This window comes from Thermostichus sp. MS-CIW-37, from assembly GCF_054060065.1.
This window is the reverse complement of the sequence record NZ_JBSSCV010000021.1, coordinates 1-55,100: the sequence shown is the minus strand read 5'-3', so window position 1 is coordinate 55,100 and position 55,100 is coordinate 1. Positions and strand designations below refer to the sequence as shown.

The 55,100-nt window shown below is 57.9% G+C and carries 55 protein-coding genes, 1 tRNA gene and 1 riboswitch (1 of these 57 running past the window's edge); of the genes, 18 read left to right on the top strand and 38 right to left on the bottom strand.

What is annotated here, in order from left to right:
- Nucleotides 1-577: the 3' portion of a SirB1 family protein gene (locus ACVWYZ_RS10340; RefSeq protein ID WP_414350903.1), read on the top strand. 266 nt of this gene lie to the left of the window's left edge; the window shows 577 of its 843 coding nt (coding positions 267-843); its start codon lies beyond the left edge, outside the window; its stop codon occupies nt 575-577.
- Between the two features lie 89 nt (nt 578-666).
- Here ACVWYZ_RS10340 and ACVWYZ_RS10335 read toward each other — a convergent pair whose 3' ends face one another.
- Together ACVWYZ_RS10335 and ACVWYZ_RS10330 are read right to left on the bottom strand one after the other, a co-directional pair.
- Nucleotides 667-849: a hypothetical protein gene (locus tag ACVWYZ_RS10335; protein ID WP_414342619.1), complete on the bottom strand. Its 183-nt coding sequence runs from the start codon at nt 847-849 to the stop codon at nt 667-669.
- A 200-nt stretch (nt 850-1,049) separates the two neighbouring features.
- Nucleotides 1,050-2,105, bottom strand: coding sequence for a TauD/TfdA family dioxygenase (locus ACVWYZ_RS10330; protein ID WP_457466989.1), 1,056 nt, complete (start codon nt 2,103-2,105; stop codon nt 1,050-1,052).
- A 326-nt stretch (nt 2,106-2,431) separates the two neighbouring features.
- Here ACVWYZ_RS10330 and ACVWYZ_RS10325 point away from each other — a divergent pair, with 326 nt between their 5' ends.
- On the top strand, nt 2,432-3,262 hold the full coding sequence (locus ACVWYZ_RS10325) for a DUF1350 family protein (protein WP_457466988.1): 831 nt from the start codon (nt 2,432-2,434) through the stop codon (nt 3,260-3,262).
- A gap of 315 nt (nt 3,263-3,577) precedes the next feature.
- On the opposite strand, the gene ACVWYZ_RS10320 is transcribed toward ACVWYZ_RS10325, so the two are convergent.
- The gene (locus tag ACVWYZ_RS10320) at nt 3,578-3,826 is read right to left on the bottom strand and encodes a hypothetical protein (RefSeq protein WP_011433446.1); all 249 of its coding nucleotides are present in this window, start codon (nt 3,824-3,826) and stop codon (nt 3,578-3,580) included.
- An 82-nt stretch (nt 3,827-3,908) separates the two neighbouring features.
- On the opposite strand from ACVWYZ_RS10320, the gene ACVWYZ_RS10315 reads away from it, so the two are divergent.
- Both ACVWYZ_RS10315 and ACVWYZ_RS10310 read left to right on the top strand, forming a co-directional pair.
- The gene (locus ACVWYZ_RS10315; protein WP_457466987.1) at nt 3,909-4,289 is read left to right on the top strand and encodes an Npun_F0494 family protein; all 381 of its coding nucleotides are present in this window, start codon (nt 3,909-3,911) and stop codon (nt 4,287-4,289) included.
- A 49-nt stretch (nt 4,290-4,338) separates the two neighbouring features.
- The gene (locus ACVWYZ_RS10310) at nt 4,339-4,578 is read left to right on the top strand and encodes a hypothetical protein (RefSeq protein WP_457385564.1); all 240 of its coding nucleotides are present in this window, start codon (nt 4,339-4,341) and stop codon (nt 4,576-4,578) included.
- Nucleotides 4,579-4,692: 114 nt separating this feature from the next.
- Here the strand turns inward: ACVWYZ_RS10310 and ACVWYZ_RS10305 are convergent, their stop codons facing one another.
- The 4 genes from ACVWYZ_RS10305 to ACVWYZ_RS10290 form a co-directional block, all read right to left on the bottom strand.
- On the bottom strand, nt 4,693-5,724 hold the full coding sequence (locus ACVWYZ_RS10305; RefSeq protein WP_457466986.1) for a hypothetical protein: 1,032 nt from the start codon (nt 5,722-5,724) through the stop codon (nt 4,693-4,695).
- Nucleotides 5,725-6,081: 357 nt separating this feature from the next.
- Entirely contained in the window at nt 6,082-7,194 is a 1,113-nt protein-coding gene (gene ribD, locus ACVWYZ_RS10300; protein ID WP_457466985.1) for a bifunctional diaminohydroxyphosphoribosylaminopyrimidine deaminase/5-amino-6-(5-phosphoribosylamino)uracil reductase RibD, read from the bottom strand.
- Between the two features lie 26 nt (nt 7,195-7,220).
- Entirely contained in the window at nt 7,221-7,415 is a 195-nt protein-coding gene (locus tag ACVWYZ_RS10295) for a hypothetical protein (protein WP_457466984.1), read from the bottom strand.
- A 139-nt stretch (nt 7,416-7,554) separates the two neighbouring features.
- Entirely contained in the window at nt 7,555-7,758 is a 204-nt protein-coding gene (locus ACVWYZ_RS10290) for a hypothetical protein (RefSeq protein ID WP_457466983.1), read from the bottom strand.
- 288 nt (nt 7,759-8,046) lie between these two features.
- On the opposite strand from ACVWYZ_RS10290, the gene ppc reads away from it, so the two are divergent.
- Nucleotides 8,047-10,983, top strand: a complete 2,937-nt coding sequence (gene ppc, locus ACVWYZ_RS10285) for a phosphoenolpyruvate carboxylase (protein ID WP_457466982.1) — start codon at nt 8,047-8,049, stop codon at nt 10,981-10,983.
- Between the two features lie 81 nt (nt 10,984-11,064).
- On the opposite strand, the gene ACVWYZ_RS10280 is transcribed toward ppc, so the two are convergent.
- Nucleotides 11,065-11,868: a Ycf66 family protein gene (locus ACVWYZ_RS10280; protein WP_457466981.1), complete on the bottom strand. Its 804-nt coding sequence runs from the start codon at nt 11,866-11,868 to the stop codon at nt 11,065-11,067.
- Between the two features lie 181 nt (nt 11,869-12,049).
- Here ACVWYZ_RS10280 and ACVWYZ_RS10275 point away from each other — a divergent pair, with 181 nt between their 5' ends.
- The gene (locus tag ACVWYZ_RS10275) at nt 12,050-12,451 is read left to right on the top strand and encodes a hypothetical protein (RefSeq protein WP_457466980.1); all 402 of its coding nucleotides are present in this window, start codon (nt 12,050-12,052) and stop codon (nt 12,449-12,451) included.
- Between the two features lie 340 nt (nt 12,452-12,791).
- On the opposite strand, the gene aroH is transcribed toward ACVWYZ_RS10275, so the two are convergent.
- The 6 genes from aroH to ACVWYZ_RS10245 all read right to left on the bottom strand — a co-directional run bounded on the left by aroH (nt 12,792) and on the right by ACVWYZ_RS10245 (nt 16,165).
- A complete protein-coding gene (aroH, locus tag ACVWYZ_RS10270; RefSeq protein ID WP_414380832.1) occupies nt 12,792-13,166 on the bottom strand; it encodes a chorismate mutase in 375 nt (124 codons plus the stop codon).
- A gap of 103 nt (nt 13,167-13,269) precedes the next feature.
- Nucleotides 13,270-13,956: a V4R domain-containing protein gene (locus ACVWYZ_RS10265; RefSeq protein WP_457466979.1), complete on the bottom strand. Its 687-nt coding sequence runs from the start codon at nt 13,954-13,956 to the stop codon at nt 13,270-13,272.
- Nucleotides 13,957-14,225: 269 nt separating this feature from the next.
- A complete protein-coding gene (locus ACVWYZ_RS10260) occupies nt 14,226-14,684 on the bottom strand; it encodes a hypothetical protein (protein WP_457466978.1) in 459 nt (152 codons plus the stop codon).
- Nucleotides 14,685-14,720: 36 nt separating this feature from the next.
- Entirely contained in the window at nt 14,721-14,972 is a 252-nt protein-coding gene (locus ACVWYZ_RS10255; protein ID WP_414399553.1) for a hypothetical protein, read from the bottom strand.
- A complete protein-coding gene (locus tag ACVWYZ_RS10250) occupies nt 14,969-15,652 on the bottom strand; it encodes a V4R domain-containing protein (protein WP_457466977.1) in 684 nt (227 codons plus the stop codon). The genes ACVWYZ_RS10255 and ACVWYZ_RS10250 overlap by 4 nt, the downstream gene beginning before the upstream one ends.
- A 189-nt stretch (nt 15,653-15,841) precedes the next feature.
- On the bottom strand, nt 15,842-16,165 hold the full coding sequence (locus ACVWYZ_RS10245; RefSeq protein ID WP_457439358.1) for an Hfq-related RNA-binding protein: 324 nt from the start codon (nt 16,163-16,165) through the stop codon (nt 15,842-15,844).
- A 304-nt stretch (nt 16,166-16,469) separates the two neighbouring features.
- Between ACVWYZ_RS10245 and gvpA the strand changes: the two genes are divergently transcribed.
- The 6 genes from gvpA to msrP all read left to right on the top strand — a co-directional run bounded on the left by gvpA (nt 16,470) and on the right by msrP (nt 21,114).
- Nucleotides 16,470-16,688, top strand: a complete 219-nt coding sequence (gvpA, locus tag ACVWYZ_RS10240; protein ID WP_011429717.1) for a gas vesicle structural protein GvpA — start codon at nt 16,470-16,472, stop codon at nt 16,686-16,688.
- 289 nt (nt 16,689-16,977) lie between these two features.
- On the top strand, nt 16,978-18,000 hold the full coding sequence (gene gvpC, locus ACVWYZ_RS10235) for a gas vesicle protein GvpC (protein WP_457466976.1): 1,023 nt from the start codon (nt 16,978-16,980) through the stop codon (nt 17,998-18,000).
- A 79-nt stretch (nt 18,001-18,079) separates the two neighbouring features.
- Nucleotides 18,080-18,964, top strand: a complete 885-nt coding sequence (gene gvpN, locus ACVWYZ_RS10230; protein ID WP_011433426.1) for a gas vesicle protein GvpN — start codon at nt 18,080-18,082, stop codon at nt 18,962-18,964.
- A 41-nt stretch (nt 18,965-19,005) separates the two neighbouring features.
- Nucleotides 19,006-19,341, top strand: coding sequence for a gas vesicle protein (locus tag ACVWYZ_RS10225; RefSeq protein ID WP_414408153.1), 336 nt, complete (start codon nt 19,006-19,008; stop codon nt 19,339-19,341).
- A gap of 72 nt (nt 19,342-19,413) precedes the next feature.
- Entirely contained in the window at nt 19,414-19,833 is a 420-nt protein-coding gene (locus ACVWYZ_RS10220) for an LptA/OstA family protein (RefSeq protein ID WP_414408152.1), read from the top strand.
- Nucleotides 19,834-20,157: 324 nt separating this feature from the next.
- Complete coding sequence (gene msrP, locus ACVWYZ_RS10215; RefSeq protein WP_457466975.1) at nt 20,158-21,114, top strand: protein-methionine-sulfoxide reductase catalytic subunit MsrP; 957 nt, start codon at nt 20,158-20,160, stop codon at nt 21,112-21,114.
- Between the two features lie 17 nt (nt 21,115-21,131).
- Here msrP and ACVWYZ_RS10210 read toward each other — a convergent pair.
- The 7 genes from ACVWYZ_RS10210 to ACVWYZ_RS10180 form a co-directional block, all read right to left on the bottom strand.
- Nucleotides 21,132-21,205, bottom strand: a tRNA-Arg gene (locus ACVWYZ_RS10210).
- 12 nt (nt 21,206-21,217) lie between these two features.
- Complete coding sequence (locus tag ACVWYZ_RS10205) at nt 21,218-21,859, bottom strand: ribonuclease HII (RefSeq protein WP_457466974.1); 642 nt, start codon at nt 21,857-21,859, stop codon at nt 21,218-21,220.
- A gap of 35 nt (nt 21,860-21,894) precedes the next feature.
- A complete protein-coding gene (locus ACVWYZ_RS10200; RefSeq protein ID WP_457466973.1) occupies nt 21,895-24,090 on the bottom strand; it encodes an Rne/Rng family ribonuclease in 2,196 nt (731 codons plus the stop codon).
- 728 nt (nt 24,091-24,818) lie between these two features.
- Nucleotides 24,819-27,482, bottom strand: coding sequence for a TIGR03960 family B12-binding radical SAM protein (locus ACVWYZ_RS10195; RefSeq protein ID WP_457466972.1), 2,664 nt, complete (start codon nt 27,480-27,482; stop codon nt 24,819-24,821).
- Nucleotides 27,483-27,632: 150 nt separating this feature from the next.
- Nucleotides 27,633-28,784, bottom strand: coding sequence for an aminotransferase class V-fold PLP-dependent enzyme (locus tag ACVWYZ_RS10190; RefSeq protein ID WP_457466992.1), 1,152 nt, complete (start codon nt 28,782-28,784; stop codon nt 27,633-27,635).
- Nucleotides 28,785-29,045: 261 nt separating this feature from the next.
- The gene (locus ACVWYZ_RS10185) at nt 29,046-30,671 is read right to left on the bottom strand and encodes a peptide chain release factor 3 (RefSeq protein WP_457466971.1); all 1,626 of its coding nucleotides are present in this window, start codon (nt 30,669-30,671) and stop codon (nt 29,046-29,048) included.
- 294 nt (nt 30,672-30,965) lie between these two features.
- On the bottom strand, nt 30,966-31,346 hold the full coding sequence (locus tag ACVWYZ_RS10180; protein WP_457466970.1) for a hypothetical protein: 381 nt from the start codon (nt 31,344-31,346) through the stop codon (nt 30,966-30,968).
- Between the two features lie 100 nt (nt 31,347-31,446).
- Between ACVWYZ_RS10180 and ACVWYZ_RS10175 the strand changes: the two genes are divergently transcribed.
- On the top strand, nt 31,447-32,640 hold the full coding sequence (locus ACVWYZ_RS10175) for an RNA-guided endonuclease InsQ/TnpB family protein (protein WP_457466969.1): 1,194 nt from the start codon (nt 31,447-31,449) through the stop codon (nt 32,638-32,640).
- 18 nt (nt 32,641-32,658) lie between these two features.
- On the opposite strand, the gene ACVWYZ_RS10170 is transcribed toward ACVWYZ_RS10175, so the two are convergent.
- The 8 genes from ACVWYZ_RS10170 to ACVWYZ_RS10135 form a co-directional block, all read right to left on the bottom strand.
- Nucleotides 32,659-33,843, bottom strand: a complete 1,185-nt coding sequence (locus tag ACVWYZ_RS10170) for a pyridoxal phosphate-dependent aminotransferase (RefSeq protein ID WP_414399639.1) — start codon at nt 33,841-33,843, stop codon at nt 32,659-32,661.
- A gap of 57 nt (nt 33,844-33,900) precedes the next feature.
- On the bottom strand, nt 33,901-34,503 hold the full coding sequence (locus ACVWYZ_RS10165; protein ID WP_457466968.1) for a hypothetical protein: 603 nt from the start codon (nt 34,501-34,503) through the stop codon (nt 33,901-33,903).
- A 61-nt stretch (nt 34,504-34,564) separates the two neighbouring features.
- Nucleotides 34,565-35,476, bottom strand: a complete 912-nt coding sequence (locus ACVWYZ_RS10160; RefSeq protein ID WP_457466967.1) for a cell division protein FtsX — start codon at nt 35,474-35,476, stop codon at nt 34,565-34,567.
- A gap of 94 nt (nt 35,477-35,570) precedes the next feature.
- A complete protein-coding gene (locus tag ACVWYZ_RS10155) occupies nt 35,571-36,245 on the bottom strand; it encodes an ABC transporter ATP-binding protein (protein ID WP_011433476.1) in 675 nt (224 codons plus the stop codon).
- Nucleotides 36,232-37,161: an ABC transporter ATP-binding protein gene (locus ACVWYZ_RS10150; RefSeq protein WP_011433477.1), complete on the bottom strand. Its 930-nt coding sequence runs from the start codon at nt 37,159-37,161 to the stop codon at nt 36,232-36,234. Before ACVWYZ_RS10150 ends, ACVWYZ_RS10155 begins: the two co-directional genes overlap by 14 nt.
- Nucleotides 37,162-37,165: 4 nt before the next feature.
- Nucleotides 37,166-38,059, bottom strand: a complete 894-nt coding sequence (locus ACVWYZ_RS10145; protein WP_011429071.1) for an ABC transporter permease — start codon at nt 38,057-38,059, stop codon at nt 37,166-37,168.
- On the bottom strand, nt 38,056-39,057 hold the full coding sequence (locus tag ACVWYZ_RS10140) for an ABC transporter permease (protein WP_011429070.1): 1,002 nt from the start codon (nt 39,055-39,057) through the stop codon (nt 38,056-38,058). Before ACVWYZ_RS10140 ends, ACVWYZ_RS10145 begins: the two co-directional genes overlap by 4 nt.
- The gene (locus tag ACVWYZ_RS10135) at nt 39,042-40,667 is read right to left on the bottom strand and encodes an ABC transporter substrate-binding protein (protein ID WP_457466966.1); all 1,626 of its coding nucleotides are present in this window, start codon (nt 40,665-40,667) and stop codon (nt 39,042-39,044) included. Before ACVWYZ_RS10135 ends, ACVWYZ_RS10140 begins: the two co-directional genes overlap by 16 nt.
- A 243-nt stretch (nt 40,668-40,910) precedes the next feature.
- A riboswitch (cobalamin riboswitch) is annotated at nt 40,911-41,115 on the top strand.
- Between the two features lie 467 nt (nt 41,116-41,582).
- Here ACVWYZ_RS10135 and metE point away from each other — a divergent pair.
- Nucleotides 41,583-43,847: a 5-methyltetrahydropteroyltriglutamate--homocysteine S-methyltransferase gene (gene metE, locus ACVWYZ_RS10130; protein WP_414347924.1), complete on the top strand. Its 2,265-nt coding sequence runs from the start codon at nt 41,583-41,585 to the stop codon at nt 43,845-43,847.
- Between the two features lie 177 nt (nt 43,848-44,024).
- Here the strand turns inward: metE and ACVWYZ_RS10125 are convergent, their stop codons facing one another.
- Both ACVWYZ_RS10125 and ACVWYZ_RS10120 read right to left on the bottom strand, forming a co-directional pair.
- On the bottom strand, nt 44,025-44,711 hold the full coding sequence (locus ACVWYZ_RS10125) for a cell division ATP-binding protein FtsE (protein ID WP_457466991.1): 687 nt from the start codon (nt 44,709-44,711) through the stop codon (nt 44,025-44,027).
- Between the two features lie 193 nt (nt 44,712-44,904).
- On the bottom strand, nt 44,905-45,624 hold the full coding sequence (locus tag ACVWYZ_RS10120; RefSeq protein ID WP_457466965.1) for a WecB/TagA/CpsF family glycosyltransferase: 720 nt from the start codon (nt 45,622-45,624) through the stop codon (nt 44,905-44,907).
- 234 nt (nt 45,625-45,858) lie between these two features.
- Between ACVWYZ_RS10120 and ACVWYZ_RS10115 the strand changes: the two genes are divergently transcribed.
- From ACVWYZ_RS10115 to ACVWYZ_RS10105, 3 genes are all read left to right on the top strand, one after another.
- A complete protein-coding gene (locus ACVWYZ_RS10115) occupies nt 45,859-46,524 on the top strand; it encodes a DUF4439 domain-containing protein (protein ID WP_414408141.1) in 666 nt (221 codons plus the stop codon).
- A 170-nt stretch (nt 46,525-46,694) separates the two neighbouring features.
- Nucleotides 46,695-47,081 (top strand): copper-binding protein, encoded by a 387-nt coding sequence (locus ACVWYZ_RS10110; RefSeq protein ID WP_457466964.1) that lies wholly within the window; start codon nt 46,695-46,697, stop codon nt 47,079-47,081.
- A 9-nt stretch (nt 47,082-47,090) separates the two neighbouring features.
- Nucleotides 47,091-47,618 carry a hypothetical protein gene (locus ACVWYZ_RS10105; protein WP_457466963.1) on the top strand — a complete coding sequence of 176 codons (528 nt, stop codon included), beginning with the start codon at nt 47,091-47,093 and terminating at the stop codon, nt 47,616-47,618.
- A 2-nt stretch (nt 47,619-47,620) separates the two neighbouring features.
- On the opposite strand, the gene ACVWYZ_RS10100 is transcribed toward ACVWYZ_RS10105, so the two are convergent.
- From ACVWYZ_RS10100 to ACVWYZ_RS10090, 3 genes are all read right to left on the bottom strand, one after another.
- On the bottom strand, nt 47,621-47,863 hold the full coding sequence (locus ACVWYZ_RS10100) for an RNA-binding S4 domain-containing protein (RefSeq protein WP_457466962.1): 243 nt from the start codon (nt 47,861-47,863) through the stop codon (nt 47,621-47,623).
- Nucleotides 47,863-49,260: an NAD-dependent succinate-semialdehyde dehydrogenase gene (locus ACVWYZ_RS10095; protein ID WP_457466961.1), complete on the bottom strand. Its 1,398-nt coding sequence runs from the start codon at nt 49,258-49,260 to the stop codon at nt 47,863-47,865. Before ACVWYZ_RS10095 ends, ACVWYZ_RS10100 begins: the two co-directional genes overlap by 1 nt.
- Nucleotides 49,261-49,386: 126 nt before the next feature.
- Complete coding sequence (locus ACVWYZ_RS10090) at nt 49,387-50,613, bottom strand: serine hydrolase (RefSeq protein ID WP_457466960.1); 1,227 nt, start codon at nt 50,611-50,613, stop codon at nt 49,387-49,389.
- A gap of 1,081 nt (nt 50,614-51,694) precedes the next feature.
- Here ACVWYZ_RS10090 and ACVWYZ_RS10085 point away from each other — a divergent pair.
- A complete protein-coding gene (locus ACVWYZ_RS10085) occupies nt 51,695-52,882 on the top strand; it encodes an MFS transporter (protein WP_457466959.1) in 1,188 nt (395 codons plus the stop codon).
- A gap of 122 nt (nt 52,883-53,004) precedes the next feature.
- Here the strand turns inward: ACVWYZ_RS10085 and gloB are convergent, their stop codons facing one another.
- From gloB to ACVWYZ_RS10065, 4 genes are all read right to left on the bottom strand, one after another.
- Complete coding sequence (gene gloB, locus ACVWYZ_RS10080) at nt 53,005-53,763, bottom strand: hydroxyacylglutathione hydrolase (RefSeq protein ID WP_457466958.1); 759 nt, start codon at nt 53,761-53,763, stop codon at nt 53,005-53,007.
- 7 nt (nt 53,764-53,770) lie between these two features.
- Nucleotides 53,771-54,034, bottom strand: coding sequence for a DUF3143 domain-containing protein (locus tag ACVWYZ_RS10075; protein WP_414351177.1), 264 nt, complete (start codon nt 54,032-54,034; stop codon nt 53,771-53,773).
- Between the two features lie 139 nt (nt 54,035-54,173).
- Entirely contained in the window at nt 54,174-54,590 is a 417-nt protein-coding gene (locus tag ACVWYZ_RS10070) for a J domain-containing protein (protein ID WP_414357882.1), read from the bottom strand.
- A 121-nt stretch (nt 54,591-54,711) separates the two neighbouring features.
- A complete protein-coding gene (locus ACVWYZ_RS10065; RefSeq protein ID WP_414357881.1) occupies nt 54,712-54,891 on the bottom strand; it encodes a 50S ribosomal protein L32 in 180 nt (59 codons plus the stop codon).
- Nucleotides 54,892-55,100: the final 209 nt, after the last annotated feature.

Below are 55,100 nucleotides of genomic sequence, written 5' to 3'. Positions count from 1 at the left end.
ACGCAACAGCTTTTTGAACGAAGTGATCGATCGGCGCACCGGGATCCCGATTACGCTGTCGCTGATCTATCTAGAGCTGGCGCGGCGGATCGATTTTCCCATGGCAGGAGTGGGCATGCCCGGCCACTTTTTAATCCGGCCCCTGTTTGCAGGCGCCGAGATTTTCGTGGATCCCTTTCAGCAGGGGGAGATTTTATTTCCAGAAGATTGTCAAGAGCTTTTGTCGCAAATCTACGGGCCTGGGATCCCTTTCCAAGAACACCACCTACGCCCCACCCCTCCCCGCCTGATCTTGGTACGCTTGCTCAACAACCTCAAGCAAATTTATCTGAGCCGCGCCGAACTGGAACCCGCTTTGGCAGCAGCGGAACGGATCTTGTTGTTGATCCCTGAATCCTTGCCCCACCTAAGGGATCGGGGTCTATTGTATTATCAGTTGGGCCGTTGGCAGCAAGCCTGCCAGGATCTCAAGCGCTACTTAAAACAGGCGCCTTTCCACCCAGAGATCAATCGCTCTGATGAGCATTTAATCCGGGAAATTGTCGAGAGATTGGAATCTCATCCCGACTCATGCTAGGAGCATGCACAATTGCTCTCAGTTGTGCGTTGTGTAAGTGTGTAAGTTTTGAGCAAGATCTGCCGTCGTTTGCAAGCAAGGCTAGGTTTCTAGCAGGGATCGGAAGCAGCCCTTACCTCTTGGCGCAAAATGGCTTCCACCAGCTTATCTAAAGCCTCTAGATCAGATAGATCATAGTTTTTTTCCCAGAGGATTTGGTTAATGCTGGACTCCTGCTGCAGAGTTAAAACCGAAGATTGTAAAACCTCATCGATGATCTGGCGAATGCTCATCTTAACCTCGCAATCGTGAGAAGAATTGATGGCTTTGGCTCATAAGCCTAGAATGCTGGAAACGCTCTGCGATAGCCATCGTGAGGATCACGTATTTTGACATCAGAATCTGGGGCGACTCATCCAAACCCTTTCGGGGAAATCGCCAATAGTACTTTTACGGACTTGAGCTATGGATGGCGCTGAAGTCTGCGAACTTCTCAGGATCTTCTGAGACAGACCTGCTCCCCATTGAGGGCAGCTTGGGCCTCATCATCTGTTGCGAAGGCGGTGCGAATGATGCGCTCACCGGGATGGCGATCCCCTGCCGAAAGGCCGAGATCCCGCACCACAAATGAGCGCTGGATCCAGCGGTCGAAGCCATCGTAGCGGGGAGAGAAGGCAGTCCGTCCGTGAACGGTGCGGCGATTGTCAATACAGAGCAGATCCCCTGTTTCCAGCTTGATGCCTCGGTAGACAGCGTGGATTCCCTTCCTCAGGGCTTCTAGAGCCAGACTGGCTTCGGGGGTGAGCCCCACCATCAGGTCTTCGTCGTAGTTCCAGAAGGGATCCTCTCGACGGCCATACAACACCGGCAAAATGGGGCCATTGACCAGGGCTTGCCGGTTGCCGAAGGAGTAGTCGATGCCGGTGCGATACAGGGGTTCAAACAGCAGCTCTCGATCGCGCTCTCCCAGCAAAGGCAGGACATGGCGGATGCTGGCGTAGGTGGTTTCCGCTACACGGTCATGGTCGGGGCGCAGGCAAAACAGCAGCAAAAACTCTGGTGAGTAGGGATGAAAAACCGTCTCGCGGTGAAACTGCAGCCGGGTGCGGGATCCCTCGGAAGATTGCACCTCTTCGCTGTCGGGAGTAGGCACCAAGTTTTGAAACAAATCCCCGTTTTTTTCTTGGATGTAGGAGACCAAATGCCCCAAGCGGCTGCCGATCATTGCCAAGCAGCGTTCGCTGACAAAAGTGGTTTTCTCCTCAGAGCGCTGCGCCAGAGCCGGTGTGCGGGTATGGTCTAGTCCGGGATCCACGGGCAAGCCCCGCAGCAGCAGGATCCCTTCCGAATTGGAATACAACTGAAACTCCAGCAAGGCCCGCCGCAGATAACGGGGCAGCTCATCTGCCCGCATCTCGCAGTCCAGGAGAAATTCTTCTGTTTCCCGATAGGGATCGGGCCCAGGTGCCAAAAACAGGTTTATCGTCTTTTCATCAAAGCCCCGACAATCGATCAGCAGGCATCCTTTTGCAAGCTGTGAAGTCTTCATCACGATCCCTCACCACCCACTGCCCTAGTCATAGCAGCCACAGCAACTTTTGAGCAGGGATCCTACACTCAAAACCCAATCTCGGCGAGTGCAGCGCACCACCCCTCTGTAGGCTGTGTGAGAACCTCAGTCTGAGGCGGGGCAGAGTTTTGCCTGCTGCATCAGAAGTTAACTGGGGATCCCCATGTCTGGGCAAGATGTCCATTAGGATGAGTTCCAGGGGCTGGCCAGCGCGGGGAACCGGCGTAAAGTGGGCAAAGTGGGATCTGCCGAGCGCTGGGTTATGGGGAAAGCTTCAACAAACTCGCAGGCGAGGTTGCAACACCATGGCACCAACTTGGCAAACCGATGGGCATACTTGGTTCCTTCTGCCCCCTCAACCCCGCGCCGTCGTTCACTTTCTGGGTGGAGCTTTTGTGGGAGCTGCCCCGCAAGTGTTCTACAGCCGCCTGCTGGAAGAACTGGCCCGTATGGGCATGGCCGTTGTTGCCACCCCCTACACCACCGATATCGATCACGCCCAACTGGCACTCAACGCAGCCCAATCTTTGCACAGAAGCCTGCAAAGCAAGGGTTTGCTGGAGTTGCCCCTGTTTGGTTTGGGTCATAGCCTGGGCTGTAAGTTGCAGATCCTCTCTTGTCTAGCCGTTCCTTCTCTGGGATCCCAGCGGCGAGGCAATATTTTCCTGGCCTACAGCAATGCCGGGCTAGATCGGGCTTTGCCATTGCTGCGGCTGTTGGCTCAAGCTTGGCCTCAACAACAGCTTGCCGATCTGTGGTGGATGTGGATGGGATCCTCCTCGCCACCTGTGAATCTGTGGTTAGAGTTCGAGCCTTCCCCAGCAGAAACCAACCGCTTAATTGAGGAGCAGTATCCGGTTAGACACAACCTGCTTGTGGAATTTCGACAGGATGATATTGACGACATTCCTCTGCTCTACCAACAGCTTTGCCGCAAGTATCAAGGCTATACCGAGTGGCAGCATCTCGAGGGGGATCACCTCACTCCACTGGGTTTTAGCTATCCTTTCCAAGTCGGGGAGGAGTTCAGCCCCATCGATGCTTTTGGACAGTTGATCTACCAGAACCTACTGGCCCCCAACCACCAAATGATCCGAAGCATCCGAGCCTGGCTGGCAACCCAATTGGCCCATTGATATTCTTCCCACGGCTCAAGTCAACGGATTTTTTCACAGCTTGCAGGATTTCTCCCGCTCACTGTTGGCAAGCGGGCGGCAGGTCTTGCTACTCCATCCTTGCGGATGCAGGAGGATGCCATAACCCCAGATACTTTGGTCTTCCATTTCAAACTAGATTGAAACACTCCCTAAGCGTTCTCCGCTGCCGCCCTACCCCCAGCAAGAGAGGGGAGCTAGATGGAAATGTTTCATTCCGGCTTAAAACGACTATAAAAGCTGCGTCACAACCTCGCTAGCGGAGCTACTGCATTGATGTAGCTCATGACCGCCCATTTACTGATCAAGCCAGCTCAAATCGGAGAGCAGATCTTGAGAGTAGGAAGAGGGGGACTGCGCTTGCAGATGAAACAACATCTGAAGGGTATCGCTCATCAGAAAGTAACAGGTCAAGACGCCGCCGGCAGCCACAGCCACCAGTGTCCCTGCCAACATGCGCGAGAACTCCTGACTCTGAAAAGCCTGCTCCATCAAGCGCAGCGCCCAGAATCCCAGGAGGACAACAATGGCAAGGATGATCAACATATCGTAATTTATTGTAACAAGCCTGCTGCTCAACGGCCATTGACAGAATTGAATAAGAACATAAGGACTCCCCTTGTCCCTCATGCTCCATGACTCTGAGTCAGTGTACAGAAGGGCTTGGCGTGCCTGGATTTGCAGCCCTTTTCGGTTGCCCTTGCTGCAGGCCATGAGCGCGGAAGGGATCCCGCCGGCAAAGATTGCAGGTTGGGCGGGCGTTCAAGCGGGCTACACCCGGCGTCCTTTATCGGAAATGCGGGCGGATCAGGAGCTGATGTGGCTGATTCAGGTGGGGCTGTTGCGGCGGGAAGTGGATGGGCAGGGGATCACGGATCGGTATCGTCTGGCACCTCTGGGTCGGCAGTTGCTGCAAGATCTGGAGAGGGATGAAGCTTTTGCCGGGATCTCGGCAAGCTGGGCAGACCACCTGCAGAATAGGCTGACCCGCTGGCGGCTGCTTCCCTGAGGATCCCCTACACTGGATCCAACGTTCAACGCTGCTCTTGAGGTGGGACATGGTACGGCCAAGGTTTATGCGTGCGCCCGGATCCCTGGCACTCCAACGTCCACTCCAAACCTCTCTGCAGCGGCGCAGCCAAGCGATTAACCGGCGCAGCAAATCTATCTACCGCAAAACCCGCTCCCTCTACCGACGCAACTTGCCCCTTTACCTGCGTAATTTGCTTTTGCAATACCGCACCAGCCTTATCTACAACCTCAAAGCCAGGCCTGTCAGCAGAACCCGTCGAGGATAGCAAGCCCTCCTCTCGATCCCAGCACAGCGGTCTTCACCCCGTCGGAGTTGGTGATGGAGATTGTCCACCCCCAAGCCTGTGTAACCCCGTAGGAGGGGTACTTCTTGCAGGAGACTACCGGATCGTGAAGCGGCCAATTCCTACCTTCTCGCCGTTGACATGAATCTCGACGCGGTAGCGCCCGGTGTAGGGTTGGCTGAAGCTCAGAAAGCCTCGCACGGTATCGGCCAAGGGATCCCAGGGAACATCGAGCTTGCGGATTAGTTGCTCGCCCCCAGCTTCTCCGCCCTCGTAGTACCAGAGCATCTCCACCTTGGCGTTGGCAGGAAGGTTGCCCACCGGCAAGATGGCCCAGATCAAGGTGTCAGTGGTCTTGAACTCGGTTGTGGCCTCGCCAGGGCTGCCGTCCCCCCGACCTCGGTACAGGCCGATTGTCCTTAGCCCCGCCTCTTTGGGGGTTCCTTGGCTGTAGGCACGGGCATCCGCCTGCGCTTCCTGACCTAGGCGATCCAGCTCGGCCAGCAAATCTTCCTGCTGCCTCAGGGCATCGGTTGCTTCCTGCAGCCACCGGGCGATCTGCCGCTCTGCGGTTGGGGCTTCCGAAACCGGGGAAGAAGGCTGTGCAATCGCCCCGCTGAGGTTGCGAATGGGAAAACCCTGAGCTGTCCCCACCTCGCTGCCCAGTAAGTTCAGCCAGCGGCTTCGCACTTCGGACGTCATCTCTGGCTTTGCGGCATAGGCAATGCGCACACTGCCGCTTGGGCCTCGGGTGATCCGGCCAATCTCATGTTCCTCAACTCCACTCACCGTTCCACGACAGCCAGCACTGCGAAACTCGTAGAGCACATCTTCTTCGCTCTCCCGATGGAACTCCCAAGTCGTTTGGAGACAGTTGGCCAGGAGGTTGTCCCGCATGTGGTTGGCAAGAAAGCGCGGCGATCCCTCGACATGAACGTCCATGACGGAGAGCATCTCTCTCCAAGAGGCCAAGCTCTCTCCGGGCCGTGTGAGAAGGGTTAGAGTAACCCCTTCTAGGACTTGATGATCGGCGAAAACCCACTCCCCTGGATCCCCCTCGATGACGACGTTTCCCGATGGGCTGAGGAAAGCGGATGCAAACAGCAGGCTGGCAAAAAGATTCAACACAATGCCCTTCCTTATCCTGGGATTTGTACTTGAAAATGAGATAGGACGACTTTCAAGCCGCTCACTGGGCAAGCAAAGAAGGGCTGGACAAAGAGGCTAGAGTCTTCGTCGTTGCCGTTTGCAAGGCTCACCTCAGGAAAATCTCGATAGATCCCTACAGCTTGATTTTGCTGACCTTACCAAAACGTCAATTGACCCCCCCAAAACATTGACCAGCCTAGCACAATTGAGCTCAATTCTGAACCCCACTTTGCAGAAATGCCGTGTTTTTCTGATGAGTATATCCATTTACATTGAACAGATATCAGCCTGTTCGTTCAGAAACCTGAAGCTCCCTGTATGGCAATCGAAAGCTGGTCACTTTAGTAGGTTACTGTGGCCAACTGAAGAGGAGATCTTTCCGATGATCAACCAGTTATCCCCCAAGGTCTCCAGCCGGGGCTCCACCAGTTGCCAGCTCTGGTTTACATCAGGGATCCCCTCGCCTGCTACCGGGGTTGGCGCATCGGCTCCCCCCAGGATCTTGGGAGCGATAAAGGCGGCTACTTTCTGGATCGCCCCATCTTTGAGGGCTGCCCAGGCCAGCGTACCCCCGCATTCCCAGAGGGCGCTCAGACACCCCCGCTGAAAGAGCACTTGTGCCACCCGCGAGGGGGTTACCTGGGGCAGATGCAGCAGTTCTACCCCCTGCTCGGCCAGGGATCCCCAGAGGGGATGGATCTTTGGGGCTTCCGTGATCACCAATGTCGGCGCTTCTTCCACCTGCCACAGATGGGCAGAAGGGGGCAGGTTCAGAGAACGGCTGAGAACAACCCGCAACGGCTGGGATCCCTGCAACTCCGCCAGACGACAGGTGAGGCGCGGATTATCCTGCCAAACGGTTCGGGATCCCACAATCACCGCATCGTGCCAGGCCCGCTGTTGGTGAACCCATTGCCGCGCCAGAGGGTTGCTGATCCAGCGGCTGTGGCCGGTGGCGGCGGCGCTCTTGCCATCCAGGGTCATGGCGTATTTCAGCAGGCCGAAACACTGTTGCCGCACAATGGCGAAGGCAAACCCCTCGTTCAGCTCCTGGCACTCCCGCTCCAGCACTCCCACCGTCACGTCGATCCCCGCCTCCTGCAGGCGTCGGATCCCTTTGCCGGCCACCAAGGGATTGGGATCCTGCATCCCCACCACAACCCGCCGGATCCCGGCGGCCAGGATGGCCTCGGTACAAGGGGGAGTGCGCCCATAGTGGTTGCAGGGCTCCAGGTTGACGTAGAGCGTTGCGCCTCTGGCCAGGGATCCCGCCTGTTGCAGAGCCAACACCTCGGCATGAGGCTGCCCTGCCCCCGGATGAATGCCTTCTCCCACCACCCGATCCTCCTGCACGATCACGCAGCCCACCCGTGGATTGGGAGAGGGACGCTGAGGTGTGGAACGGGCCAGGGATAGACACCGTTCCATCCACTGCTGATCCGAAATCATAAAATGGGCATCCGCTCCAGAGCGGCTCAAGCCGGTGACAAGGCTGCCAACTTGCGGTTGAAAGCTGCAATTGCCTTGGATTCTAGCTCTGCCACCTGCAATGCGTAGTCGCGGGCGCGGGCCTTTTGTTCGTTGCTGACAATCTCTTCCGGACGCAGGCGATCCAACAAATCTGAGGGATCCAACACCCCATCCATCGGGAAGCGGCCCAGATGAATCATGATCGGCAGGCATATTCTTCGCCAAGAATCAGAGCGGAAGTGAGCGTGGGTGATTCCCTCTCTCCCAGCTTGAGGGTGGGGCGAGCCTTGAGGCCAACCACCACCTGGCGATGGGCCTCGATCACTGCTCTGGCCCGATCTAAATCTTGATTTTTTGGATCCACGGCCAGCCTGAGGCGATGGGCGATGAAATCCGCAGTGGCGATGTAGAGCAGAGAAGGATCAAAGCATAAACCCGCGTCTGGGCAGTTGACGCCACCGTTGCACAAAACGCCGGGAAGGTGATCCCCGCCTCCACCACCGTGGTCACCCCTGAGCGGATCCCCGCCTCATCCGCAGGCAAACAAAAATCCCCCACCGACGTGAAAACCCAGTTGCCCGATCTCGTCCAATCCCTGGTCGGGATCCAGCAGATGTGCGTTGATAAACAGGGTGGCAGCCACCAGAACTCCTTCCCGCAAAGCGTTAGACCGGCACTCTCGGAAAGTAAAACACTTTTTTCTTGCAATTTGTAGGTTCAACTACAAAATCCGCCATCGGGAAGACTGCGATCTGAGCGTGATACCGGCTACATCTGCCGTTTCGACAAACAGGCTCTAATATTGGGATGGTTGTTCTAGGAGCTGCCTTCATGACCTCTTCCCCCCACCTGACCGCTGCAGAGTGGGCAGCGGGTTCTGCCAACGGGCTGAAGGAGGCCTCCCTGCTTGGGGAACGGGATCCCTTGGCCCATTCCCTCCAAGTCCACGAAACCTTCAACCGCAGGAACAACCTGTTAAACCGTCGCCTGCAACTGGTGGAAGAACTCTGGGAATCGGTGATCCTGCAGGAGTGCGGTCAGTCTCTGGTGGATCTGTTGCAGCGACTGCGTTCCATGTGTTCCCCAGAAGGACAAGCCCTGGAGTACCCGATCCCAGAGGTACTACAAATTATCGAGTACCTCAGCCTCGACGCCACCATCCAAACGGCACGGGCCTTTGCCCTCTTCTTCCAGTTGATCAACATTGTTGAACAGCACTACGAACGGGCAGAAGACTCGGACATGCGCATGGTGGATAGCCAACAACGTACCGTGCGAGAAAACGAAAAATTTGAACGGCTGTTCCCTTACCTGCGGGCTCAAGGGGTGCCGCCGGGCCTACTGCGCAGATTGCTGGAGCAGTTGCACATTCGCATGGTTTTTACCGCCCACCCCACCGAGATCGTCCGCCACACCATTCGCGAGAAGCAACGGGCCTTCTCTCGCTTGCTCAGCCAACTGGATTGGGCAGAACAAACCCAGCCTTTGCAGGCCCAGATGATAAAAGAACAGATGGCGGAAGAAGTCTTGCTTTGGTGGCGTACCGACGAGTTGCATCAGTCCAAGCCGACTGTTTTGAACGAAGTCGATTACACCTTGCACTATTTTGAAGAGGTGTTGTTTCAGGCCATCCCCCTGCTGCACGAGTACCTCAGCCGCAGCTTGAAAAAGGCTTTTCCCAGCGTCGAGCCGCCGCCGGCAGGATTTTGCAACTTCGGCTCATGGGTAGGCGGGGATCGGGATGGCAACCCTTCCGTTACCGCCGATGTGACTTGGCAAACGGCCCGCTATCAGCGCAACCTCATCCTGGGCAAGTACATCGAATCGGTGAAGGCTCTCACCAAAACCTTGAGCATTTCCCTGCATTGGGGGGATGTGGACAGCCAACTGCTGGATGCCCTTGAGCAGGATCACCGCCTCATGCCCGAGGTTTACGAATCGTTTTCGCTGCAATATCGCCAGGAGCCTTACCGCCTCAAGCTCAGCTACATTCAGCGGCGGCTGGAGTTGACGCGGGAGCGCAACCGCAACTTGGCCGACTCCGCTTGTTTGCCCACCCCTCCCCCCGTGGACAACGCCTATGCCAACGCGGAAGAATTCCTGGCCGACTTGCAGCTTATCCAGAAAAGCTTGAAAAACAGCGGCCTTTCCTGCCGTCAGTTGGATCATCTCATTCAACAGGTACAGGTGTTTGGCTTTCACCTGGCCTATCTGGATATCCGCCAAGACAGCAGCTACCACGAAGCCGCTCTCACGGAGATTTTCGAGTACTTGCGCATTTTGCCGCGTCCCTACAACGAGATGACGGAAGAGGAAAAAACCGCCTTTCTCCTGCAGGAGCTACAAACACGTCGGCCTCTGATACCGCTGGAGATCGCCTTTTCCGAGAAAACGGCAGAGCTGATCGCCACCTTTCGCACCCTGCGCCGCATGCAGCAGGAATTCGGCTTGGCCATTTGCCAAACCTATGTGATCAGCATGAGCCGCCAGTTGAGCGACCTGTTGGAGGTGCTGCTGATGGCCAAGGAGGTGGGGCTCTACGATCCCATTAGCGGTCGCGGATCCCTGGCGGTGGTGCCGCTGTTTGAGACCGTCGAAGACCTGAAGCGGGCCCCGGAAGTTTTGCGGCAGTTGCTGGAGATCCCTTTCTATCGCCAGTACTTGGCTCAGCAGGGAAATCTGCAGGAGGTGATGCTGGGCTACTCCGACAGCAACAAAGATTCCGGCTTTTTGAGCAGCAACTGGGAGATTTACAAAGCTCAACAACGCCTGCAGACGGTGGCCGAATCCTATGGCGTGAAGCTGCAAATCTTCCATGGCCGGGGTGGTTCGGTGGGCCGTGGGGGAGGCCCGGCTTACGAGGCCATCTTGGCTCAGCCAGGGCGCAGTGTGGGGGGCCGCATCAAAATTACCGAACAGGGAGAGGTGCTGGCCTCTAAGTATTCCCTCCAAGATCTGGCCATTTTTAACCTAGAAACCGTTACCAGCGCTGTGATCCAGGCCAGCCTGCTGCGCACCTACCCCAACGACCTGCACGAGTGGTCGCGCCTAATGGAATCCTTGGCGGATCGCTCCCGGCAGGTGTATCGCAACCTGGTCTATGAGCAGGAAGGTTTTGTGGAGTTTTTCCACGAGGTCACCCCCATTGAAGAGATCAGCCAACTGCAGATCAGCTCCCGTCCTGCCCGCCGCAGCGGCAGCCAGAAGGATATTGGATCCCTGCGGGCCATTCCCTGGGTATTTAGTTGGACGCAAAGCCGCTTTCTCCTGCCGGCCTGGTATGGAGTTGGCACCGCCCTACAGGAATACGTGGCCAAGGGCGAGCACAACCTCAACCACCTGCAGCACCTGTATCGCGAATGGCCTTTCTTCCGCATGGTGATCTCCAAAGTGGAGATGACCTTGGCCAAGGTGGATTTGCAAATAGCGCGTCACTACGTGCGGGAGATGAGCTCTCCAGAACGTCTAGAGCGGGCGATGGAGCTGTTTGAGTGTATTGCCCAAGAAATGCACCGCACCCGCACAATAGTGCTGCAGATTACGGGTCACAGCGAACTGTTGGAGAACGACCCTTATTTGAAGCGCTCGGTGCAGTTGCGCAACCGCTCTATTGTGCCCCTCGGCTTTATCCAAGTCTCCCTCCTCAAGCGCCTGCGAGAGCATCAGGGATCCCGTACCGGGAGAACGCGCTACAACCGAGCTGAACTTCTGCGTGGGGCTCTGCTCACCATCAACGGCATTGCCGCCGGGATGCGCAACACGGGCTGAGGGATCCAACCGGATTCACCACACCTCCCAAGCAAGGCTGGCGCTGTCCCTATTGAGTTTCAGAGCAGTGTCGAGAGCTTATCAGAACAGATCGTCATCGTACTCTTCTGGCTCCACTTCTACTGGCTCTACTTCGACAACGCGGCGGGAAGGACGGCGGGGAGGTTCATCCGCGTAGCTTTCCCCTTGGTCTTGGGGCAGCCGTGGGGGACGGCGGCGGGTAGCTGTACCTGTGCTGCGCTCTTCCTGCACATCCACATCCTCTGGATACTCTCCGGCAGGGCGACGGGGGCGACGGGCCTCTGGTGGCGGAGCCGGCTCATCGTAGTCGGTGTCCTGACGCGGGCGGGATCCTGGTTCCTCGTAATACTCATCCCCTTCGGGTCGGCGGCGTGGACGCACACGGGTATCGCCGGTCAGTTGGGGCCTGGGGCGACGGCTAGGATCTTCACCACTGTGCCCAGGAATGGAGCGACTGTAAGAGGATGTATCGCGGATACGGGATCCCTCGGCTCGAGTGGAAACCGTGCGTCCTTGGGCATAGCCATCCGGGGGATAGGTGCGGCTGAAGCCTTGCCGCCGAACGGTCGGACGAGCCCCGCCCACCTGCCGTGCTTTTTCGCTTAAGAGAATCCGCAAACGGAAGGTTTCGATGGCAAACCAGCCGGCCATCACCGCCAGCAACACCTGCGCAAAGAACAGCAACGGGATGAGCCGCTGACCTTCCAAGAGCAAGCAGACGGAATAGATCAGGCCCATCGTGGCAAAAATCACGTCGTACTCAGCGGAGGCCTCTCGCTTGATGAACCGAACCGCGAAGATGGCTCCACTGGCAATCGCCACCAGCGCTGCCATCAAAAAGTAGGGGCTTTGGGTGAGAAACATGCCAGGGATCCCTAAACGATGAAGACGGGAGAGCGTTGAGCCTTACCCATTCCACCGCCGATCCTAACATTGATCCTCCCAATGGCACGGACAACGAAGCCCAGGTTTGGGTCTAGGGACGGGATCCCTCTTGAACAAAAGGGATCGGTGCTAAAATCGGCAGCATCTTCCTGCATGTTCCATGCTGTATCTGGCACGGGTACACAAAAAAAGTCTCTTCGGCCAGGGGGAGCTGCAGCTCTTGGCCCGGCAGGCCGAGGACGGGGTTTGGATGCCGCTGCGCCAGCCAGAAGGGGTCACCTGCAAAGAGGTTGGCCCTTACAACATTGGGGTGTTGCTGCTGGTTGAGCTTTCGGAAGAGCGGCAGGTACGGCGGGTGGAAGAGGCAGCCATGAAGCTGGTGGAGATGTTGCACAACCTATCCCGAACCCACAGTCTGGTGGATCTGTCGGAGATTGAAAGCTGGCGGCAATCCTTGACTCGGCAAAGCCAAGAGCTGAGCCGTCGCGAAGCAGAGGTGGCCGCTCGCCAAGAGCAACTGCAACAGTGGGAAAACCGTCTGCGAGAAAAACTATCCTCCTGAGTTCTCAAACTATAGTCGTTTCGGGTTAGGGTGAGACGCCTGGGCTATCTCGCCCCTTACAGTCAACATTGGGTCATGGGTTTAGTGTCCTGGTTTGAATCGAAATGACCATACTCTTGGGCTAGGTGCATCTGTGAGTGAATCCAGATCAAGGCGGCTGGGATCGCCAAATCCGTAGTTATAAGACCTGAATCAACTTGGGTTGAGACATTCTCTTCCCCCAAAATAAGCAGGGAAAAACCAGAATCGATTGCACTCCCTATTGCCCAAGGCGATAGGTTGTCCCGTTGCTGTTCGATTGCTGTGGCTACGCTGCCGTATTGGTGCTGTACGACCTCAATCAAACTGCGCTGAGATCCGGCCTTAGCTCGCGGGCACCTCGCAGATAAACATGCTGCATATCAGCTTGGGCAAGGGGAGTATTCAACTGGATCAAAACACGAATACAACGGGGTAAGTCGCCGCTCACCTCCATCTGTTGCACATCCAACAGAGGCACCGACTCCCAACCGGGGCGACGACGAGCAAACTGGGCGGGAAAAGCTGCATTTAAATCAGGGGTAACGGAAAAAATAACGCTGACTAGTTCAGCCGGATCGAGGGCGTTGCGGTGCTCTAGCGTATCCAGCAGCTCAGCCACCGCCGCGCCAATGGCCTCGGCACTGTTTGTAGGTACGGTGATGGCTCCCCGAATTGCTCTGACTCGCCACCCCAATGGCCACACCCTCGCGCGCTTGAGCTCGCCTTGCTTCCAGAAAATTATACAGACTCATCCCTGTTGGGATCCCATCCCTCTGGGGAAAACCAGCCCCCATCGCCTAGCTGGGCTGCAGGAGCTTTTCCAGGATCTGCTCATGGTTGAGGCCAGAGTCCACCCAGGCTTCTCCTTCTTTGAGGCGGGCGGCAGCGGTCACGACAAACAAATTGCTCTCTGCTCCCAAAGCCTCGCTGGCAGTTTGCACGCAGAGCAAATCCTGGCCGGTTAGCTGGCTAAACCAGGTGGCCAACAGCCCTGCCTCCAAAAAGCCCATCGGACGCTTGAAATGGGGAGGGGTGACAGCAGCGAAGGGAGAATTGCGAATCGACACCACCAGGACTCCCTGATCTTTGTAAGTCCAGTCGATCTCGATCAATCCCCAGCCATGAGCTTTCCAGGCTTGTCTCAGACTTTGCAGGAAAAGGCCCATCTCCAGCTCGGCCAAAGGCTTCTGGTAGTAGTCGGAGAGTTCTTGGGCAAAACGGCGGAAAAACTCCTTGCCCCACATCCGACCACAGTTGCGCAATACCAAACGAGCAGCCTGGCCAGTCTCGTATTCCAGGCCCGTGTAGATGCCCCGCAGCAATGCTTCTGGAAGGGCCAAGAGACGTTCACCGTGGCGACTTTCCAGTAAGCCCGATTCCAAATCGCTTCGCAGATAAGCGCTGGGTGTGTAGTAGTTGGCCAAAACAGGCGTATAGGGATCGAAGTTGACTGAGCCATTGGAGATAGAGCTGGTGCCGTTCATAAGGGATCCCCTGGTTATCCAATCCAAGTCGTTATTGAGCTCTAAGCATCCAAATAGGAGCAGGGTGCAGTTGACAGTTCGTTGGTTGTTGAGCTGGGAGAACGGTTGTTTACGCTCCAAATCTTATGGCGATCCCTCCAGCAATTGAATACCCCTTGGGCAGATTTACTACAACGCTAACATTAACTCCAACGACACTGAAGTCTCCGGCTAGTTGAGATAGAGCGCTCTAGCACCGAAAAATGCAAAAAGCAAAAAAGTATCTAGCTCTAAAACAGCAAGACCACCTGTACCTGGGTGATTAAGGGGCGGATAAACTCCAACTCTCCAGGGGCCAGATGGTCTCTCAGCTCCTGCTGGAAAATCCGATAGGCAACCTCATAAACCCTCTGCAGCCCGTACAGGCGCACCTCTTCTTCCATCCACTCGATCAGCCGCTCCTTCAGGAGGTTTTCGTCCTGCAGCAACATGGCCATAGCGCTGTGACGCAGCAGCAACAGCAGGTGTCGCCGGCACAGATCCAACACTTGGGGAGAAAGGTCGGGCATCTCCTTTTGCAGGGCATCTAGGGTTTTGCTCACCACCTGGCTCTCCCGTTCCCGCAAAACTCGGTACACATGTTGTCGTTTTGGCCAGCCGAGAACATAGGCCTTCAGATGCTCCAGCTCCTCTGGCTTGAGGTAGCGGGCTTCCGACTCGATCAGCATCTGCTCCAAGGGGCTTACCATCTCGCTTCTTCCGGATGTCAGTGGGTGCTAGGAGACTCAAAACAAGCTGAACAGATCTGCCAAGGTGATCTGTTCTTCTGCCGGCTCGGGTTCTGGTGCTGCCGACAGGGATCCCAGAGAATGCGCGGCCAAACTCAGGGGATCCCCCGCCCAGGGGATGGAACCAAAATGCTCCCGCACTTGCAGAAAAGGCATTGGCAGAGAGCGCATCTGTAGGGGGCGGTTATCCCAATTTAGACGGGCAAAAAAGCTCTGCACCGAATCTTCTAAAGCAATCTTCCAGGTCATGCCTTGGCTACTCCCTGGCCTGAACGCAATTTTTGGGCAATTTCGCTGGCACTGGCCCCTTCGTTTAGCCAGAAGGCAGCCGCATCAATGCGATCTTTGCTGCCGAGCAAAAACTTGCAGTAGCTTTCTCCCATGGAGTAGCACTGGATCTCGATGCAGTTGAGCTGCCGTTCCACCATGGTGCTAAAAAAGCCGGCAAATAATCCGGCGTAAAGATGACAGACAGGTTTGCCCACATCCCCCAGGGTGCGGGCCACGGCGGAGTCAAAGAGGTTGATGAAAATAAACCCTTGCCGCCGACTCTCGGTCTCCACCTCCCAGCGCCCCCATCCTTGGGAGGTCAGAGGCCACCACCAGGTTTCCAAGAGAAACATGAGATTACTCTGCTTGGGGTGGCGCCGATATTCCTCCTCAAACCAGCGGGAAAAATGGAGGGCATCGTTGCGTCCCCACTCTCGGCCAATGGTGTACATCAGAGAAGCCGAGGCATCTCCCACTTCTTCCTCCAGGCCCTGCTGTAAACCCAGGATAAAGTCTTCGCTCACCAAGACATTGCGGGCGCCCGTCCAGTCCACAAGGGATCCCTGGGAGAGGTCAAAGCGAAAAAAGTCTTCGCGGCTGTAGTGGTTATGCCGTTGGGCGGCAGGCTGAAGAGGTATCTCAATGGGGGAGGTCGTCATGGTTGGGTGAGGAGAGAGCACGTTTTTTAACACTCCTTATCATACCCTTCTTAACTGGCATGTTTACCTAGAGACCTAGAGACGACCACCCTCAAAGCGAGGCAGAAAAGTCTTGAGTTGTTATAAAGAAAAGAGTTGTAAAGATTTGTTCAAGAATGGGGAAGAAGAGCCGTAGAGGGATCTGGAGCACTACTGAGATCGGGGCCTGACCTTGACAAAAGCAATGGCCGAGCGCCACAGCAGCGACTCCCGCCCCTCGGCATCGGCTAAACAGAGGCAATCGGGATCCTGCCAGCGCAACTGGCCGACGAAGACATCTCCGGTATTGAGTTTGACCTCGAGGGTTTCCCGATCCTTGATGACCTTCTGCAGGCGACGCACGCTCGGGATCCCGGTGTTGAAATCGGTCACGACAGCCCTATCAGCCAGCGAGAAACGGTATGTCAGCAAGCCCACTGCCCCCAGTATAGGGGATCCCTGCCGCTTCCCACTGCCCCTCCACCACACTTCCACAACTTGGGCTCAAAACTCGCCCTCATCTTTGCCCATTTTTTCTGCTGGCGAGTACTATGTAGGGGGGATGGCGCTTAGAAAAGCGGTAAACCTTTCGAGTTCGCCGTCTTTTTTAAGCGAATCTACGGGTGTTCTCCCCGAAAAAAGCCAGCACAATAGGGCTAAGGTGATAGAGGGTGCGGCTGTCGCCCTAGGGAAGGTGAATCCTCAGCTGGGATCCCTTCTACATGCCATTTTGCCGCCGAGTTGTCTGTCCTTTTCAACCCTCATCAGTATCAGCAGTATCAGTGCAGGAGAGATCGTTATGGCAGTTGAGAAAGTGAACTCCTCGTCCAGCTTGGCCGAAGTGATCGATCGCATCTTGGATAAAGGTATCGTGGTCGATGCCTGGGTGCGGGTTTCTTTGGTTGGGATCGAGCTGTTGGCCATTGAAGCCCGCGTCGTTGTGGCTTCTGTGGAAACCTACCTGAAGTACGCTGAGGCTGTGGGTCTGACGGCTACTGCTGCTGCTCCTGCCGTCTAAATCTGCCTAACCAAAATCAATCAACCAAGGAAAGTGCCCACAACCCTCTCGCCTTGAGCATCGCAATGGTTGGATGAGTTATGCTCTCTGGGCGGAGGCGTAGGAAGCTAGCCGTCGGAAAGCGAGGCAGGGATCCACCGCCGGTCTCTGCCTTGCTTCTGCGGGTTTTGTTCGAGGATTGAGTCTTGCAGCCGCACTGAGCTACAGGTTGGCAGTGCCATCGAGTTGGGAACAGGCAGAGAAGCTGTATCCACCCAAGCATTGAAAACGACGTGAGGGATTGGAGATCATGAGTTTGCAGGAACAATGGGCCATGGCCCGCAGCCAGCGGGTGGCTCAGAATCGAAGTTTGTTAAGCCGATCCCGGCAGCAGCGCCTAGAGCAGCACCAAGCCCTGATGGTTGAGCTGGGGCAGCGCCGCCAGCAACGACAAGAAGCACTACGGCACCAGACGGAGCAAACCCGCAGCCAATTGCAGAAACTGAGGCAGGAGCGGGCTGTGAGGCGATCCCTGGACGAATGCTCCCGTTCGGAAGCGGCGGCTCAGCGGGCCAAGTCGGTGGCAAAGAGTCTGGCTCGCCTGGAGCAGGAACGAGCTGCTCAATTGGAAGTCAGCCGGCAGCAATTGCAGGCTTTCCGGGCTAACTTGACTGCGGCTGTGGAGCATTTGCTGAGCACCTATACGCAGGCTCGGCAGGCGATGGCCGACAAAACTCAGCAAGCGCGGCAGTCTTTTTGCGCCGATTTGCGGCAGTGGGTACAGGCTCTCCGGCAAATGGCTCGACAGGAGCTGGCTCAGATGGCTCAGGAACAGCAAGCCCAGGCCCAGGCCCTGCGGGGATCCCTGGCCACTTTCCGGGCGGAGTTGCATAAGCAGGTGTGGGGCAATGGGATCCCTGACCTCATCCCAGAACCTGAAGTCTCCACTTCCAGTGCAAGCTCTAACAGTGCCGTTGCGACTGCCGGTGAGACTGCTTCCGACTCAACGCCTGTAGCCGAAGACCAAGCCCCGGTGGAGCCGCCTGCTCCCGTCTCTGTTCCCCAGCCCCAGCCCTCGGAGGGTTTAATAACGCCTGAACCCCCTGAAGTTCCGCCTACTGTTGAGAAACAGGTGGATCCCATCCTTGACTATGTCAACAAGTATGTGAGTGATCTACAAGCGCAGGATCCCAACTTGACCCTGCTGCAGGTAATTGGGGATCGGGAACGGGTGCGGGATTTGTTGGCCCGCGGCGCGGTGGATCTGGGGTTGGATCCCTCGGAAATCTTGGCTACGCTGCGGCGCATGGTGTCGGGGGCGGTCGCAGTTTAGTTGTGCCGAGCGCAGGAAGAACATCCGGGCTATAGTCAAGGCAAAGGAGTCTAGGGCAGCAAAGAGGTTGAGTATCTCCATGGCCACGGTTCTGCAGGCGCGTCCCCGCCAGTTCGTGAACACCCCCTACATTGAGCGGATTACCCGCCGCGCTTTGCGCTATTTGCAATCGGGCTTTGCGGTGCATTTGCGGGGGCCTTCGGGTACGGGCAAAACCACTTTGGCGATGCATCTGGCCAGCCTGCTGGGCCGCCCCATCATGCTGATCTATGGGGATGACCGCTTCGATTCTTCCGACCTCATCGGGGGGCGCACCGGTTTTACCCATCGGCGGGTGGTGGACAACTTCATTCACTCGGTGGTGAAGACGGAGGAGGATGTGCAGCAGCGCTGGGTGGATGCCCGCCTTACCTTGGCTTGCCGAGAGGGGTTTACCCTCATCTACGACGAGTTCAATCGCTCCCGCCCTGAGGCCAACAATGCTCTCCTGAGTGCCTTGGAGGAGAGGCTGCTGGTGTTGCCGCCGGACAGCAACCGCTCGGAATATCTGCGGGTGCATCCCCAGTTCCGGGCCATTTTTACCTCTAACCCGGAGGAATATACCGGGGTTCACAGGGCCCAAGATGCGCTGCTGGATCGGATGATCACCATCGATATGGGGGAACCGGACATCGAGACCGAAAAAGAAATCCTCACCTCGCGAATAGGCTTATCCGGCCCCGATGCACTCAAGATCGTCCACATTGTGCGGGCTTTTCGCCGTAAGCTGGATCTGACGCGCCACCCCAGCCTGCGCAGTTGTCTGATGATCGGGCGCATTGTCAAGGAACATGAGCTGGCAGTTAGCAAAGAGAATGCCGATTTTCGCGCTTTGTGTGCGGATGTGCTGTTGCCGCGAGCCGGCAAGCGCTATGAAGAGGGATCCCAGCTGCTGAATTATCTGCTAGACCAACTGCCTGGCTGAGTCTTTTGCCTGTTGGTACACTTTGGAGGTCGATTAACCCTGTGCCGATTAGCTCTCAACCCTTGACCACGGCTACTCATGGCTCCTCGCTGGCCGATGTGCTGGAGCGGGTGCTGGACAAGGGCATTGTGATCGCCGGAGACATCACCGTTTCGGTGGGCAATGTGGAGTTGCTGAATGTGCGCATTCGCCTGCTGATTTCTTCGGTGGATAAGGCCAAGGAGATCGGCATCAATTGGTGGGAGTCGGATCCCTACCTCAACAGCCAGGCGCGGGAGCTGCTGGAAGCCAACCGACAGCTCATGCAGCGGGTTGCCGAATTGGAAAGACAGCTTGCCCAAGCTCTACCCCAGGGGAGAAAGGGAACGGATCAGTAGGCTGCCCCGCCATTATGACCAGGATTGAGAAGCTAGACTGGCTGCTGGGGTGGTTTGACGGGGTGATGGGGCATGACTTTGGAGATAACGCTTGACCGCAAGAGTTGGAAGCGGCTGAAGACACTGGGCTGGGCTGTGGGTGTGGTGCTGGCCCTTGGGATCCCGGCCTGGGGTCAGAATCCCCGTGCCATCAGCATCAGCGCTGATGTTCAGGAGGCCAACGCCAACACAGGAGTTTTTACGGCCATCGGCAATGTCACCCTCAGTTTTCCTGCCGAGCGGCTGACGGCCCGTGCCCAAAGAGCTGTTTACTACAGCCAGGAGCAACGCATTGAGCTGGAGGGCCAAGTCATCATCAACCAAGGGGAAAATCAGTTGCAAGCAGAGAAGGTCATCTACCACATCGACAAGGGCACCATCCAGGCAGTGCCATCGGCAGGGCGGCAAGTGGAGTCCATCTACGTTTTGCCGGAGCCCAGCTCAAGTCCTTAGCTGATCCCCACACTTTTTTCCAGCAGCACGGACTCAGCCAACACGGCTATACCGTGATTTCGTCACCGATCATCCCAGCCTGCAGGGTTTCCCTCACCCCCAACCCCTCTCTCAAAAGGAGAGGGGAGCCAGGGACAGACATAACAAATCGTTTCATTGCTGTTTGAAATGACTACATTTGAAATGACTACACATGGGGCAGCGCTGGAAACGAGCTCGGGGAATGTCGGCTTAGATCCGTTTAGGATGTAGTAATTCATTTAGGATGTAGTAGTTCGGGCGGCAGACTTTTTCCCTGACTCTGAATCAAAGGATGGCTGATGGATGTTCGGGATCCGAGTTCCTCACCCCTGGCAACGAGAGGCACAGGTCACTCCAGAAGAGATGTTTTTCAGCCGGCGGCAATTTCTAGCGCAACTGGGATCCGTTGGGGTGGGAGCCAGTTTTTCTATTTTTGGGTTTGGCAGCAGGGGAGCTGCTCCCTCGGTAGAACGAGAGCTGAGGGGGATCCCACTCAACCCCCACTTTTCGGATGTGGGCAGGCCCGTCACCGAGGAGATTGTAGCTGCTCGTTACAACAACTTTTACGAGTTTGGCTCCGGAAAGCGCGTCTGGCGGGCTGCACAGGCTTTGCCCACGGATCCCTGGACTGTCGAGATTGGCGGGCTGGTGCGGCATCCTCAGCGGTTGGGCCTGGAAGATCTGTTTAACTTCCCCCTCGAAGAGCGCATCTATCGCTTTCGCTGTGTGGAAGCCTGGGCGATGGTGGTGCCGTGGTTGGGCTTTCCGATGCGGCTGTTGCTGGAACGGGTGGATCCTTTGCCGACGGCTCGATTTGTCCGCTTCACTTCCTTTTACGATCCGGAAATTATGCCTGGCCCAATCTGGCCCCCCAACTTGCCTTGGCCCTACACGGAAGGGTTGCGGATCGAGGAAATGGCCAACGAGTTGGCCTTTTTTGCCCTCGGCGTTTATGGCAAGCCGTTGCCCAAACAGCACGGAGCGCCAATTCGCATGGTAGTTCCCTGGAAGTATGGCTTTAAGGGGGGAAAATCCATCGTCAAAATCGAGCTTTTGGATCATCAACCCTCTACGTTTTGGAATACCCTCGCCCCTGAGGAGTATGGATTTGAGGCCAATGTGGATCCTAGGGTGCCCCACCCCCGCTGGTCACAGGAGCAGGAAGTCTTGATCGGTTTCGGATCCCGTTCCCAGTGGCAAATCGTTCCCACCTTGCCCTACAACGGGTACGGAGAGTATGTTGCCCACTTATATGGCTGAGCTTATATGCCTGAAGACGCCCACGAAAGGATTCGAACCTCCGACACCTGGGACCGGAACCCAGTGCTCTAGTCCACTGAGCTACGTGGGCAATGCAACTGCATTAACCATCATATCTGCTGACTTTCAGTTCTGCCAAGGGGGCAAAGCTGCGGCGGTGCTGCGGGGTGGGCCCCAAGTTCTGCAACGCCAGTCGGTGCTCCCGCGTGCCATAGCCAGCGTTGGTGCGCCAGCCGTAGCCGGGGTACTGCCGATCCCAGCTCTGCATCAAGGCATCTCGCCAGACTTTGGCCACAACTGAAGCAGCGGCAATGGAGAGGCTGATGTGATCCCCCTTGACCAGGGCTGTTTGCCGGGATCCCAGCTCGGCCAGCGGCAATCCATCCACCAAAATGTGGTCGATGGGATCTAACTCGGCCAAAGCCCGCTGCATGGCCAGCACCGTGGCCCGTCGAATGTTGAGCCGGTCGATCTCAGCAGCAGAGGCACTGCCAATACCCACGGCCAGGGCCACCTGCCGAATCCGTTCCGCCCATTGAGCGCGTTGCTGCGGACGCAGTTGTTTGGAATCCCTCACTCCCTCCAGTTCTTTGGGATCCATCTGGGCGGGCAAAATCACCGCCGCTGCCACTACCGGCCCGGCCAGGGCCCCCCGCCCCACCTCATCCACCCCCGCCACCCGCAGGATCCCCTGCTGCCAAAGGGATCCCTCCCAAACCAAACTGGGCTTTGTTCGCATTGCCATATCCCCATGCCTGCCCCTGAGCTTGGGAGCGGCGGCTAACTGCTGCGGGAGCGCCGTCGCCTAGAGGCTGCCGGAGATTGCTGGGCAGGGCTAATCCCCAGTTCCGCGGCTGGCTCGGCCAAGCTGCTCTGCACGGCTGACGGGAACGATTCAGCAGAGGAGATTTCGGGTTCCGAGGGTTCGGGTGGAGAAACGGTATCCAGCGGCTCCTTCTCCTGCAAGGCATCCGGTTCGGGTGTAAACTCCTCTGTCTGAGAAGTTGCCTCAGTCTCCATCCTGGGCGGACTTTCCGCCTCTAGGGTTCCCGGCAGAACCACCCTAACCGCCGTGTCTCGGCCCCAAGGCGGCGGCTGGTCAAGGAGCAACAGCGGCGACAGCCCCAGCTCCGAGTAGACCCGTTGTTGCAGCGGGGTCATCTCCACGGTGACCGTTTGCCGTACCGGGGCCGGACGGCCTTCTGAGGACTCCGTCCCGCTGGCGCGAACGGTGCGGGCTGGGGGAGCGTGGTCTTTGCGTGCGGTGGATTCTGCCTCTTCCCCACGGCCAGAACGGCGGGGCTCTCGACGCTTTGGGTCTGCTCCGCCCCCTGCCGGTTGCAAGAGATCGTCCCCAAGCGGCTCCGGGGTTTCCTCGTCTGCAGGAGTATCTGGGCTCCGCGTAACGAGGCGCTGGCCGGTGCGGGGATCCCCCCAGTCTTCTCGGGGACGCTTGCGTCCTGTTTCAACCCGTGGCTCCTCTTCCAGATCGACCGGGGTGGCAAAGGGCGAAAAGGGATCCGGGCTGGGGCGTCGTTGTCCGGGGGCAGATCGCGACCGCCGCAGCAGCGCACGGCTATCGCCTCGAGACAGCCCATCGCTTCCCACTCGCAGGCGCGCCCGTTGGGAGTTGCCATCGCGGGGCAGGATCGGGCCGGCGTCTTCCTCATCCCCTTCTTCCACCTCGGTGGGCAGCGTTACCGTCAGGCCGCTTTCTATCGTCAAGAGATGTCCCGGCTCGGCCCCCGGCAAGCGGGCCAGGATCCCCAGCCCCTCACAGGTGGGGCAAGAATAGCCGAAGATCTCGTAAAGGCTTTGCCCCTGCCGTTTGCGGGTGAGCTCCACCAGCCCCAATTCCGACAGTTGGACCACCTGTGGGCGGGCTTTGTCGCTGGAGAGAGCCTTATTAAAATGCTCCAGAACCAGCAACTGGTCGCGGCGGGAATCCATATCGATAAAATCCACCACGATCACACCGGCAATATTGCGCAGCCTCAATTGGCGGGCAATCTCGGTAGCCGCCTCACAGTTTGTCCACAGCACTGTCTCCCGAGAAGTGGCCGATTGAGTGAAGGAGCCCGAGTTGACATCGATCACCGTCAGGGCCTCGGTGGGCTCGATGATGATGTAGCCGCCAGAGGGCAGATCCACCCGTGGCCGCAGCGCCTGCCGAATAACCGCGTTGACCCGAAAATACTCCAGAATGGGGGTGGGCTCGCGGTGGGCATCGACAACGACACCAGGGGGCATTTGGCCCTTGTTCCAGCCCTGCAGATAGCTACGGACTCGCTTCGCTCCTGCCGCAGAGTCGGTCACAATACGGTTCACATCGTCGGAGTAAACATCCCGCAGCACCCGCTGAATAAAGTCGTCATCCCGGTTGAGTAGCCCCGGCCCCCGTGCTGCCTGATACTGCTGTTGAATATCTTCCCAGAGTTTCTTCAATTGCTCCAGGTCGTCGATCATCGCTTCTTCGGACACACCTTCCGCTTCGGTGCGCACCAACAGGCCCATCTGCGGGGGTTTAATCAAAATGGCCAGCGACTTCAAACGGTTGCGTTCTTCTCGATCCTCGATGCGGCGGGACAGATGAACGCCTTTTCCGTAGGGTCGCAACACCAAATACCGCCCTGGAAAGGCCAAATCTCCGGTAAGCCTTGGCCCTTTGTTGCCGGTGGGCTCTTTCATCACCTGTACCAGCACCTTTTGCTGCGGCAAGACCAGCTCAGAAATCGAGGCATGACTTCGCTTGAGGCGCAGCGGGCCCAGGTCGCTGACGTGGATAAACCCATTGCGCTCTGCAGGGCCGATGTTGACGAAAGCGGCATCGATGCTGGGCAGAACGTTCTCGATGATTCCGACGTAAACGTCTCCCACTTGGTGAGCGCCGCTGGCGACGATCAGCTCCTGCACTTGATCTTCGGCGAAGACGGCTGCCACGCGATGTTGCTCGGCAATGACAATCTGCCTGGGCATTAACTTCCCTCCCCGGCCCAAGGGCACGCGGTTACGGATTGAACCCTCGTTCTGGCGAGGTGTTGTTCTTTTGCCGGGATCCGCTTAAGTTTCTTTGACCAGGATTGACTCATCATGGGGGTGTCCATTACCCTCAGCTCTGCTTTGACGCTTGGCTTTGTTTGCTCTCCAATGGGTGAGGCGAGTTATGTAAACTGCCCAATGCTGGCCTTGGTGGGTACAGCAGGGGGCTTCTGCTGTGGGGATAAAAGCTCATCGGATGAGATGAATGGATGGGGTGAGGTTTGCATGGAGATTATTGAATAGGCTCAGAAAGCAAGACGGCTCCGCTCCGGGAGATTGGAGGCTGGCCCATCGCAGAACCCCAGTTGTGCGGCCTAGCCCGAGTCCACAACAAGGCAGGGTTTGCACGGGGAAAGAAGCACCTTCTCAGGGTAAGATTGAGATCTGGGCTAGGTCGAAGGAGCACACCTTTTTGTTGCGCCTATCGACTCGACCCCATCACGCCTGTTACCTGCCCTGGGTACTGAGTTAAGAGTGTCTCCATTCCAAAATCCGGCCCAGCTTTTGCCTGCTGCTCACCCCGCCTTTGGTCAAGTTGATGCCTGGCGAGCCCCACAGCGACAGGAGCCAGCAATAGCAGCATTATAGCGCTTGTGGGATCCTTCAGCCTAGATGGCCGCTTGGCCATCGGATCCCTTGGGTTTAGCCGCTCTCGTGGGAAGTCCTCAATCTTGATCGGAGAGGGGGTTCTCCCACAACAGACGCAGCCGCTTTGCCGTCTGCAATGTCCAGCGGGGCAACCCCAATGACTCGGCCATTTGAACCAGATGGGTGGGCCTCAGGTAGGCGCCGTCGTTGCGGCAACTGCCCCGGTAAAGGAGGCGGGCACTGCCCTCAGGGGTCAAGCCCTGAAACTCTAGGTAGTACAGCAGGGCGCGGGCATTGAAGGGAGAGGACTTGCCAGACTTGGAGGTTTTTTCAATCCAGATTTCCTGCGCATCCAGAATCTGGGTAACCCAGGCGGGCCAAGAGGACTCCATCCCGCTGACGCAAATGGCTTTGGGCAACTCGCAGCTCACCGTAAGCTGATATTCGGCGGCGTAAACGGCTGCGGTGGCCGAGGGATCCCGAAGGCTAATTTCTTGGACGGCTTGGATGGGGATCTCCGGGGGCAGCTGTTCGCTCAGAAGGGCGCGCAGTTTCTCAGGCGTCAGAGGACCTTCAGGCCGATCCAGCAGCTCCAGATCCAGGATTTCGCCATAGCCTTCCTGGCCAATGGGCAGAGCGTTGGCGTTGGCCAGGCGGGGCATGGGGTGGTAGCCGCCGCTGAAGGCCAGAGGTAACCCCGCTCGCCGACAGGCCCGTTCCCACAGGCGCATGAGATCCAGGTGGCCCAGCCAGCGCAGATCCCCGGTTTTGCCGTAGGTGATGCGGAAACGCTGGGCAGGTGGCTCCGGCTCCAGGGGATCCGGGGTGGGGGTGGGTTTGCTCTGCAGGGGCGGGACGGGCGGAGGGGGAATGACGATGTTGTGGCCGAAGCCGGGGCCGCAGATGCCGCAGGCGGAGCAGCCCTCGAAGGAGCAGTCTTCCACGGTGAGGGCTTCCAGGGCGCGGCGGTAGTCTTTTTGCAGCCATTTCTTGTCAATGCCGGTATCGATGTGATCCCAGGGCAAGGGATCCTCCAGGCCCAATTCCCGGATGGGGAGATGGGCGCAGAGGGCGACCGGATCGGCGGCAGGATCCACCTCTTCGCCGCAGTAGGCCCTCACCCAGGCAGCATAGGCGGTGTCGATGCTTTCCCACCAGGCATCCATGCCGGCACCGGCCCGCCAAGCCCGCTCGATCATGCGGCCTAGGGAACGATCCCCTTTGCCGATGAAGTCTTCCAGGATGCTGAAGCGGATATCGGTGAAGTGGGCCTTGACTCCCCGTAGCCGGCGCAGCTCCTTCTGCAGCAGGGCCTGCTTCCGCTGCACGTCGGCATAGTCTACCCGGTGCCACTGGAAGGGGGTGTGGGGCTTGGGGGTGAAGTTGGAGAGGGTGAGGGTAAACTCCACCCGCTTGCGGCCTACCGCAGCGCATTCTCGCTGCAGCATCTGGACGGTGCGGGCGATCCCCAGGACATCGGCGTCGGTCTCGCCGGGCAGCCCAATCATGAAGTAGAGCTTGATTTTGTCCCAGCCCTCTTGGACGGCGGTGCGAATGCCGCGAATCAAGTCGGCATCAGTAAGGCCCTTGTTGATGATGTCCCGCAGCCTTTGGGTGCCAGCTTCGGGGGCAAAGGTGAGGCCGGAGCGGCGGGATCCCTTCATGATGGCGGCAATTTGCTCATCAAAGCGATCCACCCGCTGGCTGGGCAGGGAAAGGGCAATGTGTTCTCTGAGGAGACGGTTGTGCAGCTCCGCTCCCACCGCCGGCAGGGAAAGGTAGTCGGAGCAACTGAGAGAAGAGAGGGAAAATTCGTTGTAACCTGTTCTCCGCAAGCCCTGCACCACAGCCTCCACCACTGCTTCCGGATCCACATCCCGCGCTGGGCGGGTAAGCATTCCCGGCTGGCAAAATCGGCAGCCCCGTGTGCAGCCCCGCCGCACTTCCATCACCAGGCGGTCGTGGACGGTTTCCACCAAAGGCACCAGGCCGACGGAGTATTGGGGTTGAGGCAGGGCCACCCGACGGCGGACGCGCTCCGGCACCCCAGGCACAATGGGTCGAGGCGGGATCCCTTCGTAAAACTGGGGCACGTACACCCCCGGCACCTGCGCCAGCTCCAGCAAGACCTCTCGGCGGGGCTTGGACAGGGATCCGGCCAACACCCTGCCGATCTCCGGTAGCACCTCTTCCCCATCTCCGAAGACGAAGAAATCGAAAAAGTCGGCAAAGGGCTCCGGGTTGGAAGTGGCGGTTGGCCCACCGGCAAAGATCAGAGGGCACTCTTCCGGGGTGAAGGGTTGCCGTTCCGACCACCTGAGCGGGATCCCGGCCAGATCCAGCATCTCCAGAATGTTGGTGCCCCCCAGCTCGTAGGCCAGGCTGAAGCCGATGATGTGAAAGGCGCGCAGAGGGCGGCGGGACTCCACGGCAAACAGCGGGATCCCCAACTGCCGCAGGCGGGCAGCCAGATCCGGGCCTGGCAAGTAGGTGCGGTCACACAGTTGATCCGGCTGAGCGTTGAGGATGTTGTAGAGGATGAGGTGGCCCAGGTTGGAAGCTCCCACCTCGTACAGCTCTGGATAGCTCAGCACCCAACGCACCCGCGCCGAATCCCAAGGACGGTGGACGGCACCGAACTCTTTGCCCAAGTAGCGGGCCGGCCGCTGAATCTCAGGGGTGAGCAGGCGATCCAGATCGATGGGACTCAGATGCGGTTCAGTTGCAGCCAGAGAGAGCATGGGGATCCGCCGAGACGTTAATACAGCCACTGATCTGACTCTAGCCGAACTCTTCGAGCAGACCCAACCCAAGGGAAAGCGCTTTGCCTCTCTAAGTTTGCAGGTTACCGGTAGGCGAAACAACCATACTTGCAATGTCGTGAAGTCTGTTCAACCGGGAAAACTCTGCGGCGGACGCTGCAAGGCCAGCGCCAACTGTTCGTACTCTGCCAAATGGTTGTAGACCTGAGCCGAGATGCGTACCCAAAGCTGCCCGGCGAAGGGGATGATCGGAACCTCAATGCGGTACGTGTGCCACAGGTAATCGTGCAGGCGACGGGCGCGCTTCCCAAGAGGCAGCTCAGGGATCCCCTGTTGCCAGAAGGGCGGCAAGGGTAGGGTGGCCATAAAGCCCAACATTTCTTCAGGGGCGGGCGGGATCCCTTCAAGAGTCTCCAAAAGCAACTGCCGCGCCTGCAGCAGCAGAGTGTGGTTGTGCTGACGGATATTGTCTAGCCCCACCTCCTGGATAAACGCCAGGGCTGCTGAAACGGCCAACCAAGCGCTGGGATCCCGTGTGCCCACCCAGTCGAACTCGGCTGTGAACCCTTGCCCAAAGCCGTGGGAGATCACCGTAGGATGGGTTTGGGCCTGTCGGTGGGGGGCCACCCACAAAAAAGCACAGCCTTTCGGGGCAAACAGCCACTTGTGGGCATTGCCGGTGTACCAATCGGCCCCCAGCCTTTCCAACTCCAAGGGGAGAACCCCAGGGGCATGGGCGCCATCCACCAAAACTGGGATCCCGCGCTCCCGACAGAGGCCGATCAGCTCAGGCAGGGGGTAGATCAGAGCCGTAGGCGAGGTGAGGTGATCCAAGACCGCCAAACGGGTTTGGGGGGTGAGGATAGTCTCGAAGGCGGCGATAACCTGCTCCGGCCCTGCAATGGGAAAAGGGATCTGCGCCTCAACCGGGATGGCTCCCCACTGGGCATAGACATACTGTAGCGCCTGACGAACAGCCCCGTAGCCGTGGTTGGTGCAGGCGATCTGATCCCCTGGCCGGAACCGCAGCGAGCGCAAAACGGCATTGACCCCGCTGGTGGCATTTTCCACAAACACCAAATTTTCGGGTTCGGCCCCGACGAAATGGGCCAGTTCTGCTGCTGCCGCCCGTAAAGCTCGGGGAAGTTCCTCTCCCATAAACTGCACCGGCTGAGCCTCCAGGCGTTCCCGCCATGCACTCTGGGCCTGCAACACCTTTTTCGGGGTCGCGCCATAGGAGCCGTGATTCAAAAAAACGGCTTGCGGATCCAGTCCCCACAAGGAGCGTTCGCAAAGTGGCGCACAAGCACTGAGGGCAGAGCTAAAGCGAGGAGAAGTGGATCCCATATTGGGGAAAGAAGGCATGGTTCACTCACTCAAGCCCTAGAAGATGCACGAAAAAGATGTGAGAATTCCTGCGATCTGCATGAAGGGTTTGCTCAGAAATCCAAGAATGTCAACACAGCTACTGTGGAGACCGATGGCATCTCAGTTGAATATCGAAACCTGAGGCCCCCCGGAGAAAGATTCTCTTAGGTTGATCTATTGGCCGTCACCCAATTCTGGGCCGAGATCCGAGATAGGGGCAATTTTGCTGAGCTTGATTTTGGGGTTGCTGGCAACAAACTGCTGCAAAGTCCACTCATTCTTAAACAAAAGAACGGGCCTGTCTTGAATATCTTTGACAATGAGGGTGTTAAACAAGCTGGGGATGTTCTCCAGCGCCTTCCAGCCATTCTCGACCCAGCGAGCCAGGGTGTAGGGCAACATCTCCAGTCGGGTTTCGACGTTGTATTCACTTTCAAGGCGGTACTGCAAAACCTCAAACTGCAACTGGCCCACCGCTGCCACAATCGGATCCCGTTTGGAATCGTCGATAGAGTACATGATTTGTACAGCCCCTTCTTCCCGCAGTTCCGCTACCCCTTTCTGGAACTGCTTAAACTTGGAAGGATTGGGATTCTTCAAGTAGGCAAACAGCTCAGGAGAAAAGCTAGGGATCCCGGCGTAGCGCAGCTTCGGGCCGGTGTAGATGGTATCCCCAATGGTGAAGATGCCGGGATTATTCAGGCCGATCACATCCCCAGGGTAAGCTTCATCGATGGAGATGCGCTCTTGAGCAAACAACTTCTGGGGATAAGATAGGCGAATGGGACGATTGAGGCGGGCATGGTTGACCACCATATCCTTCTCAAACTTGCCGGAACAGATGCGCACAAAAGCAACGCGATCCCGATGGCGGGGATCCATGTTGGCCTGCAGTTTAAAGACGAAGCCCGTAAACTCAGGATGTTCGGGCGGGATTAGCCCAGCAGTGCTCTCGTGAGGCATTGGCGGTAAGGAATACTCCAAAAATGCATTGAGGAAAAGCTCCACCCCAAAATTGGTCATGGCACTGCCGAAAAAGACCGGGGTTTGTTTGCCAGAATGCACCTGTTTTAGATCCAAGGTGGGCATGAGACCATCCAGCAGTTCCAGCTCTTCCTTGAATTGGTAATACAAGTCCTTGTCGATCAACTCCTCAATTTGCGGATCCCCAAGTTTAATGACGGTATCTTGAACTCTTAGCCGCCCCCCAGATACCCGCTCAAAGAAATGAAACTCCTGAGTTCGGCGGTCAAATAGCGCAGTAAACCGCTCGCCTGAGCCAATTGGCCAGTTGACAGGATAGGGCTTGAGGCCCAGTTCTGTCTCAATTTCATCCATCAGCTCCAAGGGATCCCGACTTGGGCGATCCATCTTGTTGATAAAGGTAAAAATCGGCAGCCCCCGCATCTGACACACTTCAAACAGCTTGCGGGTCTGGGTTTCCAACCCTTTGCCGGCATCTTCCAGCATCACGGCATTGTCAGCCGCTGCCAGGGTGCGATAGGTGTCTTCGCTGAAGTCCTGGTGGCCGGGAGTATCCAGCAGATTGAGACGAATGTTGCGGTAATCAAATTGCAGGACGGTAGAGGTGATGGAAATACCCCGCTGCTTTTCCAGTTCCATCCAGTCGGAAGTGGCCCGCTTTTGCGCCCGACGGGCCTTCACAGCTCCCGCTTCTTGAATAGCCCCCCCGTACAACAGCAGCTTTTCGGTGAGGGTGGTCTTCCCCGCATCGGGATGGGAAATAATGGCAAAGGTGCGCCGTTGCTCTACAGCTTTGGCCAAATCAAGTTCTTTCATCAACTGTTGCCGCTCCACTACAACCTGGTCGCCTTAAAGAAGATTCCGCCGCGATGTTGTCCCCTAAAGGATGGGAGAAATACGGAGAAGGAAAAAATAGAAAATCAGTGGGAAATACGCTTGAGAATAATGAGGTTGGGTTGCCGCCAGGTAGCGAGGGGGAGAGAGCACAGGCCGAAAAGCGCGAAAAGCCAACAGAACCATTTTGACCCTAGCACAGGAACAGGGATCCCTGTTGTCTGGCATACTGGCGGAGATCTTGAGGGGGAATTTCCCAGGCCAACCAGCCAGAACTCAAAGCAGATGCTGCTCGTTGTTGTTGCGCAACGCTGACGTGAAGAGCAGTTGCTCAATCGTGGCAATGGTGAAGTTTTGGCTGATCACCAGCCGCTCGACGCGAATGCGGTGGGCTTGCAGGAGGCAATCTTGCTGCAAGGGCTTGGGCAATTGTTCCCAATGATCCAGCAGGACTTCCAGCAAAATCTCGCCCGGTAGCCCGGTGGCGCTTTCCAGGGATCCCAGCTTTTCCACCCTCTCGGCAGACCATTTGAGGGTAAGCTTTTGCAGGCCCAGTTGTGCATCCAGAGCCTCGCGGGGATCCGACTGGGCACCCTGCCCATTGGGGGTGCCATTGCGGCGAACCCCATTGTCGGTGCAAGCAGTAGCAGGGGGCAAAAGCTCGGCTGGCTTTTCAGCTAGAAATCGCAGGAGCCCCGCACTGTACCCGTAGGGTCGGTGTCGGGAGGAATGCGCTTTGATGAAGTACAATGAACTTATGAGCCAAGTCCTGACCATATCCTGTAAGCTCAAGGTGTCCCCGTCGCAAGCCGCCAAATTGGACGCGACGATGGATGCCTTTGTACAGGCATTGAACTGGGTCAACCAAAACACACCAGAAAAAGTAGTCAACGCAGTCAAACTCCAATCCCTTTGCTACTACGAGATTCGAGCCCGGTTTGGCTTGTCCAGTAACTTGGCTCAACAGGTGTGCAGACGGGTAGCGGGTTCCCGCAAAGTGGCTAAGCAGAAAAAGCGTCCCGTCAAGGAGTTTAAGAGCGGCTTTGTTACCTACGACGCTCGCATCTTTTCGTTCCGTCAAAAAGACTGGACGGTGTCGCTGACCACGGTGGAAGGGAGAGAACGCTTTGAACTGGCCATTGGCAACTACCAGCGTGGGATGCTGGCTGGTTCCAACCCAAAAGCTGCCACGCTGGTCAAGCGCAAAGATGGCTCCTACTACATCCAGATTTGCGTAGAGGAAAAAACACCTAAACAACAAGATACCGACAAGGTGATCGGGGTGGATTTGAGCAGGACGGATATTGCTCATACATCGGAAGGAGATCACTGGAATGGACAGCAGTTGAGCAGAGTCCGCGACCGCTACTCCCGGTTGAGGGCGGTACTCCAACGCAAAGCCAGTAAGGGCACACGCAGTTCGCGGCGCAGATGCAGAGAACTGTTGCAACGGCTGTCTGGCAAGGAGAGACGCTTTCAGGCGTGGGTCAATCATCGCATCTCCAAAGCTATTGTCTCTAGGGCAAAGACCACAAACAGCGCTATTGCTCTGGAAGACTTGACAGGGATCCGGGAAAGGGTCAATCAACAACCCCGCAGCAAAACCGAAAGGCGCAGGGCCAACAGTTGGGCGTTCTACCAACTACGTCAGTTTCTGGAATACAAGGCGAGGGTTGCAGGGGTTTCTCTGGTTCTTGTGCCGCCTGCTTACACGTCGCAGACCTGCCACAAGTGTTTGCATATCCATCCCGATCCTGCGCAATCCTACCGCAGTGGCAAGTCGTTCAAGTGTGGGCATTGTGGATGGGAAGGGGATGCGGATTTGAATGGTGCGAATGTGATTGCGCTCTTGGGGGCTGTCGTAAACCAGCCTAGAGGTCCGGGCTTGTTTTGTTCTCTGGTAGAGCAGAACAGGCTCAGGGCTACTGAAAGCCCGCTCCGTACCGCTTAGCGGTCGGAGCCGGGTAGTTTACAGGGAAGACACAAACCGGTGCAGCCGCTGCAGCCCTTTTTCGAGGGTGGTGCGATCGGCAGCATAGGAAAGGCGAATGTAGGAATCTGCCCCAAAGGCTACCCCCGGCACAGCAGCCACGTGGTGTTCCTTGAGCAGCTGCCGGCAAAACTCCACCGAACTTAACCCGGTTTGGCCGATGTTGACAAACACATAAAATGCACCTTCTGGCTCCGGGCAAGTCACCCCCGGCAAGGTGCGGATCCCGTCCAGCATCAGATCTCGCCGCTGCCAGAATTCTTGGCGCATTTTTTCCACAGCCGCTGCCGATAGGGGGCTGGTCAGGGCTTCCAGAGCGCCGTACTGGGCGAAGGTACACACATTGGAGGTGCTGTGGCTTTGCAGGTTGATGGCCGCCTCAATGATGGGCTTGGGCCCGGCCAAGTAGCCCACCCGCCAGCCGGTCATGGCGTAGGCTTTGGCAAAGCCACTGCTGAGAATCAGGCGCGGCATCAAGTCAGGGCAAAGGGATCCCAGGCTGATGTGGCGGGCTTGTCCATAAACCAGCTTTTCGTAGATCTCGTCGCAGATCACGTACAGATGGGGGGCGGAGAGGATCACCTCTGCCAGAGCTGCCAGCTCGTGCTGGTGGTAAACGGCTCCGGTGGGGTTGGCCGGCGAGTTGAGAATCAGCAGCTTGCTGCGGGGGGTGAGGGCCTGGCGCAGTTGGGCGGCGGTGAGCTTGAACCCCTGGGCCTCTTCCGTCTGCACCTGCACAACCTTTGCCCCTGCCAAAATGGCAATTTCGGGGTAGCTGACCCAGTAGGGAACAGGCAGGATCACTTCATCGCCGGGATCCAGCAGCACCATGGCCAGGTTAAACAGGGTTTGCTTGCCGCCGTTGCTGATCAGGATTTGGTCGTGGCTGAACTCCAGGCCGTTTTCCTGCCGCAGCTTGTCGGCCACTGCTTGGCGAAGAGCGGGGATCCCAGCGGTGGGGCCGTAACGGGTTTTGCCCTCTTCCAGAGCACGGATGGCCGCGGCCCGAATGTGGTCAGGTGTATCGAAATCCGGCTCGCCTGCGCTCAAGCTACACACATCCAGCCCCTCTGCCTGCATGGCTTTAGCCAGAGCCGAAATGGATAGCGTGGGGGAAGGGGATAGATGGGCGACCCGTTGGGACAAGCCGGCAGCAGACACCATCGGTTGGGAAGCTCTTTGGTTTATTTTAAGGTTCTCAAGCAGGGCCAATCTAGATAGCTAGGCTACTGCGGTCAACAGGCGGGTACCATCCACCAACAGCAGTTTGTTGCCCTCTCGCTCTGCCAACAGATCCCAAAACTCGCCCGCCACAGCTCCGGGCAAGAACCCTTCCAAGCGCAATTGCAGAGGAGCAAATTGCTTGGTTCCCTGGGGCTTGCGCCGCACGGTCACCTCAACAAAGCCATCGTGGGGCTCGACAATGCCGCGGATGTTAAAGCCTTCCTCTGTGTCCTCAGGGGCAGGCAAAAACGGTTCTTCTTCCCACTCTGGGTCTTGCTCCTCTTCCGGCAGGGCCAGGATGCGGATGATGCTCAAGCCCAAAGCCCCCCCTGAACGCGGCTGCGGCTGCACGTAGTACCAGTAGGTATGGCCGCTCTTGATGCAGTGCTCGAAGGGGCCGAGAAGCTCGGCGCGTCCGGGGGTAGCCGGATATTCTGCTCCGTCAGAGGCAACCAAGGTTGCCTGCGCATAAGTCTTGGGGATCGATTTCAGGGATCCCTTAATCAGGCCCAAAGCGCGGAACTGGTACGGGTGGGCGGGAGGAGGCAATGGGTTCATGGCGGCCAGATCTTGGAAAGCCAGGGAAGTAGAGTTCATCATCTTATCCTATGGCGATCCTCAGATTGGAATATCCAGGGCTTTCCTCAGCATCGCCTCCAGCTCATCGCCCTGCCGACTTGCGCACCGCGATCAAGCTGCTGGTGGTGCCCAGAAAAACCCCCATCCCCAACAACATCGACGGCAAGAGCCAAAACTCCGGTTGGCTGCGATCTGCCTGCATCACCTTGAGGAAGGGCAAGGCAATCAACTGCTCCAGCAGCTCCTGCAGCAACTGCTGGGATCCCAAGATCAATCCCCAAGCTCCCACTGCGCTGATCACCCCAAACAGGCACCCTTGCAAAATAAAGGGCAAGTAAATCCAGGCTGCCGTCGCCCCCACCAATTGCATCACCTCGATCTCCCGCCGCCGCGCCATGACGATCAGGCGAATGGTGGTGGTGATGACTGCCACCGCTGTCAGGGCCAACACGCCGGTAATGGTCAGGGATCCCAGCCGTAGCATGTCCTGGAGCTGGGCCAGTTGCTCCACAATGCGGTCGCCGTAGTAGACCTCATCCACCCCTTCCAGTTGGCGAATCTGCTCCGCCACTTCCCCCAAGGCTTCGGTGGAATCCGCCTTAACCCGCAGAGCATCCACCAAGGGGTTCTCCCCCAACTGGGTTTCCATGGCCGCCTCGTCTTGGATCCCCATTTCCAGCAAAAGGTTGCGCCAAGCCTGGTCTTTGGTGATGACCTTCACCTCGGCCACATGAGGCAGTTGGGCGACCTGGGGTTGCAGCTCCACCCCCTGCCGTTCCGGCTCCAGATAGACGGAGATCTCCAGTTGTCCTCCCAGAGACTGCACCGTTGCATCCACACCCCAGGACAGCTCAACGCCGATCCCCACCAAGAACAGCAACACCAGCAGGGTGCTCACCGCGGCCCAGTTCAGCCAGCCCCCCCGCCGCAACCCCAAAAAAGTCTCCTGTAGGAGGTAGCGAATTTTATTGAGAAGTCGGGAGAGAGATTGCATGCTATTCACCGTCCAACAATCAATGGGCTCAGACCCTTGCCCCCTGGAGCTCAACAGAGCCTGTGGAGAGCAAAATAGGGATCCCGGCAGCCCCTCAGCGCAGATCATACAGGCGCCCTCCCTCCATGCGCACCACCCGGTGGCCGGCCCGCTCCACCAGATAGGGGTCATGGCTGGTCATGATGACGTAGCGGCTGCAGAGCCGTTCCAGGAGAAAGCGATCATGACTGATGACCAAAAGCCCCATCTGATGTGCCCGCCCATAGGCCAAGACAGCTTGCCAGATCAGGGCTTGGGTATTGGCGTCGAGCATGGCTGTCATCTCATCTGCAATCAAATAGCGAGTTTGTGGGTTGAGAACCCGGGCGATGACAACCCGCTGCAATTCTCCCCCGCTTAGCTCATGGGGATAGCGGTTGAGCCAACTGGGGGAAATGCCTAAGGTGTGGAGAACCTCTGGCTGGGGAGGAGGCCCTTCCCGCAAGACCTGAGCTATGCGCCAGTGGGGGTTAACGGCCTGCTCTGGATGTTGAAAGACAAGCTGCACTGGGCAGTACCCTCGCCGAGGCAAAGGCTGCCCTGTCACACTCACCCGACCTTGGCTGGGGGTAAGGTAGCCCGCCAGCAACTTGGCCAGAGTAGTTTTGCCAAAACCAGAGGGAGCCATCAGCCCTACGACTTCCCCAAGTTCTACTTGAAGGGTCTGATCTTGCACCACCCAAGGCAGATGCCGTCCATAGCGAAACCAGAGATGCTCACCCTTGAGCATGGATACACCTCACCCACCCTCCTCCAACCGCCCGCAGAGGCGGATGCTCAGCTCGACAGATTTCACTTGCCCAGGGGCAGCGATCCCCAAACAAACAACCCGCAGGCAGTGCCTCAGGGTCAGGCTGGTTGCCCGGCAGGGGAGCAAACTCATTTTGCGGCAGGGATCGCCACAGAGCTTGAGTGTAGGGGTGGCGCAAGTTTCCCCTTTCGAAATCCTGAGCCGAGGCCAACTCGACTGTAGTGCCCGCATAGAAGACTGCCACTCGATCTGCCACCGACAACGCCGCCTGAATATCGTGTGTAATCAACATAACGCCTCGGCCCTCCTGGGCCAGCTCCCGCAGATGGGCAAGGGTCTCAGCCACCACCTCCGCGTCCAAGCCTGGCGTGGGCTCGTCGGCTATCACCAGCTTGGCTCTGCTAACTGCCGCCGTCGATACCAGCACCCGCCGTGCCATGCCTCCGGAGAGCTGGAAAGGGTAGAGGCCCTCTGTTCCCGGCGGCAAGCTATAGCGGGCAAAGATGCGGCTCACTGCTCTACGGGCCTCGCCTTGGGAGGCACCGCTGAGCCGAGCTACCCGCTGTACCTGGGATCCTACTTGCATGAGGGGATCCAGGTAGTCCACAGACTGGGGGATGAGAGCAATGGCCTTGCCGCGCAGTTGCCTACACCGCTCAGGGGTCAAGGGCTGCCCCTGAAATAGGAGAGTACCGCGCAGGGTAGCGTTCTCTGGCAAAAGACCCAAGAGGGCATGGGCCAGCAAACTTTTGCCCGATCCGCTGGCCCCCACCACTGCCACCACCTCCCCTGCCTTAACCTCCAGATCCAGATCTGTAATCACCTGAAGGTAGCGGCGGCGCAGCCCCCGCTCGTATCGGCTGAACCTAATGTTTAGGCCGGAGACCACCAACATTTCCCTACTCCTGAGCCGTACGCGGATTGAGAAGGGCCTGCAGGTTTTCTCCCAGCCAGTCAAAAGCCTTGACCGACAGCAGCAGCAGCAGTCCAGGCATAACCCCCAGCCACCAGTAGCCGGTGGAGAGGTGGCGCATGGATTCGGCCAGAATAATGCCGATGGCCGGTAGGTGCGGCGAAATACCTACCCCAATGAATGAGAGGGCTGCTTCGTGCAAAATGGCGTGGGGAAACAGCAGAATAAGTCCCACTAGGAGCTGGGGCAAAATGTGAGGCATCATATGGTAGCGGGCAACCCAGAGGGAAGAGCGGCCCAGTCGGTAAGAACTCTGGACATAGTCAGAACTGCTGACCTGTAACACCTCGGCCCGCACCAGGCGCGCTAGGCTGGGCCAGTGGGTGAGGGCAACGGCAACAATGACTCCCCGAACTCCGCCGCCGACAGCAAAAGCTATAAGGATCTGCACCACCAGGTGAGGCAGGCTGAAACATAGGTCAATCATCCAGCAGATCGAGGCATCCACCCAGCCTCCCACCGTGCCACCCACCAAACCCAAAACAGCGGCGATCACCACGCTGACGGCGGCAGCCAGCATGCCTACCCACAGACTAAGGGACATCCCGTGCAAGGATCGGGCCAGCATATCCCGCCCCAGCCAGTCGGTGCCGAAGGGATGGGCCAGGGAAGGAGGCTGATTCCGCTGAGTTAGGTTCGGGCTCAGTCCGGTATCGCCGATAAGCCCAGCGCTGCAGAGGATAGACACCAAAAAAAAAGCACACAGTCCAATTGCCCACAGAGTCTGCCGCCTGCGCTCTCCTTTGACAGAGGACTCTGAGAATTTCATCCCCCCATCGGCATCAGCAGCAGCAACACGAGGCGATGCAAAAGGGATCATCCTATCCTCCCGCCAAGGCGAATGCGTGGATCGACAATCTGGTAGGACAGGTCAGCTAGGGTATTGCCGGCATAGACAAACAAGGCGCTGAAAAACACAATGCCCACCAACAGAGGCACATCACTGCGCAAAGCTGCCTGTACCGTTGCTTGTCCCAGTCCTGGATAAGCAAACACCTGTTCCACTAACACTGAGCCACCAAACAGTTCCCCAAAGGAGGCAAATTGCAGCGTCAGCGCAGGCAGCAAGATATTCCGCAAGCCGTGGTACCACAGGATCCCAGCCAGGCTTTCCCCCTGGGCACGAGCAAACAGCACATAGTTGCTGTGCAACACGTCAATGAGCTTCTGACGAGTGTGCAAGGTGATGTTGGCAACGCCGATGAAAGTTAGGGTGAAAGCAGGCAAGAGCAAGTGGTGTAAGCGCTGCCAAAAAGTCACCTCCTCCGCCAACGCGCCAGGTGGCGCGGCGCAACAGATAGGTGTTAGACCCAGCTCTACCGAAAACGCGATCAAGAGTAGCAGCGCCACCCAGAAAGGGGGAGAAGAGGCGAGGGTGTAGGCGTAAAGACGAATACCGCGGTCAACCCAAGTGCCCTGAAACGCTGCGGCCAAAACCCCCAACCCCACTCCCAGGAAACCGGAAAGCAGCCAGGCAATTGCCAGTAAGGGCAGCGATAGCTCAAACCGCTGTTGAATGACCTGCACCACTGGCTGATTGAACACCATTGAGGTGCCCCAGTTGCCTTGAACCATCTGCCCAAGCCAGTTCCCAAAGCGAAGCAGCATGGGCTGATCCAGCCCCCAACGCTGGGCAATCAGGTCTCGTTGGGCTGGGCTGATCTGCAGCATGTCGGCCCCTACATAGGCTTGTACGGGATCAACAGGGGAGAAGCTGAGCAGGGCAAACGTCAGGACTGCCACAGCCGCCAGCAGCAACCCCAGCCGAGTCAGCTTATAAGCCAGAAACAGCAGAACTGACCTCAGTTGCACGTCCATTTCCAACGGGTGATGTTGGCTGTGATTGGCCAACCATGGCCATGAGGCTGTACCTGCGGCTGGCCTATATCCAAACACTCGTGGACAAAGTAGGTATGATCCAGGTTTACCAACCAAGCCCAGGCTGCATCTCCTTTGGCAGTAAAGCCTTGCTTTCCATCCCACTGGGCTGCCCGCCAGAAGGGGATAGCTTCAGCTTCAGAGGGGGCCTCCATAGCCAGATCCAGCATTCGATCCACAAACGGGTTGGCATAGTAGCCGGCATTGAAAAATCCCCCCTGGGCCGCTTTGCTGTGGTAGAGGTTGTACACCTCAGTTGGGTCATGGCTGCCCCAGCCAAACAGCACCACGTTGCTGTGCATGAGCGGAGTGATGTCATCCCAACTTTTGCCCTCGACATTGACTCGGATGCCCACAGGCCGCAGCATTTCTGCAACAGCTAGGGCCAGGGCTTGGCGAATACTGTCGTTGGCCGGGTAGAGCACGGTGAACTCAGCCCGCAGCCCGTTTTTTTCCACTACCCCATCCCCATCTTTATCGCTCCAGCCTCCCTCAGCTAGAATCTGACGGGCCAGGTCTGGATTGTTGTCCTCAATCTTGGCGGTCGGCTCTTCCCAGGGCAAACCGCTGACTGGGCCATAGGCAGGGGATCCGTAGCCTTCTAGGACTCCATCCACCAGCGCCTGTCGGTCAATGGCGAAGTTGACCGCCTTGCGAATCGCCAAGTCAGAAGTCACATCGTTGCCGATGGGGTATCCCTTTGGGGTTGTCGCACCGGTTTTAGGGGGAAAGGGGAACATCAGCCCTCGGTTATCCACACTGGGAATGGCGTGAAGCTTCATGCCCTTAACAGTTTGCTTAGCCAAAGACTGAGGCACGCTAACCACGTGTACCTGTCCGGCTCGGGCTGCTGCAAAGGCTGCATCCTCCTCCAGGAAAAGGAAAACCAGCCGCCGAATGCCAGGAGTCTGGCCGTAATATAAGGGATTTGCCTCCACAATCAGTTGTTGCCCCTCATCCCACTGCACCAGTCGGTAGGGGCCAGAGCCAATGGGTTTGCGAGCATAATCAGGCCCGTGGGCATGTTGAGGCACGATACCCAAGGTGATGAGGCGGTTGACAAAAGTACTTTGGGGTTTTTGCAGCCGCAGCTCCACCGTATGAGTGTCGATAGCTACTGCTTCCTTTAGGGCGGTTAGGTCGACCAGACCACCACTCCGAGCTGCTTGGTTAAAGGTGTAAGCCACGTCCGCTGCTGTGACAGGTTTTCCATCGGAGAAGACTGCATCCTTTCGTAGGGTTACCGTCCAGGTTAGGCCATCTTGGCTGACAGTGTAGCCAGTCGCCAGGTCGTTTACAATCTCAAGGTTCTCGTCCCGCCGCAGCAGAGTGCTTTGGAACAAAGGCGAACCGTAACGTCCCCAGCCCAGGGTGGGATCAAATCCTTCTTCCCTTTCCCCTCCAATGGCCAGCACGATTTGATCGCTGGATCCTGCTAGCTTTGGATCGAAAGCTGTCCGCTCAGCAGCATTCTGAGCGCATCCAGCCCACATCTGGCTCAGCAAGAAGAGGCCCACAGACCACACAGTTACTTTTAAGCTTGATGCCATAGAAACCCCGATCTGTCGCTTTTTCAGCAAAAAGGAGCAAACCCCCTTGCCTCCTGGACAAGACTTATGGCAGCTAAGCTACCACTGCCTTATCTTGAGAGCAATGCAGGGGGGGAGGATGCTTAGAGGATTCCGATGACTTCCTGCAAGACCGCTGGGTGAAAGGTGAGGTCTGGTAGCTCCAAAGGCTGCTGGCTTGGTGATGATTGAAGCACTCTACTCCCGTCTCTGAACTCCGTGATACGATGTAGCTCAGCTATCGGTTCTGACGGGGATCAGCCGCCAGAGGAAACGGGGAAAGAGCAGTGAGAATCTGCCGCTGTCCCGCAGCTGTGATCCGGTTTAGGAGAAGTCCTGCAGCAAATCTCTAGAGTCATTCGCTGCCGATCCAGGTCTTGTCCCCCAAAACCGTGTCAGTCAGAATGCCCGCCGATGGTTTTTCTAAACTTCACAACATCTGCGAGGTACAGATGGTAACTGTCTTGGCTTTAGCTCGTTTCTGCTTTCGTTATCCTGAGCATTTTCCTGGCGTTGCTCCCACAAGCTTTCGGTACTCCTCAGCAGTAGAAATAAGTCCAAGAACCCAAGCAAGACTCTGAGCCAGTTGGCCGGGAGAGAGTAAATTTTGGGTGCTGTTGCACCAAGATCTATCAAGATCTATCAAGATCTACAGCCCGCCTACGCGAAGGAAAGAGTGAGATGTCAGGCTTCCTGACTTCAATTGGTAGGCTGGCAAGTAGCCACTGCGATCGCTGGCTGCGTTGAGTATCTTTTTTGCGCAAAAGGCAGTGTTTTGTTGGGGTTCCAGAGGCAAGAGAGGAACAGCCGGTTTCTTCCTTGGCGGGCGGGATCCCAGTTGAGGGCGAATTGAACGCAGGAAAATTAGAAAACTCAGTATTTGGGATGGCACACAACATGACTGCACAAACCATGACATTGGGGTATGCCCGCATGGGCAAGCGCCGCGAGCTCAAAAAAGCTTTGGAAGGCTTTTGGAGTGGTGCCCTAGGGTCAGAGGCTCTGCTGGCTACCTTTTGGGATTTGGAGACTCAAGCCTGGCAGACTCAGCTACAAGCTGGGATTGATCACATTGCGGTAGGGGATCAGACTCTCTACGACCATGTACTGGACTGGGCCACCTGGCTGGGGCTGATCCCCTCTCGGTTCCGAGGTCTGTCGGGTTTAGACCGCTACTTTGCCATGGCGCGGGGTCGGGAGGGCCTGCCGGCTTTGGAAATGACCAAGTGGTTTGACACCAACTACCACTACTTGGTACCCGAAATTGAGCCGGAAGCCGATCCCAGTCCTAACTTTGGGGATTTTTTGGAAAGAGTTCGGCGGGCCCAAGGGATCCTAGGGGAGCGCACCAGCCCCGTTGTCCTCAGTCCAGTGACTTTGCTCTGCCTTAGCCAGCGATCTGGGGATCTGCGGGCGGACTTGGAAAAGCTCCTTCCTCTGTACCGGGATCTCCTCCAGGAGTTAAAACAGCTGGGGATCCCAGAAGTCCAGATTCACGATCCCATTTTGGTTACCAGCCAGGGAAGTGGCCTGCGGGAAGCTGTGGAAATGAGCTACCGCCAGTTGGCAACCGCCGGGATCCCTGTCCACTTGGTCACCTACTTCGATGACCTGGGGGAGACTTACCCCTGGGTGGTGCAACTGCCGGTGGCCGGCATTAGCCTTGACTTTACCCGTGGCCACACCCTGGATCTGGTAAGAACCTATGGCTTTCCGGCTGACCAGATCCTAGGTGCTGGCGTAGTGGACGCTCGGAATGTCTGGAAGGTTCAGCCTGAGACCGTCTTGGCCAGCCTGCGGGAGCTGCAGGGGGTAGCTCCCAACCTACGGGTGCAGCCTTCCGCTTCGTTGCAATTTGTGCCCCACGACGCTGCTCTGGAAGCCCAGTTGCCGGAACCCCTCAGAAATGTCCTCAGCTTTGCCGAACAGAAGCTGGCCGAAGTAGCTCTCCTGGCGCGAGCCCTCAACGGCGAAGACACTGCTGCCCAGCAGGCGGAAATCCAGCAGCAATGGCAGAGCTTTGCGCAGTTTAGCCCCCCCAACCCCCAAGTGCGCCAGGCTTTGGCCAACCTCAAGCTCCAGGACTTCGAGCGATTCCTGCCCTACGAGCAGCGCCTAAGTCGGCAGGTTCAGCTACCACCTTTGCCCACCACCACCATTGGCTCCTTCCCCCAAACTCCAGAGGTGCGGCAGTGGCGAGCTAAGTACAAAAGAGGGGAGGTTTCGCAGGCGGAGTACGAAGCAGCCATTGACGCTGAGATTGCCAAGTGCATCCGCATTCAAGAAGAGATTGGCCTGGATGTGTTGGTGCATGGGGAATTTGAGCGCACCGACATGGTGGAGTACTTTGCCCAGAAGCTGGAAGGCTTTGCCTTCACTGAACACGGCTGGGTGCAGAGTTACGGCAGCCGCTGCGTGCGCCCTCCCATTCTCTACGGCGACGTGGTTCGCCCCCAACCCATGACAGTGCGGGAATTCCAAGTAGCCCAGTCCCACACCCAAAAGCCGGTGAAAGGCATGCTCACGGGGCCAGTGACTATGCTCAACTGGTCCTTTCCCCGTGTTGATATTCCCCGGCGGGAGCAGGCTTTGCAGATTGCCCTGGCCTTGAGAGCCGAAGTGGCAGATCTGGAAGCGGCTGGAGCGGTGATGGTGCAAGTGGATGAGCCGGCACTGCGGGAGGGGCTACCTCTGAAAAAAGAACGCTGGCCAGAATACCTCAGCTGGGCAGTGGATGCCTTTCGCCTAGCTACCGGCGGGGCCAAGCCGGAAACCCAGATTCACACCCACATGTGCTACTCAGAGTTTGGGGACATCATCGAGCACATTGAGCGGCTGGATGCCGACGTGCTTTCCATTGAAAACAGCCGCAGCAACAACAAAACCCTGCTGCAAATTGCCCAGGCTGGGTATCGTCACCAGGTGGGCAACGGCGTTTACGATGTCCACAGCCCTGCGGTGCCGAGCGTTGAGCAAATCCTGCAGCAGCTGCGCACAGGACTGGCCCACTTGCCTGTGGAGCAAACTTGGGTTAATCCCGATTGTGGCCTCAAGACCCGCCGCTGGGAGGAGGTGATCCCCGCACTGAAAAATATGGTGGCTGCCGCTCATCAGCTAAGGGAGGAGCTTCTGGAAACCCAACCTGAGGGTCTGCGCGAGTAAGGCCCACGACCCGCTGATGTAACTGGTCGGGCTGGCTTGACAAGTCGCCGCGGGCGGTGCCGCTGTTGTGCTGATGCGGCTGGCTTAGGGCCTACGGTCTGCTGATGCAACCGGCAAAGCTGCTCTCCGGGATCTCAAAAAGCTTGTGGAGAGCAAAATAGGGATCCCGGTAGCCCCTCAGCGCAGATCATACAGGCGCCCTCCCTCCATGCGCACCACCCGGTGGCCGGCCCGCTCCACCAGATAGGGGTCATGGCTGGTCATGATGACGGTCACCCCAAAGGAATTGAGCCGCTCCAAAATCTGGAGAACCAAGAGGGAGTTTTCCGGATCTAGGTTTCCTGTTGGCTCGTCCGCCAGCAGCAGCACCGGCATGTTGACAATGGCACGGGCCAGGCTAAGGCGCTGCTGTTCCCCCCCCGAAAGCTCATGGGGAAAGTGATCTCGCTTTTCGGTCAGCCCCACCATCTTTAGGGTCGGCCCGATGCGACGGCGGATTTCTGCGGGGGACAGCCCTTGGGCGCGCAGCACGAAGGCCACATTTTCTGCCAGGGTGCGGTTGGCCAGAAGGCGATAATCTTGGAAAACCACCCCCAAGCGCCGCCGCAACATGGCCAGCGGACGCGGTGGGATGCGATAGGGTCGCCGCCGCCCTTCAGAAGAAAAGAGACAGACTTGATCGACGATGACCGTGCCCTCGGTGGCCTGTTCCGCCCCGCAGAGTAGCCGCAGCAGGGTGGACTTGCCCGCCCCGGAGACCCCCGTTACGAACACGAACTCGCCGCGGCGCACCTCCAAGTTCACATCCTGAAAAATTAAGTTGCCGTTGGGAAAGACCTTGCTCACGCCCCGCAAGGACACCATGCTGGCCGGGGCTTGCAGGGATCCGGATTGGGTGCTGCCGTAAAAGCCCAGGGTGGCCTCTGGATTGGCCGGGGCAGGGGGATGAGGGGTCGGAGCCGTACCCGCCCAACGGTGTAAGCGAGGAGGATAGCCGATGTGCTGACCGATCACCATAGTAAGCGCCTAGACAGAGGAGGGAGAGAGCGCCGGCAGACTAGGGGCGCAAACGAGAAGAGGGATCCCACAGCACCCGCCAGACAAACTTGGGCAAAGCCAACATGCGTCGCCAGCGCCAGGGTTCCTGATAGAGACGATACAACCATTCCAGGTGATGGTCACGCCACCAACGGGGCGCTCGCCGTTTTTGGCCGGCCCAAATGTCCAAGCTGCCCCCCACCCCCATCCAGATAGCCTGGGGCAAAAGGGGACGCCACTTCTGGATCCACAGCTCCTGGCGCGGGGATCCCAGCCCCACCCACACCAGTTGCGGTCGAAATTCCTGGAGAGCTTGCAGAAGCTCTTTTTCTTCGTTGCCAGAAAAGTAGCCGTGGTAGCCCCAGAGGGCCAAAGCAGGACACTGGGCTTGCCAATATCGAATTGCTGCCCGGTTGACTTCCGGCCTTCCCCCCACCAGGGCCAAGCGCCACCCCCGTTCTGCCGCCAACGTGATCAGGGTTTCTGCCAGCTCGATCCCCGGCACCCGCTGGACGCGGATCCCTTGCCGTCGCAAAGCCCACACCACCCCGATGCCGTCGGGGATCACCAGCTCTGCTGCCTGCAGCACCTGGGCAAAGGCGGGATCCCGCTGCGCCTGCATGATCATTTCCGGGTTGCAGGTGACCACTTGAGCGCCCTGCCCCTCCCGGATACGCGCCTCAATCCACGTGGTGTAGCTCTGTAGGCTGGCCTCCGGCAGAGCAAGGTGCAGGTTCACGCCCAGAATCGCATGGATGGATAACGACACTACCGACCGAACGCTTGTCCCCAGTGAAACCCAACTTTCAAAATAGCCCAGCCCAAAAGCTGAGCACACAATCCAAATCTTTTCCCCCAGGCATCCGCCGTGGCATCAGCGGCGTATTCCCATCAGACCAGGCCAGAGGGAATTGCCCGACCCAGAGCAAGTCCCTGAAGGTTGGTTGCCATCTTTCGAGACAGGAGACTTGAGATGAAGACTGCAAAGACTCCCTTCGCTCTGCCTCAATTGGCCGCCGAATGGGATCCCAGCCCTGCAACTTCCCGCCGCAGCTTGTTGTTGGCTGGTTTGCTGGCGGGCGTAGGTGGAGCAATTGGGTTGCGCAGCCTGCCCGGTGCCGCTCAGTCCAACACTGCTGATATTGCCATTCTCAACGCCGCCATCGACTTGGAACAGCAGGCGATCTGGGCCTACAAAACCGCTGCCGGCAAGTTGAGCAACACCGAGGTGGGCAAGATCGTGTTGGAAGTGGCCACCAAGAACCTGAAGGATCACGAGCAGCATCGGGATCTGCTGGCGGGTGCCGTGCGGCAACTGGGAGGGATCCCCTCTCGGGCGCGGGATAGCTACGACCTTTCCACCTACATCGACAACAAAGAAGGCAACCTCGATTCCGATGCCAACATCGCCAAGCTGGCCCTGGCTCTGGAGTTCGATGCGGCCCTAGCCTACAACGATGCCTTTGTCCAGCTTTCCAACAAAGACCTGGTGGCTGCTGCCAGCACCATTGGCCCCAACGAAGTTGCCCATGCCACCGCAATCCGGGCCGTGTTCCACAGCCTTGACCCCAGCATTCTGGTGGTGCCTGCCCCCTTTGTCAGCGCCGAGACTCGGGAGCGCTGGATCCTGAAGGTGTAGAGCTGTTGGTAACCCCTGCCGGCGATGAGGCGATGATCTGCAAAGCCTTCCAACGTCCTCTGTAGGACTTGGGGCTTGGAGATCCAAGTGCTCTGCACTGCTGTCGCAATCGCCTTCTTCTGAGCGCCTCAGCCTTTGTTCTCTTCCTAAACCTGTGTGGAGAAAGTCCTATGCCGATGACGCGGCGGCTGCTGTTGCTGAGTGGACTGGGATCCCTGCTCAATGTGGGGGCTATCTTGGCTGTGGATCGGTGGCGACAAGCCAGCTCTGTTGCGGGGCGAGATCCTGTCGAGGCAACGGCGGCAGCAGAGGTGATCATTCGCGGGTTTCAATACCTGCCCCCGGAGATCATCCTCAAGCGGGGCGGCAAGGTGACCTTCACCAACCTGGATTCCACCCCCCACACGGCTACTCCTGTGGAGGGAGCGCAGTTTCAAGGGACGGGACGGCTAAGTCGCAACGAGAGCAAAGCGGTGGTGTTCGAAGTAGCTGGGATCCAGGAATATTTCTGCGATATCCACCCCAGCATGGTGGGCCGCATTGTCGTCGTCGATTAGGTGAAGGCCATGCAAATGGAACCCCTGGGATCCCCTCTTCCCTTCTGGAACATTTGTCGGCGGGTGTACCTGGTTTGGGCCGTCCTTTTGGGGATTGGGTTTGCTGCCACCCAGTTTCACCAAGAGGCCAACATCAACTGGCTGTGGCTGGTGATTTCCCTGGTTGGCTTGGGCTACATGGTGCGGCAGACTAGCTTGCCGGAGTTTCGAACAGCCGGACTGGCCCATCTCTACTTTGTGGGCTTGGTGTGGACGCTGGTGATTGCCCAGGGCATGATCCTCTCGGTGCTGCCCTTTGTCGGACGTACCCCTTTGGCAGCCTTGGGCCAGTATTTGGGGGTGTTCTGGCTGTGGCAAATGGGGCTGGGCCACTGGCTCAACGGCCTGGTGGATCCGCCGCGTCTCCCCTACTGGATCACCGGTGGGATCCAGATCCTGGCCGGAGTTGCCTGCCTGCTGTGGGGGCTGGAGTGGCAGTTTGCGGTGGCAGGGGGAATCGGGGCTTTGGCCATGCTTTTCTTGATCCCATTGCATTGATTTCACTTCGGGGCCTCACCCAGGTGCACCCGCCAAACTCCACCTCCCACGGCCACCTCATCTCCTGAGCGCAGCTTGCGTCCCCGCCGGGTTTCCACCTCGCCATTCACCCGCACTTGCCCCGCTTGGATGAGCTGCTTGGCCTGCCCACCGGTGGGAGCAGCCCCCGCCAGCTTGAGGAACTGATCCAGCTTGATCACGGGATCCGCCGCCGGCTGGGGATCCCTTTGAGCAGTCTCCGCCATCACTTCACCCAAATGGTTTTGACGTTTACAAATTCCAGGATCCCTTCCCGGCTCAGTTCCCGTCCATACCCTGAGCGTTTGATGCCGCCGAAGGGAAGGCGCGGGTCGGACTTGACCATGCCATTGATGAACACGGATCCCGCCTCCAGCTCCTCCAGCAGGCGCTCTTGTTCCTCTGGATCGGTTGTCCAGGCGCTGGCGCCCAGGCCAAAGGGCGTGCCGTTGGCCAGCTCGATGGCTGCCGACACATCCGGTACGGTGAACAACAGCGCCACCGGCCCGAACACCTCCTGGTGGGCCACCGGATGATCGGGGGGGATGTCGCTCAGGATCGTGGGCGGGTAAAAATTTCCTCCCAAGGGGGATCCGCCGATATGGACTTTGGCTCCTGCTTGCACCAAAGCCTGCACCTGTCCGTCCACCTCTTGCAGGATGCTGGGGGTAGCCAGAGGCCCCACGTCCGTTTGCGGATCCAAGGGATCCCCTACCTTGAGCCGGCGAAATCGCTCCGTCATGGCAGCCGTGAAAGGTTCAGCGATAGCCCTGTGCAAGATAAATCGTTTGGCGGCAATGCAGGACTGGCCGTTGTTGATCAGACGGGCCGTGACCGCTGTGGCAACTGCTGCCTCCAGATCGGCGCTGGGCAGCACGATGAAGGGATCGCTCCCTCCCAGTTCCAACACCGTTTTTTTCAGATATTGACCGGCCAAACGGGCCAGGCTGGAGCCGGCGGCTTCGCTCCCGGTGAGGGCGGCCCCCCGCACCCGTTCATCCGCCACCACCTCTGCCACCTGGGCTGCTGTGATCAGCAGGGTTTGAAAGACCCCTGGCGGAAATCCCGCCTCCTGAAAGATCCGCTCCAGGGTCAAAGCCGATTGGGGCACGTTGGAAGCATGTTTGAGCAGAAGGGTATTGCCCGCCATCAGGGCCGGGGTTGCACAGCGAAACACCTGCCAAAAGGGAAAGTTCCAGGGCATCACTGCCAAAATCACTCCCAGCGGCTGGTAGCGGATCCCGCTGCGGCTGGCAAAGTGCTCCGCACCGGTGGCATTCGCGTAAGCGTTGCGTAGCAATATGGAGCGCTCGGCCAAGAACCCTTCTGCCTCCTCGGCATAGTAGCGACAAACCCAAGCGGATTTTTCCACTTCGGCAACGGCAGAGGCCAAGGTTTTGCCCATCTCCAGGCTGATTAGGCGGCCAAACTCCGCTTTGCGCTCCTCCAGGATCCCTGCCACCCGCTTCAGCCAGGCGGATCGCTGAGCAAACGGGATCCGACGATAGCTCTGAAACCGCTCGTGGGCTTGGGCAATACAGCTCTGGATCTGCCCAGCGTCGAAAACGGGGTAGCGAGCCAATTCCTCTCCGGTGGCGGGGTTGATGCTGACCAGGTGCCCCATCTTTTTCCCTCAACGCCTGTTTCTCCACTCTGGCATTTGTGCTCTGCCTGGAATAGTGCTCCGCACTGCTACTGCGTTCGCGTAAGCGTTGCGTAGCAGTATGGAAAGATTTGCGGAGTGGGGGACTCAGGGTTGCGGGCTGCCGGTGGTGTCTGTTCGGGATGGCGGGGCGGATCCAGGAGCAGACCAGAACTCGTAGGCTGCTTGCGACAGGCTGGCGATCAGCTCTTCAGCTCTGGGGTCGTTGGGGGTTTCTCGCTTCACCCACACCGCCGCCACATAGCGCCGCCCGTTGGGTAAATCCAGGATCCCGGCATCCCCCACCACGGAGCTCAAGGTTCCCGTTTTGTGGGCAATGCGCACCTCTTGACCCAAGTTGGGCCGGAAATAGGAGGGCCGTTGGGTGCGCCAGAGAATGTCCAGAAAACGGTCGCGGCTGCGGCGGCTGAGCATGCGCCCCTGTTCCACCTGGCTGAGCAGCCAAACCATGTCGCGCGGGCTGCTGGTGTTGGTGCCTTCCAGATCCGGTAGCCACCATGAAATTTGCGTGTGTTGTAGCCCCCACTGCCGAAATTTTTGGTTGAGAGCCTCCTGCCCACCCAGGCGATCGATGATCAGGTTGGTGGCGAAGTTGTCGCTGAGGGTGCTCATCAGAGTGGCCGCTTCCAAAGCAGAAACCTGGGATCCGAGGGGTCGGGTTTGCAACACACCAGCTCCCCCTCCCTTGAGATCTTCCCGCAGGGTGAGCCTCTCATCCAGCCGCACCTGCCCGGTTTCCACAGCCTGGAAAAAAGCCAAGAGAATGGGGATCTTAATCACACTGGCGGCAGGAAAAGCCTGATCCGGCCTAACCCCAGCAAAGGCGCCGGTTTCCACCTCCCAGAACAGAGCCCCTGCCGTCAAGCCCGGTTGGTCGGCCAAAGCGGCCAAGCGCTCCTGCAAAGCCGGGATCGCTTCTCCCCGCAGAATGTTACTCGGGAATGCCGGCGGGGGAGGATCCCCAAGCTGCGTCGTGGCCTGTTCTATCCGGCCAGCGGTGGTCGATTGCAGCAGTTGCGAGAGGCCCGCCATCGTCAGGCCCAGGATAAGACTTAAGCTTAGTCCCCTGAGCAATACTTGGCCAAGAGAGGGAGAACGTCTCAAGCGGCGGGGCTGGGCAGCCCGTTGGCGCAGACGAGCAATGGCTTTTTGGCGGGCAAGACGCAGCGGTTGAGGAGGGGAAACCGACAGGGATCCCCTGGGGGCAGGAAGCAGGCGACCAGATCCCGTTCGCAGCTTTGACTCCGCCGGAGGTGGGACGGTATCCTTGGCAGGTTGTGAGGGGCGGCGGGGATCCCGCGACTTCTCTCGCAAAGGCCTACGGCCCGCTAGCGCGAATGGATCGGTGCCTCTCCTCTCCCTTGCTCTGGTCATAAGAACGATTGCCTTTTCCCGACAGCGGTGCGGAGTACTAACGCCATGCTCCTAACAGACAATGCTGACCGTTTCACCGACTCAACTTCGGTGAGCTTGGCTTAATTAAACCCACAAATTGACCAACCTGACCTACGATTGCAAAACGCCCATCAAACTGTCATCACTACACTATGCCTCCACGTCCGCGTTAGCAGTGTGGGGCAGTGACGAGATGTACCATCCCCCGGCCCGGCGGCTCAGTAGCTTCTTTACTTACGAGGTATCCATCTCCTCTCAGAAAGCACGAAACATCTTCTCTCTTTCTTGGTAGGGCAACACATGCCATCGTTAGGCCCGTGAACCAGCATATCCAGGCAAACCTGAGTACTCCCTCGAGAGCCTTTCTCAATTGAAATGTTACTAACTACAACTCTGTCTCCTAGAAATACAGGCTCCAAGGGCACAAGTTTTTGGCCACCTAGTAGTCCTGACAAGCTAATCCAACTAGCGGATCCTCCTGTATTGCTTGCTGCAATGGCAACAACATCCTGAAACCCGTCGTTATTGAGGTCGCTAAATTTTAGGTCTTGGAGCTTTGCCACTAGGAACCCTTCCTGAAAGACACTAGAACCTCGTTGATACTCTCCGTTCTGAAAACGAATCCGCTCTACTCCATCCAGAGTGGCTATGAGATATTCGGCATTTAAGATTGCCCGTTTATCTATTGTCGTACTTGCCCCTGCAACGGCCATTGAGATTAGGCAGCTACCCAAAAGGTTGAAAATTAACTTCAAAGCCATCCTTTTGTTGGCCATTTCTTGGCTCCTTCGGGCAGGAGTTCTTGGAGGAAAACATCACCCGCTCCTATTAAACCTAGACAGGGCAAGGAGTGCAAGACCTTGATGGACTTGCAAGATTTGAGAACCTCCCTCGGCTACTCTGTAGCTAGAGCTGCTAGATAGGGAGCCCTCTTGGGAGCGAGCAGCTCCTGTCCCTTTCTCCAGCTATTTGGCCAGCCTCGACCAAGCGGTTGCTGACTATGTCTCCCTCTGCCTGGCGCTTTATTCTCCTCCTCGGCATTGTGAGCTTGTGCGCTGACGCCACCTATGAAGGGGCACGCAGCATTTCTGGGGCTTTTTTGGGATCCCTAGGGGCCAGCGGCACGGTGGTGGGCCTGGTGGCCGGCGGGGGGGAGCTATTGGCCTATGGCTTGCGGTTGGGGGTGGGCTATTGGAGCGACCAGCTGGGCAGGGATCCCTTGCACCGCAGTCGGGGTCACTGGCGGCTCACCACCTTGGGCTATGTCATCAACACGGCGGTGATCCCGGCTTTGGCCTGGGTGGGCAGTTGGCCTTGGGCCGCCGTGCTGCTCTTGGCCGAGCGGACCGGCAAAGGGATCCGCACCCCGCCGCGGGACGTGTTGCTTTCTCATGCAGCCCTGCAGGTGGGACGGGGCTTGGGGTTTGGCCTGCATGAGACCCTAGATCAGATTGGGGCAGTGGCAGGGCCACTGCTGGTGGCAGCCATGCTAGGAGCGGGATATGGCTTCCGGGGTGGGTTTTTGGCCTTGGGGATCCCGGCGGCAATAGGACTGGGGGTTTTGGGGCTGGCGCAATGGCTGTATCCCAGTCCGCGCGACTTTGAGCCGGAGCCGGAGATGACTCCAGCAAAAGGCTTGCCCAAAGTTTTCTGGCTGTATCTTTTGGCAGCAGCCTGTGTGGCTATGGGGTTTGCGGATTTTCCCCTCATTGCCCTGCATCTGCAACGACAGTCGGGAAGCGATGGAGCAGGGATCCCTTTGCTGTATGCCCTGGCTATGGGGGTGGATGCCCTGGCCGCCCTGGGATGTGGCTGGCTGTTCGACCGCGTGGGGCTGTGGAGCTTGCTGGGAGCGGTGGCGGTATCGGCTGGATTTGCGCCGCTGGCCTTTTCCGGTACCTATGCTCTGACGGTGCTGGGCATGGTGCTCTGGGGGATTGGTTTGGGGGCCCAAGAATCCATCATGAAGGCGGCGGTGGCCGGTATGGTAGCTCCCGAGACGAGGGGCTTTGCCTTTGGCCTGTTTACCAGTGTCTATGGATTGGCTTGGTTTGTGGGCAGCGCCCTGATGGGGGTGCTTTACGATTTCTCCCTGACTGGCTTAGTGCTCTTTTCGGTAGTCGCTCAAGGGCTGGGGGCGGCTATCCTGCTGGCTCTAGTGTCCAGGAGGCAGGCCGAGGTGGGCTGATGAAAAGCCCCTGCACCAGATTACGGTGCAGCTCTTCGGGGGTTTCGTTTGTGCTAGTGGTGAGGAGCACCATCCCCTCAGGTTTTGGGCCACCTCCAGGAGCTTTTGTCAGAACCCGATTTTCAGAACTGATCCTTCATACCGCGCAGGCGAGCGAAGACCCGCACCGGATCCTGGAGCCCGGTGGCAGCTTGCAGAGCCGGCTGATCCCAGCGCAAGAAGGGGTTGGTGCGTCGCTCCTCGCCCATAGTGCTGGGTACTGTTGGGGATCCCGATTGGCGCAGGGCGGCCACCTTTTGGTAACGGGCCTGCAGGTCGGGGTTGTCTCCATCCACTGTCAGGGCAAACCTGAGATTGTTCAAGGTGTATTCGTGGGCACACCACACCCGTGTGGCTTCCGGCAACTGCCGCAGTTGATCCAGGGATCCCACCATCTGCTCCGGCGTGCCTTCAAACAGCCGCCCGCATCCCCCGGCAAACAGGGTATCGCCACAGAAGAGATCCCCGCTCTCGGGAAAGTAATAGGCAATGTGACCCCGGGTATGGCCGGGCACAAACAGCACCGTTGCCTGCCGGCCCGCGAATTCCACTGTTGCTCCCGCCCGCAGCTCCACCGTCTGGCCGGGGATCCGCCCCCGATCCGCCTCGCCGGCATAGACGGCAGCCTGAGGATAGCGGGCCAAAAGCTGCCGATTTCCCCCCACATGGTCGTGATGGTGGTGCGTGTTGAAAATGGCCACCAGCTCCGCCCCCAGCTCGGTCAGCTTTTCCAGCACAGGCTCGGCCACTGCCGGATCCACCACGGCTGCTGTCGCGGTGTCGGAATCGTAGAGCAGATAGATATAGTTATCGCGCAGGGCGGGCAACTGAAGAACGCGCATGGCTCGGCTAACTTTCAAAAATGGCCTGCTCTACATCCTGCCGGCTGAGGGAATAGGGAAAAGATAAAGTTTTCGTGTTGCCGTCTGGGTAGGTGTATCGCACCCAAATGCTGGTTTCTTCCAGACGCAAAATGGCTTTCCAGCCAGGCCGCTCGCAAAACCATTGCTCCACATCTTGCGGGTCGCGGGTGCAGCCCTGATCCTCTAGCCAGCGTTCGATGATGTGGAGGGGGTGATTATACAGGGGCGTAGTTGCGGGGGGCAAAGGCATGGCGAGATTTGAGAGGCGAGATTTGAGAAAAGCAGTCCAACACAGAGTCAACGGCCTATGTTCATTCAAGCACTCCTGATACAGAATCCGAGAACTCCGTCCCAATGCCGTACCAAGACGGTGGGGAGTGCCCACAGAATCAGCTTGCCCCACTCTCTCGCAGCCAAGCGAGGACACCTGCCAACACCAAACACACAACCAGGGTGGATCCCATCAGCAACAGGGCACAAAGCTCACCAGGTGAAAGTGGGCGGGTTTCCATGCGCAGCTCCAGAGAGTCAGCGTCTAGGGATCCCGTCATGCTCAGAGATCCCGTGTTGGCAGTCACCGCCCGTAAGCTGGCATCGTAGATGGCCCGTTTCGTCGGGTTGCTGAGGACAAGGTAGGCCTCCTGCAACTCTTGAAAGCAGCGAATGGCCACTTCCGGGGCCAGGGGAGAAGTATCGGGATGGTAGCGTTTGCTCAACTGCCGATAAGCCCGCCGGATGGCCTCAGGAGACGCCCCTGGAGACAGGCCCAACCGTTGGTAGTAGGTGAGGGAGGTCAACGAGCGCATGCAGGCTAATGGATAAGCGAGACGGTAGGGTCAGCAGAGCGCTTCTCCAGGGAGCTAGACCTTAATCCAGTGTATTACTCGTGCAGCCGCCGGGATCCCCGCAGCAAGCCTCAATAGAGCTTTATTCTTCTTCCTCTTCTTCGGACTTGGCTTTGGGGTAGTAGAAGCCGGTGTTGCGACCGCTCAAAATCGACCGACCAATGGTCATGGCTCGCTGGGCCTGTAGCTTTGCTTTGCCAAGCCAGACGGCGTAGCGCCTGCGACTGCGGGCTTTAGAGGTTTTCTTCTTGGGAACAGGCATAGCTTGTACAAGAATACAGCCTTACTAGGCTAGCACTGATCGCGTCAGCGGCGGAGTCCTAGCTTGCACCGCCGATCCCAGCTTTATCCAGGCAAGTGGCCTATCAGCGCTTGAGTAAACTACCCAACCCTGACTGCTTCGCAGTACAGGGCGGGCTTAAGGCCTCCGGCCCGCTGGCGCGAACGGTAGCCCTGCAGTTGGCAAGCCAA

Excerpts from the sequence above, each read along its gene's own strand:
- ACVWYZ_RS10275 (WP_457466980.1), top strand. The coding sequence starts at position 12,050 with ATGCTGTATCTGGCACGGGTACACAAAAAAAGTCTCTTCGGCCAGGGG.
- msrP (WP_457466975.1), top strand. The coding sequence starts at position 20,158 with ATGTTCGGGATCCGAGTTCCTCACCCCTGGCAACGAGAGGCACAGGTC.
- ACVWYZ_RS10295 (WP_457466984.1), bottom strand. The coding sequence starts at position 7,415 with ATGATTCATCTGGGCCGCTTCCCGATGGATGGGGTGTTGGATCCCTCA.
- ACVWYZ_RS10280 (WP_457466981.1), bottom strand. The coding sequence starts at position 11,868 with ATGTTTCTCACCCAAAGCCCCTACTTTTTGATGGCAGCGCTGGTGGCG.
- ribD (WP_457466985.1), bottom strand. The coding sequence starts at position 7,194 with ATGATTTCGGATCAGCAGTGGATGGAACGGTGTCTATCCCTGGCCCGT.
- ACVWYZ_RS10140 (WP_011429070.1), bottom strand. The coding sequence starts at position 39,057 with ATGGACGTGCAACTGAGGTCAGTTCTGCTGTTTCTGGCTTATAAGCTG.
- ACVWYZ_RS10070 (WP_414357882.1), bottom strand. The coding sequence starts at position 54,590 with ATGCGCTCGTTGACCTCCCTCACCTACTACCAACGGTTGGGCCTGTCT.
- ACVWYZ_RS10310 (WP_457385564.1), top strand. The coding sequence starts at position 4,339 with ATGGTACGGCCAAGGTTTATGCGTGCGCCCGGATCCCTGGCACTCCAA.
- ACVWYZ_RS10125 (WP_457466991.1), bottom strand. The coding sequence starts at position 44,711 with ATGGTGTCCTTGCGGGGCGTGAGCAAGGTCTTTCCCAACGGCAACTTA.
- ACVWYZ_RS10135 (WP_457466966.1), bottom strand. The coding sequence starts at position 40,667 with ATGGCATCAAGCTTAAAAGTAACTGTGTGGTCTGTGGGCCTCTTCTTG.
- ACVWYZ_RS10265 (WP_457466979.1), bottom strand. The coding sequence starts at position 13,956 with ATGAACGGCACCAGCTCTATCTCCAATGGCTCAGTCAACTTCGATCCC.
- ACVWYZ_RS10110 (WP_457466964.1), top strand. The coding sequence starts at position 46,695 with ATGCCGATGACGCGGCGGCTGCTGTTGCTGAGTGGACTGGGATCCCTG.
- gvpC (WP_457466976.1), top strand. The coding sequence starts at position 16,978 with ATGAGTTTGCAGGAACAATGGGCCATGGCCCGCAGCCAGCGGGTGGCT.
- ACVWYZ_RS10200 (WP_457466973.1), bottom strand. The coding sequence starts at position 24,090 with ATGCCCAGGCAGATTGTCATTGCCGAGCAACATCGCGTGGCAGCCGTC.
- ACVWYZ_RS10335 (WP_414342619.1), bottom strand. The coding sequence starts at position 849 with ATGAGCATTCGCCAGATCATCGATGAGGTTTTACAATCTTCGGTTTTA.
- ACVWYZ_RS10150 (WP_011433477.1), bottom strand. The coding sequence starts at position 37,161 with ATGTTGGTGGTCTCCGGCCTAAACATTAGGTTCAGCCGATACGAGCGG.
- ACVWYZ_RS10330 (WP_457466989.1), bottom strand. The coding sequence starts at position 2,105 with ATGAAGACTTCACAGCTTGCAAAAGGATGCCTGCTGATCGATTGTCGG.
- ACVWYZ_RS10220 (WP_414408152.1), top strand. The coding sequence starts at position 19,414 with ATGACTTTGGAGATAACGCTTGACCGCAAGAGTTGGAAGCGGCTGAAG.
- ACVWYZ_RS10145 (WP_011429071.1), bottom strand. The coding sequence starts at position 38,059 with ATGATCCCTTTTGCATCGCCTCGTGTTGCTGCTGCTGATGCCGATGGG.
- ACVWYZ_RS10260 (WP_457466978.1), bottom strand. The coding sequence starts at position 14,684 with ATGGTAAGCCCCTTGGAGCAGATGCTGATCGAGTCGGAAGCCCGCTAC.
- ACVWYZ_RS10205 (WP_457466974.1), bottom strand. The coding sequence starts at position 21,859 with ATGGCAATGCGAACAAAGCCCAGTTTGGTTTGGGAGGGATCCCTTTGG.
- ACVWYZ_RS10315 (WP_457466987.1), top strand. The coding sequence starts at position 3,909 with ATGCTCCATGACTCTGAGTCAGTGTACAGAAGGGCTTGGCGTGCCTGG.
- ACVWYZ_RS10185 (WP_457466971.1), bottom strand. The coding sequence starts at position 30,671 with ATGAAAGAACTTGATTTGGCCAAAGCTGTAGAGCAACGGCGCACCTTT.
- ACVWYZ_RS10075 (WP_414351177.1), bottom strand. The coding sequence starts at position 54,034 with ATGCCTTTGCCCCCCGCAACTACGCCCCTGTATAATCACCCCCTCCAC.
- ACVWYZ_RS10065 (WP_414357881.1), bottom strand. The coding sequence starts at position 54,891 with ATGCCTGTTCCCAAGAAGAAAACCTCTAAAGCCCGCAGTCGCAGGCGC.
- ACVWYZ_RS10170 (WP_414399639.1), bottom strand. The coding sequence starts at position 33,843 with ATGGTGTCTGCTGCCGGCTTGTCCCAACGGGTCGCCCATCTATCCCCT.
- gloB (WP_457466958.1), bottom strand. The coding sequence starts at position 53,763 with ATGCGCGTTCTTCAGTTGCCCGCCCTGCGCGATAACTATATCTATCTG.
- ACVWYZ_RS10195 (WP_457466972.1), bottom strand. The coding sequence starts at position 27,482 with ATGCTCTCTCTGGCTGCAACTGAACCGCATCTGAGTCCCATCGATCTG.
- metE (WP_414347924.1), top strand. The coding sequence starts at position 41,583 with ATGACTGCACAAACCATGACATTGGGGTATGCCCGCATGGGCAAGCGC.
- ACVWYZ_RS10160 (WP_457466967.1), bottom strand. The coding sequence starts at position 35,476 with ATGCAATCTCTCTCCCGACTTCTCAATAAAATTCGCTACCTCCTACAG.
- ACVWYZ_RS10100 (WP_457466962.1), bottom strand. The coding sequence starts at position 47,863 with ATGGCGGAGACTGCTCAAAGGGATCCCCAGCCGGCGGCGGATCCCGTG.
- ACVWYZ_RS10155 (WP_011433476.1), bottom strand. The coding sequence starts at position 36,245 with ATGCTCAAGGGTGAGCATCTCTGGTTTCGCTATGGACGGCATCTGCCT.
- gvpA (WP_011429717.1), top strand. The coding sequence starts at position 16,470 with ATGGCAGTTGAGAAAGTGAACTCCTCGTCCAGCTTGGCCGAAGTGATC.
- ACVWYZ_RS10320 (WP_011433446.1), bottom strand. The coding sequence starts at position 3,826 with ATGTTGATCATCCTTGCCATTGTTGTCCTCCTGGGATTCTGGGCGCTG.
- ACVWYZ_RS10085 (WP_457466959.1), top strand. The coding sequence starts at position 51,695 with ATGTCTCCCTCTGCCTGGCGCTTTATTCTCCTCCTCGGCATTGTGAGC.
- ppc (WP_457466982.1), top strand. The coding sequence starts at position 8,047 with ATGACCTCTTCCCCCCACCTGACCGCTGCAGAGTGGGCAGCGGGTTCT.
- gvpN (WP_011433426.1), top strand. The coding sequence starts at position 18,080 with ATGGCCACGGTTCTGCAGGCGCGTCCCCGCCAGTTCGTGAACACCCCC.
- ACVWYZ_RS10250 (WP_457466977.1), bottom strand. The coding sequence starts at position 15,652 with ATGACGACCTCCCCCATTGAGATACCTCTTCAGCCTGCCGCCCAACGG.
- ACVWYZ_RS10255 (WP_414399553.1), bottom strand. The coding sequence starts at position 14,972 with ATGACCTGGAAGATTGCTTTAGAAGATTCGGTGCAGAGCTTTTTTGCC.
- ACVWYZ_RS10175 (WP_457466969.1), top strand. The coding sequence starts at position 31,447 with ATGAGCCAAGTCCTGACCATATCCTGTAAGCTCAAGGTGTCCCCGTCG.
- ACVWYZ_RS10325 (WP_457466988.1), top strand. The coding sequence starts at position 2,432 with ATGGCACCAACTTGGCAAACCGATGGGCATACTTGGTTCCTTCTGCCC.
- ACVWYZ_RS10115 (WP_414408141.1), top strand. The coding sequence starts at position 45,859 with ATGAAGACTGCAAAGACTCCCTTCGCTCTGCCTCAATTGGCCGCCGAA.
- ACVWYZ_RS10095 (WP_457466961.1), bottom strand. The coding sequence starts at position 49,260 with ATGGGGCACCTGGTCAGCATCAACCCCGCCACCGGAGAGGAATTGGCT.
- ACVWYZ_RS10165 (WP_457466968.1), bottom strand. The coding sequence starts at position 34,503 with ATGATGAACTCTACTTCCCTGGCTTTCCAAGATCTGGCCGCCATGAAC.
- ACVWYZ_RS10105 (WP_457466963.1), top strand. The coding sequence starts at position 47,091 with ATGCAAATGGAACCCCTGGGATCCCCTCTTCCCTTCTGGAACATTTGT.